We start from the raw sequence: 56420 nt of genomic DNA, 5'->3' as shown, positions 1-56420 counted from the left end.
CGCCGGGGTCTTCGCCGCCGTGTCCACCGTGATGTACACGGTCGGGGAGGAGGCGCGCCGCATCGATGGCGAGGCTGTGACCATCCACGACCAGTGCCGCGACATGGAAGGCCGCATGGCCCAGATCGCCGCCGACATCGCGTCGTCCAGCGCCGACGTCGGCAGCGCCCGTGATCAGGTGGCCGGGCTGTTGAGCCTGGGCGAAAGCCTGATCGAAACGACGGTCGATCTGGGGGTGGAAACCGCCGACAGCCCGTTCCTGCGCCGGGCGCAGCGGGTTGCCGTCCAATTGTCCACCCGGCTGGAAGCCGGTCTGGCCATCGGTGAAATCGGCGAGGCCGACCTGTTTGACGAGGAATACGCCCCCGTCGCCCACAGCAACCCGCCGCAGTTCAAAACCCGCTTCACCGATTTCACCGACCGCGCCTTTCCCGACATCCTCGAACCGGCCTTTGCCGCCGATCCCCGCACCGCGTCCTGTGTGGCGGTGGACCGCAACGGCTATCTGCCCACCCACAACCAGCGTTACGCCAACCCGCAGGGGCCGGACCCGGTGTGGAACGCCGCCCATTGCCGCAACCGCCGGATCTTCGACGACCGCGCCGGGTTGACGGCGGCGCGCAACCGCAAGCCCTTCATCCTGCAAACCTACCGCCGCGACATGGGCGGCGGACGCTTTGTCACCATCAAGGAGGTGTCGGTGCCGATTCTGGTGCGGGGCCGCCATTGGGGGGCTGTGCGCCTGAACTACCGGCATGAACCGGCCCCGCCATCCAGAAACCATCACAGGGAGTGAAGACACATGATGCTGTCGCGCAAGACGGCGGTCGTCACTGGATCGACCAGCGGAATCGGCCTTGGCATTGCCCGCGCTTTGGCCGGGGCGGGGGCCGATCTGGTCCTGAACGGCTTTGGCGCGCCGGAGGAGGTGGAACGGCTGCGCGGGTCCATCGCGTCGGAATTCGGCGTGCGGGTGGTCCATCACGGGGCCGACCTGTCGAAACCCGACGAGGTCGCCCGCCTGTTCACCGACGCCCGCGACGCGTTCGGCCGGGTCGACATACTGATCAACAACGCCGGGATCCAGCACGTCGCCCCGGTGGAGGAGTTTCCCGTCGATCGCTGGAACGCGGTGATCGCGATCAATCTGTCGGCGGTGTTCTTCGGCACGCAACAGGCGTTGCCCGCCATGCGCGAACGCGGGTGGGGCCGAATCATCAACATCGCGTCGGTCCATGGCATGGTCGGGTCGGTCAACAAGGCCGCCTACGTCGCCGCCAAGCATGGCGTCGTCGGGCTGACCAAGGTGACGGCGCTGGAAACGGCGGGCAGCGGTGTGACCTGCAACGCGATCTGCCCCGGTTGGGTGCTGACGCCGCTGGTGCAGCAGCAGATCGACGCGCTGGCCGTCGCCAAGGGGCTGAGTGTGGATGAGGCCGGTCGCCGTCTGGTCGGCGAGAAACAGCCGTCGCGGGAGTTCGTCACGCCGGAGCAGATCGGCGGCATGGCGGTGTTCCTGTGCTCCGACGCGGCGGAGCAGATGACCGGCGCGGCGGTGACGATGGACGGAGGATGGTCGTCCCAGTGACCGCAGGGCCGGTCGGGTGTTGGCGTCGGACCTCCGGACTCCTCCCTCCCTGGTGGGTAGGGCGTCAACACCCCTGTTTTTCTTAAGGTTGTGTGCGGTGCGTTCGACGTAATTCGTCACAAAACATCAGCAAATCGCGCGAAATGACAAAGATGTTGTCGGCGGTTGGCTCGCGCGTGACGCCCGCGTGCTGTGCATAGGCGCGCGTCTTCCCTTTGCTCTCACGGATGGGCTACTATGTTGACGGCTGATATTGTTGAGAAAATACGCTGCGATGCAGCGAACATTTGCGGCGTGGCAACAATAAACGGTCCAATCTGGGAGGCTGGCGTGGACGACATCGTCGATTTCGAAGCGTTGCGGCAGCGCGCCGTCCATTCCCTGTTCGAACATCTGGAAAGCATGTGCGTGGGCGCGTTGACGGTGGACCGCAACGCCCGCATCGCTTGGATGGACGAGAAATACAAGACCCTGTTGCGCATCACCGGCGACCCGCGCGGCAAGCCGGTGGAGGACATCATCCCGAAAAGCCTGCTGCGCCGGGTGATCGAAACCGGCCAGCCGATGCCGCTGGACATCATGGAGTTCGGCGACCGTTCCTTCGTCGTCACCCGCTTGCCGCTGTTCGGGACCGATGGCACGCTGATCGGTGCGGTCGGCTTCGTCCTGTTTGACCGGGCGGAGTATCTGCGGCCCCTGGTGAAGAAATACGAACGGCTGCAAGAGGAGCTGGCCCGCGCGCAACAGGAGCTGGCGCACGAGCGCCGGGCCAAATACAGCTTTTCCCAATTCCTTGGTTCCAGCGAATCCATTCGGGAAATCAAGCGTCTGGGCCGTCGTGCCGCGCAGATGGATTCCACCGTCCTGCTGCTGGGTGAAACCGGGACCGGCAAGGAATTGCTGGCCCAGGCCATCCACAACGCCAGCCCGCGCGCCAACCGCCCCTTTGTCGGCGTCAACGTCGCCGCCATCCCGGAAACCCTGTTGGAGGCGGAGTTTTTCGGTGTCGCCCCTGGGGCCTTCACCGGGGCCGACCGCCGCCACCGCGATGGGAAATTCCAACTGGCCAACGGCGGGACCCTGTTCCTGGACGAAATCGGCGACATGTCGCTGCCGTTGCAGGCCAAGCTGCTGCGCGTGCTCCAGGAACGGGAAATCGAACCGCTCGGCTCCAACAAGGTCATCCGGGTCGATGTGCGCATCATCGCCGCGACCAGCCGCGACCTGATCGGGCTGGTGCGCGACAAGCAGTTCCGCGCCGATCTCTATTACCGGTTGAACGTGGTCCCGATCACCCTGCCGCCCCTGCGCGACCGCCCCGAGGACATCGAGAGCATCGCCGACCGCATCCTGGAACAATTGGCGATCCAGCAGGGTACCCCGCCGCGCGAACTGCTCGATTCCGCTGTGCAGGCCCTGCGCGACTATGATTGGCCGGGCAACGTGCGCGAGCTGTACAACACCTTGGAACGGGTGGTGGCGCTGACCGACGCGCCGATCCTGACCGCCCCGCACATCCGCAGCGTTTTGCCCGGCGCGCAGACCCACCCGGCCGGGGCCACCGCCCTGACCGGGGCGCAGTTGGGGGCGCGGCCGTTGTCGGAGGTGTTGAGCGCGGCCGAACGCCACGCCATCGCCGCCGCGCTGGAGGAGGCGGGCGGGGTGAAGGCCCGTGCGGCCAAGCTGCTGGGCATTTCCCGCGCGTCGCTGTACGAACGCATGGTGTCGTTGGGGCTGGGGGCCGCGCAGTAGAGGGCGGTGAACAAATTCCGATAAACGGAAATTTGTTCCGAAAAATTGACCTTTGCCGTGAAGCCTGCGAGACTGCACCCCATCATTCTCCAGACGGTTGAGGTTACGCCATGCGCAAACGGGACGAGGCTCTGGTCGCCGATGACCCGGCGGTGGACGAGGAGAAGGACCCCCGATTCGTCACCGCGCTGGCGCGCGGGCTGGAACTGCTGCGCGCCTTCCGCCGCAACGAAACGGCGTTGGGCAATCAGGAATTGGCCGAACGCACCGGCCTGCCCAAACCCACCATCTCACGCCTGAGCTACACGCTCGCCAAGCTGGGCTATCTGGTCTACGACCCGATGACCGGAAAATACCGGCTGGGCACCTCGGTTCTGGGGTTGGGCTACGCCTGCCTGTCGGGCATGGGGATCCGGCAGGTGGCCCGTCCGCTGATGCAGGATTTGGCCAACCAGACCGGCTTGGCGGTGGCGCTGGGCGGGCGCGACCGTTTGAGCATGATCTATCTGGAATGTTGCAAGGGGGGAGGGCCGATCACCCTGTCGCTGGACGTCGGGTCCCACATCAAGCTGTCCACCACCGGCATGGGCCGCGCCTATCTCGCCGCCTTGCCGGAGGTCGAGCGCGCGCCGCTGATGGCCAAGCTGGAAGAGCATGAGGGCGAGCGGTGGCCCGCCGTGCGGGACGGAATTTTCCAGGCCATCGAGGATTACCGGACGCGCGGCTATTGCCGCTCCATTGGGGCCTGGAAAAGCGAGGTCCACGCCATCGGCGTGCCCTTTGTCCCGCGCGACGGTTCGCAGGTGTTGGCCTTCAACTGCGGCGGACCGGCCTTTCTGGTCGATCCGGTGCGGTTGGAGGAGGAGTACGCCCCGCGCCTGATCGCCATGGTCCGCCGCATCGACGCCACCCTGTTCAACGGGTGACGAGCCTTTCGGTGGCCTTTATGTCTCCCAGGGCGGCGTCGGCAGGGTCAGGCCGTGGTTGCCACGATAGGCGGCGACCGGCGGCGATTGCCAACCGTCCAGCAGCGCGGGATCGACGCGGTAGACCTCCACCCCCAGCGGGCGGCAGACCTCCAGCGGATCGCGGGCGTCCGGCCCCCACAGCGGCACGCTGAGATCGCCGCCGGGGCAGGTGGACAGGGCGCAGAGCAGATCGATTTCGGCGAAAAATTCCAGGAAGTCGCCCTTCTGGGCCGGGCACGCCTTCATGAAATACTTGTCTTCCGCGTTCAGGCCGGTGACTTGGAAGACGTTCAGCACGTCGTGCACGTCGAATTCGGTCAGGCCATAGGGGGCGACCGCGCGCGTCAGGTTGGAATGGCAATGATGGTGGAAATCCTCCCCCGTCAGCATGCGGTTCACGTAGGGATCGCAGCGCGTGCCCAACAGGTCATGGACCCGGCCGCCATGCTCGTCGATGCCGTAATCGGCCAACGTGTCCTTGGTGATCGTCACCAGGGGGCGCAGGAAGGGCAGGGTCGACCACAGCCGGTCGTGGGTGCTGACATGGGCCTGCTGAAGCTGCCGGGTGCGCGACGCCCACAGCCGTTCGCGCGGGTCGTGGCGGTTCCAGATGTTCAGATCGGCCACCTGCGGCCCGTCGATGGTGACGATGCGGAAGACATGCCCGGCGGGAACCGCCCAGGCCCGCCCCGACCGGATCGGCACGACCAGAGTTTCGACCAGCTCGCGCCCGTCGGTCTGGTCGGCGATGCGCTGGTAAAAGGCGCGGTCCACATCCAGGGCGGACCCCTTGGTGGCCTGATAGGCGGCGGGATAGCTGGGCATGGCGTGAGGGTCCTTGTCCGGTGGAATCAGGGTTTGGGGAGTTGGGGGGCGGGGAAACGGGCCAGCAGCCCACGTTCGGAATCGTCGAGATAGGCGCGCAACGCCGATGCGGCCCCGACCGCGTCGGTGGCGGTCAGGCGATCGAGGATGACGGCGTCGCGGTCGAGCCATGGCGCTTGGAAGGCGGCCTCGTCCGGGGTGATGGCGAAGCTGAGGCGCAGTTGCGCCAGGACGCAGGCGAAAAACGCGTCTAGCTGCGGGCTGCCGATCAGCCGGACGATTTCGCCGTGCAGGCGCAGGCTGTGGCTGCCCACCGCGCGCCAGTCCTGGGTCTTGGCGGCGTCGGCGGCCGCCGCGACGCAGGCCCGCATGGAATCCAGCCGGTGCGGGGCGATGGGGCTGGTGACGGTCGCCACCGCCGGAAGCTCCAACGCGCGGCGGATGGTGAAGATCTCCCGCACATCCTCGGCGCTCAGGCTGCGGACGGTCACGCCGCAATGGCGCTGATGCTCGGCCAACCCCTCCCGGCACAAGTGGCGGAAGGCTTCGCGCAGCGTGTTGCGCGACACCCCCAAACGCTCCGTCCATTCGGCTTCGACCAACTGTTCGCCGGGCTGCAAGCCCCCTTCCATGATGGCGGTCCGCATGTGGTCGGCGGCGCGGTCGGTGGCTGCGGGCGGGTGGGGGGGCATGCGCTGGGATCCAGATTGTTCAACAATCTAGATTGTTGAACAATTGACCGGGCGACGTCAAGCGTCCCTGCTGGGGTTGATGATCGGCGCAACAAAAAACCCCTCCCGCGCGGTGGCGCGGGAGGGGCGGAGAACGGATCGCCGAAGGATCGGGAGAGAGGTTACGCCGCCGCCGCCAACTGCAGGGTCTGCTTGGCGACCTTGTCAAAGGCGCGTTCTTCGATCTGGCGGATGCGCTCGCGGCTGACGCCGTAGCGGACGGCCAGATCCTCCAGCGTCAGCGGGGTTTCCAGCAGGCGGCGGCTGATCAGGATGTCGCGCTCCCGGTCGTTCAGCACGGCCAGCGCGCTGGTCAACAGGGCCGAACGGCGGCCCTTTTCCCCGCGTTCGATCAAGGAGTCTTCCACCGACGGGCGTTCGTCGGCCAACAGATCCTGCCATTCCGCATCGCCATCCGCCGCGATGGGGGCGTTCAACGAGGCGACCGGCGAGGAGAGACGCTGATTCATCGCGATCACCTCATGCTCGCCGACCTCCAGGTCGTTGGCGATGCGGGTGACGCTTTCCGGCTGCAAATCGCCGCCACCGATTTCACCCAGCTTCCGTTTCAAACGGCCCAGGCTGAAAAACAGCTTCTTTTGCGCGGCGGTGGTCCCGATCTTGACCAGGCTCCAGGACCGCAGAATGTAATCCTGGATCGACGCCTTGATCCACCACATCGCGTAGGTGGACAGGCGGAAGCCCCGGTCGGGTTCGAATTTCTTGACGGCGGTCATCAGCCCGAGATTGCCTTCGGCGATCAGATCGGACAGCGGCAACCCATAGCCGCGATAGCCCGACGCGATCTTCACGACCAACCGCAGATGGCTTGTCACCAGCCGTTGAGCTGCCTTCAGATCGGCGTGCTCCGTCCACGCCTTGGCGAGCATGAACTCGTCCTCGGGCGACAGAACGGGGTAACGGTGGGTGTCGTTGATGTAGCGCGACAGCGATTCACCGGAATCGGTCGAACGGAGCGCGAGCGCGGTGCTCATGTCACATCCTCATGCGAAGCGATATGACGGGGCGGATCCCCCGATTGGCGGGTTCCGGTCTCTCCCCATGGAGCAGACACATTGATCTTAAGATTCTCGAAAGGATTGTCAAGCGGTGTGAACAAAAGAGAACAACCGCTCCGTTGCCCCTTCCGTCAGGCGCGCGGTCGTGGCACGACTGGGGGATGCGCACCACCCGACGTTTCCGATGGATGACGGTTCTGCTGCTGACCCTGGCGGGCGGCTGCGCGGCCATGGCCGAACGCGGCGTTGAACCGACCGAGGGGAAGCCGGTCCCGCTGGATCGCGAGCGCCCAACGGTGGAGCGGGTGGGAGGGCTGCTGTTCCGTGGGGCCTTGGACATCACCGGGCTGAACGGGGTCGGCGGCTTGTCCGGCCTGTGGGTGTCGGCGGATGGCGCGCGGTTCTCCGCCATCGGCGACACCGGTCTGGTGGCCAGCGGGCGTTTGACCCACAGCGCCGATGGCCGACTGACCGGCGTGCAGGACGTGCAAGCCCGCCCGCTGCCCGTGGAGGAGGGCGTGGCCTCCAGCAAGCGGCGTGTGGATGCGGAGGAATTGCTGCGTCTGACCAAGGCGGATGGAACCGAGGGGGACTGGATCGTCGCGTTCGAGCGGGATCACCGGTTGCTGCGCTACCCCCAGGACAGACGCGGCCCCGCCGGTGTTCCGACACCGGTTCCCACACCCACCGGGGTGACGGACGGCAGTCCGGAGAATGGGGGGCTGGAATCCCTGGCCCAATTGCCGGATGGCCGTCTGTTGGCCATTGAGGAGGGGGAGGAGGACACTCTGCGTGACCCCACCCGACCGCGCCGGGCCTGGGTGACGGCGTCGCCCGGTGTGCCGCGTCAGGAAGCGGATTGGTTGCCGTTCCACTACCGCAGCGCTCCCCGCTTTCGCCCGACCGGGGCCGCGCCGCTGCCCGATGGCGGGGCGTTGGTGTTGGAACGGCGGGTGTCGCTGATCGGCGGCTGGTCCACCCGCATCGTCCGACTGCCGCCCACCGCGCTGCGCGCCGGGGCCGATGCGACGGGGCAGGAGGTGGCCCGGCTGGAGCACCCGCTGCTGAACGACAATTTCGAAGGAATCGCCACCCGCCCGGCACCCGGCGGCGGAACCCTGGTTTACATCGTGTCGGATGACAATTTCAGCCCGTTTCAACGCACCTATCTGGCGCTGTTCCTGTTGCCGTGACCGGTGTGGCGGCGACGCTTCAGGAAAGTGTCTCCAACTGACGGGGGGCGGTGTCAGCGGTGGTCGGGACGGTGATGGCTGTGGTGTCGTCGGTTGCGGCGACGTCGGTCGGGCCGCTGTCCGGTGTGGGGGGAACTGGGGGCGGGCGGCGCAGCCGTGAGATGGGAAACAGGATGGTCGCCGTGGTTCCGCGACCGACCGCGCTGGTCAGCAGAAAGCGCCCCTCCTGCATTTCCACCAGCGATTTGACCAACGGCAGCCCCAGGCCGGTCCCGGCGTAACGCCGGGTGTGGGAGTTGTCGACCTGATGGAACGGCTCCAGCACCTGCGTCAATTCGCCTTGGGGAATGCCGATGCCGGTGTCGATCACCCGCAGGCGGAGGTTCCGCTCGCTCACATCGACCATCACCGCCACCCGTCCGCCGACCGGGGTGAATTTCAGCGCGTTTGACAGCAGATTGAGCAGGACTTGCCGCATCGCCCGTTCGTCGGCGAACAGACACGGCGGGTCCTCCGGCAGGGTCGAGGTCAGGGTGATGGATTTCTCCGCCGCCTGCGGGGTCAGCGACCGCAGGCTTTCCTCCACCGTGTCACGGATGTTCACCACCTCCTCGTGCAGGGCGTATTTGCCGGATTCGATCTTGGTGGTGTCGAGAATGTCGTTGATGAGGCTCAACAGATGCTGCCCGGATCGGCGGATGTCGCCGATGTATTCGGCGGGTTTTCCGCTCAACTGGCCAAAGATGCCGGTTTCCAGCGCCTCGGCAAACCCGATGATGGCGTTGAGCGGGGTGCGCAACTCATGGCTCATGTTCGCCAGAAACTGGGTTTTCGCCCGGTTGGCCGCGTCGGACGCCTGTTTGGCGGCGATCAGTTCCGCCTCGGCCCGGTAACGTCCGGCGATGTCCTGAATCAGGCGTTGCTGGCTGTCGCGCAGAGCGCGCTCGCTGTTTTGCAGATCGGCCAGCATCGCCTCCCGCCGTCCGGCCTCGCGCACCAGGGCGAAGGTGAGAAAGGCCAGCATGGCGCTGCCGCAGGCGGTGATGACGAGGGACAGCACCAGCTTGCCGCGCCAAGGCTGCAACAGCCGGTCGGTTGCCATCGACACCGTCACCACCAGCGGCAAATCCGCAGACCGGCGGTGGCTGATGATCCGATCCGGCCCGTCGTTGGTTTCGCTGACATGCTCGGTGCCGGTCATGCCGGGTTTCAACCGTGTGGCGGAGGGCGGCAGGGGCTGGGCAACCCGGTTTGCATCGGTTGCCGCGTCGGGATAGCGGGCCATCATCGGGCCGTTCGCGTGATACAACGTGACCATGGTTCCGTTGCGCAGGCGGAAGGCCTCATAGAAACTGCGAAAGGCCGTCGGGTCGATCATGGCGACCACCGCCCCGGCAAAACGACCGTCGTTCGCCTCCAGCCGTCGGCTCATGGTGACGAGCCATGCTCCTGCCACCCGGCTGAACACCGGTGTGCCCACATACAGCCCGCCGCCGACGTTGGTGTCGTGGATCGTAAGATACTCGCGATCGGACAGGTCCGGATTCATGGGGGCCATGGTCGTGCTGTCGTGGATCAGCTTTCCGTCCGCCGACACCACCAGCAGGGCATGGATGAGGGGCGACAGCGCGGCCTGACGGCGCAACAGCGCCTGGGCACCCAGATCGCCAGCGTCCCAGACATAAGGGCGGCGGTTCAGCACCTCCGCCGTTCCCGCCAGAATTTTGGCGACTCCGGCCACGCTGTCGGTGGCCTGGCGTTCCAGGATCAGGCTCAGGCTTTGTGTTTCCTCCCACGCCTGTCCCAGAATCTCGTCGTGTTCACGCAGGAGATCGGCCCCGATCATGGCGTTCAAGCCAAAAATCAGCACAAGGCCGAACGCGCTCATCCCCCCCTTCAACCGTGAAATCACGCGCGTCTCCGCCCTCGCGCATCCACCGACATGGCAAAGCCTATACCGTGTGGTCAACCGAGGAAAGTCGCGTTGTGAAGGCCCGCGCCCGGTTCCAGTGTTATCCCGCCGTTTACAGCCGGACGGCGGTGGACGAGAAACGGGTGGCGCTGGACAGATCGGTTCCGGTCAGCACCAGGGCGGCGACGGCGGCGACCAGAAGAGCAGCGGCAAAGCCGAGCAGCATGGCCTTCATGGCAGAGGTCCTTTTCCAATCGATGGCGGTTGGCAGGGTGCGGGAAAACCATTTTGCTGCTGCGGTCGGGTTCTTTCCGGCAATCTCGCGTCAAGACCTTGCAAGATACCACCAGTATCTTGCTTCGGCCTTTCCTAATCTTGCCGAAAAGCCCCCTCCCTCGCGACGCAAAAGCCTTTTTCCGCACCCTGTTGGCGGATCAATCTCACCCGTGATCGGGATCGACCACGGTCAATGTGACCACGTTGCTGTCGATCAGCACCTTGCCCGTGTGTTCGAAATTCACCGTGACCCGGTTGCGGATCGCTGACTGCACCTGACCCAACCCCCAGTCGGCTTGAGTGGGATGGCGCACCCAGGCACCCGGAACCAACGTTTCATCCATGACAGAGGTCCTTTTCACAGAGGCAAGGCTCTCAACACCGTTGCAAAGCGGGCGATATGGAGAAGGTGGACGATATAGAGTACATTGGAAAGGGAGCAACCCACTTCTCTGCTGCGGGGAGATGCCCATTGACCGACGTTCATTCCGTCGACACGCTTCCCGTCGCCGCGACTCCGGCGGTGACTGATCTGCGAGTGCTGGAACTGTTGGCCTCCAAGTTGTGTCACGATCTGGTCAGTCCGGTCGGTGCCATCCGCAATGGCCTGGAACTGATCGAGGAGATGCGGGAGGACGCCGAAGGGGTGGGGGACGATGGGGAAAACGCCTCCTGCGGTCCGCCGGATTTTTTAACGGAGGCGGTGGCCCTGATTGACCATTCCGCCGTTCAGGCGGATCGTCGGCTGCGGGTTTTCCGCTTGGCCTATGGTGCGGCTGGACGGGAACTGCGCGGTTTTTCCGACGCCCGCCTCGCCGCCATGGGGTGGCTGGACGGTGGTCGCACTGCGCTCGACTGGCCCGATCACAGCCTGCCGCCAACCCTGGCGGAGCGGCGCGGCGTGGTGAAGAGTGTTTTGAACATGATCCTGCTGGCTGATGAGGCCATGCCTTACGGCGGACGCATCAGCGTGAACGGGGATGGTGGAGCCACCGGCGGGCGCGTCGTCGTGGTCGCCAGCGGCCGCCCCGGTGCGCTCACTCCCGATTCAGACGCGGCTCTGCGAGGCGCGTCCGCAAACGCGCTGACGCCGCGCACCGTTCACGCCTATCTGACGGGGCGCTTTGCCGAAGACGCCGGTTTGCGTGTGTCCGCCACCCCTTCCGGTCCGGATCGGCTGATCATTGCTGCGGTGTGGTGAAAGCGGGTGTTTGTTGCGTTTTTTCGAAAAATGCACGAGTCGACCCTTGCCCCATCGCGTGTGCGGCGCACACGCACTTTAATGGGGTGATCATCGCCGAAAAATCGTCTTGCGGTTTCTGCGGCGACCGATTCCGTGTGGTCTGTGCGTCATGGGGATCCCAACCTCAGCCCTGTGGTGCGGTGAAGCGCGGGTGGGGGCCGGGTGTGACCATGCGTCCCACCAATTTTCGGCGGGGCGTTGTGAGATTTCCCTATCGCGGCGGGTAAGGTTCTCTTAATCAGTGTTTGCCACGCTCCGGCAACACCTGAACTGGAACGCGGACGGTGGATCGCCGGATTCACCCGTTCGAGCCACAGGTCGGCGCGGACCATAACATTGGGCCTGGGGAATGCGACATGGATGATCTGCTCTCCGAATTTCTAACGGAAACCAACGAAAACCTATCGGTGCTCGACGTCGAGTTGGTCCGACTGGAGCAGAACCCCAACAACCCGGAACTGCTGTCGAACATTTTCCGTCTCGTCCACACCATCAAGGGCACCTGCGGCTTTCTCGGCCTGCCGCGCCTGGAAAAGGTGGCGCACGCGTCGGAAAACGTGCTGGGCAAGTTCCGCGACGGCGAACTGACCATCACGCCGGAAGCGGTGTCGCTCATCCTCCAGGCGCTGGACACCATCAAAAGCCTGCTGGCGGTGTTGGAAGCCACGGAGGCTGAACCGCCGGGCGACGATCTGCCGCTGATCGAGCGGCTGAATCTGTGCGCCGAAGGCAAGCTGGGCGGCGCTCCCGTTGCCGAACCGCCGCCTCCCCCGCCGCCGCCCACCGCCCCGGCGGTTGCCGCTGCGGAAGAACGGCCGGCAACGCTGGACGAGCTGGAAGCGCTGTGGAACTCAACCCCCGGCCCGGCGGCGGCTCCCGCCGCTCCGGCCCCTGCTCCGGCGGCTCCGGCCAGCACCGCGCTTGCGCCGCGCGCGCCGGAACCGACCCCCGAACCGTCCCATGATCTGGTCGTGTCCGAACCCGAACCGGCGGCGGCCAAGCCCCCGGCTCCGGCCCCGGCGGCGGCCTCGACGGGCGGCGGTGGTGCCAACGACGGCAACGCCGAAAACGCCACCAAGGAATCGGCGGTTGCCGCGCAGACCATCCGCGTCAACGTGGATCTGCTCGAAAACCTGATGACCATGGTTTCGGAACTGGTGCTGACCCGCAACCAGCTCCTCCAGATCCTGCGCTCGCAGAAGGAAAGCGAGTTCGCCGCCCCGCTGCAACGCCTGAACCATGTGACGTCGGAGCTGCAGGAAGGCGTCATGAAGACGCGCATGCAGCCCATCGGCAACGCCTGGGCCAAGCTGCCGCGTCTGGTGCGCGATCTGGCGCACGAACTGAACAAGAAGATCGACCTCCAGATGCTCGGTGCCGACACCGAACTGGATCGTCAGGTCCTTGAACTCATCAAGGATCCGCTGACCCACATGGTGCGCAACAGCGCCGACCATGGTCTGGAAATCCCCGCCGACCGCGTCAAGGCGGGCAAAACGGAAACCGGTCGCATCACCCTGAACGCCTATCACGAGGGCGGTCACATCATCATTGAGATTCAGGATGATGGTAAGGGGCTGGCGATCGACAAGATCAAGCAGAAGGCCATCCAGAACGGGATGGCGTCGGAGATCGAGCTGGCCTCGATGACCGACCAGCAGATCATCCAGTTCATCATGAAGCCGGGCTTCTCGACGGCGGCCAAAGTCACCAACGTGTCGGGCCGTGGCGTCGGCATGGACGTGGTGAAGACCAACATCGAAAAGATCGGCGGCACGATCGAAATCAAGTCGGTCCAGGGCAAGGGATCGACCTTCGTCATCAAGATCCCGCTGACACTGGCCATCGTGTCGGCCCTGATCGTGGAATGCGCGGCCGAACGCTTCGCCATCCCGCAGATCAGCGTGGTCGAGCTGGTGCGCGCCGCCGCCGACAGCGAACACACCATCGAACGGCTGAAAGGCACGCCGGTCCTGCGCCTGCGCAACCGTCTGTTGCCGCTGGTGTCGCTGCAACAGCTCCTGAAGCTGGACGACAACGAAGCGTCGAAGAAGGCGGAGGATGAGACCTTCATCGTCGTGACCCAGGTCGGCACCTACACCTTCGGCATCATGGTCGACCGGGTGTTCGACACCGAGGAAATCGTCGTGAAGCCGGTGGCCCCGATCCTGCGCCACATCGAGATGTTCTCGGGCAACACCATCCTGGGCGATGGCTCCGTCATCATGATCCTGGATCCCAACGGCATCGCGTCGGCCACCGGCGAAATGGCGGTGGGCGATGTCGCCGGAAAGGAGACCACGGCGGTCCAGACCCAGCGCCAGGAAGACAAGATGGCCCTGCTGCTGTTCCGTGCGGGCGAAGGCGCGCCGAAGGCGGTTCCGCTGTCGCTCGTCGCCCGCCTGGAAGACGTCGATGTCACCAGCGTGGAAATGTCGAACGGCCTGCCGATGGTCCAGTATCGCGGCAAGCTGATGCCACTGGTCCCGATCGACCCGAACTTCATGCTGGGCACCGAAGGCCGCCAACCGGTGCTGGTCTTCGCCGACGGCGACCGGTCGATGGGCCTGATCGTCGACGAGATCGTCGACATCGTGGAAGAGAAGCTGAATGTCCAGCTCGCCGCCGACCGTCCGGGCCTGATGGGGTCGGCGATCATCGCGGGCAAGGCGACCGAGGTCATCGACGCGGGCTTCTTCCTGACCCAGGCTTACAAGGATTGGTTCGGGTCGGGCGGCAACGACGGCTACGAGGAAGAGAAGCTGCAGCGCGTGCTGCTGGTGGACGACAGCCCGTTCTTCCGCAACCTGCTGACACCGCTGCTGTCGGTGGCGGGGTACGACGTGACGGCGGTGGAGAACGCCAACGACGCGTTGGCCCTGTGCGAGGCGGGCGAGGATTTCGACGTGATCGTGTCGGACATCGAAATGCCGGGCATGAGCGGCTTTGACTTCGCCGAGACGGTCCGTCACGGCAGCCGGTGGCAGCGGGTGCCGATGGTGGCCCTGTCCAGCCACGCCAGCCCGCGCGACCTGGATCGCGGCCGCATCGCCGGCTTCAACGATTACGTCGCCAAGTTCGACCGTGACGCGCTGCTCTTCGCTCTCCAGCAGACGCTGACCGAACATAAAGGTGCCGCATGAGCAACGCCAAGCTGCCCTCCACCGTCCGCAAGTCGAAGGGCGACGACCTCGTCGCCACCGGCAATCAGGACTATGTGACCATGACGATTGCCGATCAGCTGTTCGGCATCCCGGTCCTCCAGGTCCAGGACGTTCTCGGCCACCAGCGGATCACCCGCATTCCGCTGGCCCCGCCGGAGGTTGCCGGTTCGCTGAACCTGCGTGGTCGCATCGTCACCGCCATCGACGTCCGTCTGCGCCTGGGGCTGCCCGGTCGCACCAAGGACAAGGCTGGCATGTCCATCGTCGTCGATCTGCGCGGCGAGCTGTACAGCCTGATGGTGGATTCGGTGGGCGAGGTGTTGAGCCTCACCAACGAGGATTTCGAACGCAACCCGGCGACCCTGGATCCGCGCTGGCGTGAGGTGTCCACCGGTATTTATCGTTTGAACGGTCAGTTGATGGTTGTGCTGGACGTGCCGCGTCTGCTCAACTTCACGACGGTCGAGACGGCCTGATCCGCCGTTTCCTCCTTCGCCGGTCCCGTCCTGTTTGCTGAGGCGCTATCGAAATGAAATCCTGCCTGGTCGTCGATGACAGCCGCGTGGTCCGCAAGGTTGCGCGCAAGATCCTGGAGGAACTGAGCTTCGCGTGCACCGAGGCGGAGGACGGGAAGCAGGCGTTGGACCAATGTCTGGTTCACATGCCCGACGCCATCCTGCTGGACTGGAACATGCCGGTGATGAATGGCATCGATTTCCTGCGCCGCCTGCGCGAGACTCCGGGTGGTGATGCGCCCAAGGTGGTGTTCTGCACGACGGAAAACGACCTCGCCCACATTCAGGAAGCGCTGTCGGCTGGGGCCAACGAGTACATCATGAAGCCCTTCGACAGCGACATCATCCAAACCAAGTTCGAGCAAGTGGGCTTGCTGTGAGGCGATGACCTGCGTATGACGCAAGGCTTCGCGTGGGTGTCGAGTTGAAAGGCGATCGGTGGTTATGTCGGACAGTTTTGGCAGAAGTTCCATCACCAGCACCAAACCTGCGAATCCAGACCCGGTTCGGGTCATGGTGGTGGATGATTCCGCTGTCATTCGGGGGCTGCTGACCCGCGCGTTGGAAGGTGACGCCGACATTCGCGTCGTCACCTCCGTCGGCGATGGTCAGATGGCGATCAACTCGTTGCAGCGCAATTCGATCGACGTCATCGTTCTCGACATTGAAATGCCGGTGATGGACGGCTTGACCGCCATTCCAAAGCTGCTGGCCGTGGCCCCTCAGGTCAAGATCATCATGGCCTCGACGTTGACGTTGCGTGGAGCCGATGTGTCCCTGCGCTGCTTGTCCGCCGGGGCCGCCGATTACATTCCCAAGCCGACCTCGACCCGCGAGATCGGTGGGGCGGAGGATTTCAAGCGGGAGCTGGTGTCGAAGGTCAAGGCGTTGGGCGCGGCAGCGCGGCGCGCCGGGTCGCGGACCCGGGGCGAAATCCGTCCGCTGTCGCCCGTCCATGTGCCAATGGCCTTCAAGCGGGAGGTCGCACCGATCACCACCCGTCCGGCCCCCACCGGCATGCCGGTGAAGCCGGACATCATCGCCATCGGAAGCTCCACCGGCGGGCCGCAGGCGCTGTTTGAAGTTCTGTCGCACATGAAGGGGGCGGTGACGCAACCGATCCTCGTCACCCAGCACATGCCCGCTACCTTCACCACCATTCTGGCGGAGCACATCACCCGCCAGTGCGGCATTGACGCGAAGGAAGCCAAGGACGGCGAGCCGATCGTGCAGAACCGCTGCTACATCGCGCCCGGCGATTTTCATATGCTGGTGGCGCAACGCGGTGGTGCCAACGTGATCGCGCTGACCAAGGATCCGCCCGAAAATTTCTGCCGCCCGGCGGTTGATCCGATGATGCGCTCGATCCTCAAGGCCTATGGCGGGCGCAAGATTCTTGCTTGCATTCTGACCGGCATGGGCCAGGATGGTTTGAAGGGCTGCACCGACGTGGTGAACGGCGGCGGCACGCTGGTTGGTCAGGATGAAGCGACGAGCGTGGTGTGGGGGATGCCCGGCGCGGTGGCGCAGGCGGGCATCTGCTCGGCCATTCTGCCGCTGAAGGAAATCGGTCCCTACATCCGCAAGTTCGCGTCGAGGGCAGCATGAGAGTCGAAGATTTCGACATGTTCTCCACGCTGCTCAAGCAGCGTTCCGGCTTGGTCCTGACCCGCGACAAAGCCTATTTGCTCGAATCCCGGCTGATGCCGGTGGCGCGCAAATGGAACATGAAGGGGCTGGAGGAACTGGCGACCACCGTCCGCACGCGGAAGGATGAAGCGCTGTTGCGCGACATCACCGAAGCGATGACGACAAACGAGTCGTCCTTCTTCCGCGACCAGAAACCGTTCGACCAGTTTCGGCAATTGGTGCTGCCGAAGCTGATGGCGGCGCGCGCGGCCAAGCGGACGATCCGCATCTGGTCGGCGGCCTGCTCGTCGGGACAGGAAGCCTATTCGCTGGCGATGATCCTGAACGACGAAGCGGCCAAGCTGGCGGGTTGGAAGGTCGAGATCGTCGGCACCGACATTTCGGCCGAGATGGTCGAACGGTCGAAGGCCGGTGTCTACACCCAGTTCGAGGTGCAGCGCGGCCTGCCGATCACCATGCTGGTCAAGCATTTCAAGCAGAACGGTGACAAGTGGCAGATCAGCCCGCAATTGCGGCAGATGGCCAACTTCCGCGAATGGAACCTGCTGGGCGATCTGTCGCCGCTGGGGCAGTTCGACATCGTGTTCTGCCGCAACGTGCTGATTTATTTTGATGGACCGACCAAGGGCAAGGTCCTTGACGCCATCGCCCGCCAGATGCCGCAGGACGGTGTCCTGTATCTGGGCGGTGCCGAAACCGTGCTTGGCATCACCGAGAAGTTCAAACCGGTGGATGGGCAGCGCGGGCTGTACAGTCTGGGTGGTTTCGTTCCCTGATGTGATCGGCGGGCGGCGGTGGGCAACCGCCGCCGTGATCCTGTCGAACGATCAGGCGTCCGACGGAGTGATGGTCTTGATCGGGCCGCGTGGGTTTCCCGACAATTCAGCGATTTTGCGATCCTGGGCCTCGATGAAGGCGCGGATCGAGTGATCGGCGTTGTAGCTGTCGATGCCCGCCGTCGGCACCTTGCGGTTCGAGGTGCGGGCACCGTCCTGATAGAGGACGTCGAACAATTGAAATCCGTTGTCCACCGGTGGCTTTTTGCGGGCCATGGTCGTGGTCTCCAAAAAAGAAAAATGAAGCTCAGGCTTGCTCGGACGAATCGGTGGTGTCGTTGGCTTCCGGCGTCTGGTCGGCGGCGCGGCGCGCGGCCACCTCCTCCTCACGACGCTGCAGCTTTTCCTGCTTTTTTTGCTCTTTGGCCCGGTTGCGCTCGGCGCGCTGCTGGTTGTAGTTGGGTTTGAACGCCATGGACCGTCACTCCGGTTCGGGAAACACGGAAAAAGGGCACCGGTTGCCCGATGCCCTTTCCCTTCGGGAAATCACCGAAGACGGATCAAACCGCCTTCAGGTTTTCCGCTGACGTCTTGCCGCGCTTGGGGTCGCGCAGGGGTTCGTAAGACAGCTTCTGGCCTTCCAGCAGGCTGCGCAAACCGGCGCGTTCAACGGCGGAGATGTGCACGAACACATCGGCCGTGCCGTCCTCCGGTTGAATGAAGCCAAAACCCTTGGTGCTGTTGAACCATTTGACGGTGCCGACGGGCATCTCCGCCTCCCATAACGTAAGTGGCACCGCATCACCGATGCGGCGCATCACACTGGATTTTGGAGTGACCGCATCTGGCAAGCTCGCGAAGCGAGATCGTGGGCGAAACAGGCCCGGGCAGTCCGTGAAGCAGAATGATGAGTCCATAAGTGGGGGGAACGCCCCCCACTTCAAGAAGAATCGGCGGCGCGCACGCCGCGATGCAAAAATAAAAATGTTCAGGTGGTGTGGACCGGTCTCAGCCCGCCACCTGCTGCTGCAAACGGGGCGGCGGCGGGGTGGTTCCGCCCTCCACAATCTCCTCGTGCGGATCGCGCAGCACATAGCCACGACCCCACACGGTTTCGATGTAGTTGTCGCCCTGGGTGGCGGCGGCCAGCTTTTTGCGCAGCTTGCAGACGAAGACGTCGATGATCTTCAGCTCCGGCTCGTCCATGCCGCCATAGAGGTGGTTGAGGAACATTTCCTTGGTCAGCGTCGTGCCCTTGCGCAGGCTCAACAGCTCCAGGATGCCGTATTCCTTGCCGGTCAGGTGCAGGGGTTGGGTGTCCACCTCCACCGTGCGGGTGTCGAGGTTGACGGTCAGGCGTCCGGTGCGGATGACGCTGTCGGAATGGCCCTTGGACCGTCGGACGATGGCCTGGATGCGGGCGATCAACTCCCGCTTGTCGAAGGGTTTGGTCAGGTAATCGTCGGCCCCGAAGCCCAGACCCTTGATCTTGTTGTCCATCTCGGTCAGGCCGGACAGGATCAGGATCGGCGTGGTGACGCGGGCGGCGCGCAGGCGGCGCAACACCTCGTACCCGTCGATGTCGGGCAGCATCAGGTCAAGGATGATGATGTCGTAATCGTACAGCTTGCCGATTTCCAGGCCGTCTTCACCCAGATCGGTGGAATCAACGATAAACCCTTCCGTGTTCAGCATCAATTCGATGCTTTTGGCGACGGAGGTGTCGTCCTCGACCAGCAAAACCCGCATGATGGCATCCCGACGTTGATGGTGCGCTTTCGCAACCTGAACCCCGGCGCGGCTGCCGCTCCTTCATGAACGGTGTCTGACGCCCGCCGTTTACACAAGTTAACAGACGATTCAGCTTAACGCCAGAAGGATGCGCTTCACCCCTCGTTAATGCTTGGCTCGCAAGATAGGATCGGATGGTGAACGACACCCCGCCGCCGCGCCTCTGCCGCCACCCGCAACCACCCGCCGCACCCCTGGGAGCGCACCCGTGCCCGCCGACATCGCGCAATTGATTCACGACATCGAGGCCATTCCCGCGACCAGCCGTTTCGGTCGTGTCACCGCCGTGTCTGGGCTGATGGTGGAGGTGGGCGGTATTGAAAAGGAGCTGTCGGTCGGCGGGCGCTGTCTGGTGGAAACCCGCGACGAACGGCGTATTCCCTGCGAGGTCGTCGGTTTTCGCCAGGGCCGCGCGCTGCTGATGCCGTTCGGCTCGCTCGACGGGGTGGGGCTGGGCTGCCGGGCGCTGGTGGCACCGGGGCAATCATCGATCTTTCCCTGCGACGCCTGGCTGGGCCGGGTGGTCAACGCGCTGGGTGAGCCGGTGGATGGCAAGGGGCCGTTGCCCAAGGGGCCGGTCGGCATCCCCATCCGCAACAACCCGCCCAACGCTCACGCCCGCGCCCGCGTCGGTGAAAAGCTGGATCTGGGCATCCGCGCCATCAACGCCTTTCTCACCTGCTGCCGGGGGCAGCGCATGGGCATCTTCGCCGGGTCCGGCGTCGGCAAATCCTCCGTCATGTCGATGCTGGCCCGCTTTTCCGCCGCCGAGATCGCGGTGATCGGGCTGATCGGCGAACGCGGGCGCGAGTTGCAGGAGTTCATCACCGAGGATCTGGGCGAGGAGGGCTTGTCCCGCTCCATCGTCGTTTGCGCCACGTCGGACGAAGCGCCGCTGATGCGCCGTCAGGCCGCCTACATGACGCTGGCGGTGGCCGAATATTTCCGCGACGCCGGGCGCGATGTGCTGTGCATGATGGACAGCGTGACCCGCTTCGCCATGGCCCAGCGCGAAATCGGCCTGTCGGCGGGCGAACCGCCGACGACCAAGGGCTATCCGCCCACCGTGTTCGCCGAACTGCCGCGCCTGCTGGAACGGGCCGGGCCGGGCCTGCGCGGGTCGGGATCGATCACCGGACTGTTCACCGTGCTTGTCGATGGCGACGACCACAACGAACCCATCGCCGACGCTGTGCGCGGCATTCTGGACGGTCACATCGTGCTGGAACGCCAGATCGGCGAGCGCGGGCGCTACCCCGCCATCAACATTCTGCGCAGCGTGTCCCGCACCATGCCGGGCTGCAATTCGAAGAACGAAAACGAGCTGGTCGGCCACGCCCGGCGGCTGCTGTCCTCCTATGACAACATGGCGGAGATGATCCGGTTGGGAGCCTACCGCCGAGGATCGGATCCGCAGGTGGACGAAGCCATCCATTACCAACCGGCCTTGGAAGCCTTTTTGAAGCAGGGCAAGCGGGAATCGACCGATCTGGCCACCAGCTACGCCCTGCTCGCTGAAATCTTCGGGGTGCAGTGGCCGCAATGAGCCTGAAAACCATCATCCGCCTGCAAAAGCTGCAACTGGACGAAAAGCGCCGGGTGCTGGCCGAATTGCAAAATCTCGGCGACCGCCTGCGCGCCGAGATCGAGCGGCTGAAAGAAGAGATCGCCCAGGAGCAGGCCACCGCGCGCGAGAATTTTGCGGTGTCCTTCACCTACGCCAACTTCGCCCAAGCCGCGCTGGAGCGGGGGCGCAAGCTGGGCGAATCGCTGGCGCAGGTGGAGGTGCAGATCAGCGTCGCCACCGACCAGATGGCCGAAGCCTATCAGGAGTTGAAGCGCTACGAACTGGCCGAGGAAGAGCGCATCAAGCGCGAAAAGCACAAGCTGAAGCGCAAGGAGGCCGAGATGCTCGACGAAACCGCGCTGATCGGCTTCCGCCGCCGTCAGGCGGAAGAGGAGATGTACGAGAAAGACCAGTGATGAATCTCGTTTTGCGAGAATATTCTTGCGATTAATTCTCCATTACTTTGATTTTGGTTAATAAATTCGGACGATCGGTGACTTGTTTCGCGCAATCGAAACAAATGAACCACTCAGGGTTTCTTGTAAGTTTGGATGACAAAACTTAACTGCTTTCTTCCATTCATTGATCTGGATTTCCTTTACCAACCAAACGCACTGCCAATATTCTCCAATGAATGCGGGTGATTGTGCCATCCGTTGACATTGGAAAGGGGTTGGAGATGGTGAAGGCCACGTTCTTGATGGTGTGCGGCGCGCTGGTGCTGATGGCTCAACCGGGCAATCTGTTCGCGGCCAGCGTCCTGAAGGTTGCCTTCGAAGACAAAGAGCAGTTCCCCAACCATTTGGGCGATGGAACCGCGATTGACCCGGCCAAACCCGGTATTTCGGTGGAGATCGTCAAGGCGGCGGCCGAGGCGGTCGGGCTTCAGGTTGAATTCACCCGGATGCCTTGGAAACGTTGCCTGGAATCGCTGAAGGCCGGGCAGGTGGACGCGGTGTTCAACTCGTCCTTCCAACCGGAACGGTTGGAGTATGGGGCCTATCCCGGCGTGGATGGCAAGGCCGACCCCAATCTGCGCATCACCACCATCGGCTTTTCGCTCTATCGCAAAAAGGGGGATGCGGTTGCCTGGACGGGCAAGGAATTCACCAACCTGAACGGTCCCATCGGCGCGCCCACTGGTTATTCCATCGTCGCCGACCTCAAGAAGATGGGAATTGCGGTGGAGGAGGCACCGGCCACCGACATGAATCTGAAGAAGTTGGATATGGGACGGGTCAGTGCGCTGGTCCTGCAAAGCGTCACCGCTGACCAGATTCTGAAAACCGGCGGCAACACGGGGATTGAAAAGGTTGAGCCGCCCATCGTGGTCAAGGATTACTATGTGATGCTGAACCATGATTTTGTGAAGGCGAATCCGGATCAGGCACAGCGATTCTGGGCCAAGGTGGCCGAATTGCGCGATCCGATGACGAACGGCCTGATCGGCAAATACGCGCAGTGACGCCAGTGGGCGGGCGGGGCTGCCATCCCGGATGCGCCCCGTCCGCCCCGCGCTGTTTTCGCTTGGTCCGCCCGCGCCAAGGTGGTTTAAAGCAAGGCGTTTTCGCGCCCGCAAACCCCGTGGACCATCATGAGCGACACCGCCCCCCTGTTCAACCGCGTTGCCTTCATCGGCATGGGCCTGATCGGCTCGTCCCTGGCCCGTGCGCTGACCGAATACGGCATCGCCCGGACGGTCGTCTGCGCCGACCGCAGCAAGGAGGTGTGCGTCAAGGCGATGGAGTTGGGCATCGTCGAGATGGCAACGACGGAGGTCGAGGTTGCGTTGGACGGGGCTGATCTGGTGGTGCTCGCCACCCCGGTCGGCAGCTTCGCCGAGGTGGGGGAACGCATTGGCCCGCATCTGAAGCCCGGAACCATCGTCACCGATGTCGGGTCGGTCAAACAGGCGGTGCTGCGCGACGTTGGTCCCAACCTGCCCGATGGCGTGCATCTGATTCCCGGCCATCCGGTGGCGGGGACCGAGCATTCCGGGCCGGAAAACGGCTTTGCCAGCCTGTTCCAAGGCCGCTGGTGCATCCTGACCCCGCCGACCGGGGCCAACCGCGACGCGGTGGAGCGGGTGACGGAGCTGTGGCGGCGCGTCGGCTCCAACGTGGAGATCATGGAGGCGGCGCATCACGACCGGGTGTTGGCCATCACCTCGCACCTGCCGCACCTGATCGCCTACACCATCGTCGGCACCGCGTCGGATTTGGAGGAGGACACCAAGTCCGAGGTCATCAAATTTTCCGCCGGTGGTTTCCGCGACTTCACCCGCATCGCCGCCAGCGATCCGGTGATGTGGCGCGACGTGTTCCTGAACAACCGGGAAGCGGTTCTGGAGATTCTCCAGCGCTTCACCGAGGACCTGACCGCCCTGCAACGCGCCATCCGCTGGGGCGAAGGGCAGCAATTGCAGGACACCTTCACCAAGACCCGCGCCATCCGTCGCGGCATCATCGACGCCAAGCAGGCATAACCGCAGGCGTTTGTTGCCTGGGATCGCGCGCCTGCGGTTTTGCAAAACACGCCGATGATGCGAGCGACGGGCACAGCCCGTCAATGCAGCAGACGTGCGCCCGGATCGGTGCGGGCCATACGGCGGGCTTGCGGGAAATCGATGATGCGGCCGGTGGCGGGCAGGCCGTTGTCGAGCGTGGGCAGGCGCAGCCCCGCCCGATCCAGCGCGTGGGCGAGGATGCCCAGCGGGGCCAGCGCCATCCGAACCCCGGACATGGGCAGCCAATCGGCCAGAAGCGTTCCGGCTTCGGCCATGTCGCCCTGCTGGATCAAACGGACCATTCCCAACAGCCGGGCCTCGTCGGTCCCCAGCGCCGAACAGCCGGGGCGGTGAACGTCGAGCGCGCGCGTGGCCGACGCGATGGTGATCCGCATCACGGTGTCGAAGGCAACCGCCGCGTCGTTCGACAGCCCGGCGGTCTGCAACCCATCCTGCCAATGCGGGTGCATCGTTTCGGGATCGCGCAGCGGCTCGGCCCACAGCCGCAGCGTCATCACCAGCAGCGCTTCGGCCTGCTTCAGTTCGGCAAAGCGCTTGCGGCGGTCGGAAAAGGCGGGATCGGTCAGCATGTCGTCGGCTCCGGTTCGGACAGGACCGGGGGAGCGTAGAGCGGGCGCTTTCTAATTGCAAACGATTCTTAATATCATGTAGTAGTGACCGTCACCGGTATTCCGGCCGCCGGGCCAACCCCTCCTTCAAATGGCGGATGGCGGCGCGCACCTTCGGCGGGGCGTGGCGTTTTTGCGGGTAGACCGCCCACACGGCGGTGTTGGGCGGGGTGTGGCGGGGCAGAAGCGTCAGCAGACGCCCATCGGCCACCGGGGCTTTCACGTAATAATCGGGCAACTGGCACAGGCCGAAGCCGCGCAGCGCGGCGTCCAACACCGAATGGCCGCTGTTGCAGCGCCAGCGCCCGCGCGGACGGAACAGCCAGTCCCGGCCATCCTCGTCGAACAGCCAATGGTCAGCGGTGCCGATCAGGCATTCGTGCGCGCCCAGATCGCCCAGGCTGGCGGGCGTGCCGTGGCGGGCCAGATAGGCGGGCGCGGCGCAGAGATGCATCACGCGCGGGGCGATGCGGGTGGCGACCAGACTGGAATCGCCCAGCCGACCCAGGCGGATCGCCAGATCGAACCCCTCCTGCACCAGATCCAACGGGCGGTTGGTCAGGTCGATCTCGACGCTCAGTTGCGGGTGCCGCTCCATCAGATCGTTGATGAGCGGCACGACGAACTGTTCGCCATAGGCGGTGGCGCAGGTCATCCGCAGCACCCCTTTCATCGCGCCATCGCCCCCGCCCTGGAGGTCGCCGACGGCGAGCACCGCTTCGTCCCGCTCGTCGATCAGGCGCTGGCAGCGGGCGAAAAAGGCGCGCCCGCTCTCGGTCAGGCTGACCTTGCGGGTGGTGCGGTAGAACAGCCGGGCCTGCAACCGATCCTCCAACCGCGCCACACTGCGGCTGATGTGGGAGGAGGACACACGCAACCGCTCCGCCGCGCGGGAAAAGCTGCCGGTGTCGGCCACCGCCACAAACTCATCGATGCCGTCCCAGCCGCTCATGAGATCCGCCCCATTATCCCCATATGGCAAAAATCTATCCCTGAAATCATCGTTTTGGCAATGACCGGCGGCGGTTTACACTCGCTCCCCAACACCGCGTTTCATGTTCTGGGAGGGAATCCGCATGGTTCTGTCGCGCGCCGCCGTCGCTTGGGAAGCAAACCGTCCGCTGGAGATCGAAGAGATCGAGGTGGCCGCCCCCAAGGCCGGGGAAGTGATGGTCCGCATCGTCGCCACCGGCGTCTGCCACACCGACGCCTACACCCTGTCGGGCAAGGATTCCGAGGGCGTGTTCCCCTGCATCCTCGGCCATGAGGGCGGTGGTGTGGTGGTGGAGGTTGGGCCGGGCGTGACCTCCGTCGCCGTCGGCGACCACGTCATCCCGCTCTACACGCCCGAATGCGGCAAGTGCAAATTCTGCCTGTCGGGCAAGACCAACCTGTGTCAGGCGATCCGCGCCACCCAGGGCAAGGGGTTGATGCCCGACGGGACCAGCCGCTTTTCGTTCAAGGGCCAGTCGATCGCCCATTACATGGGAACCTCGACCTTCTCCGAATACACGGTGTTGCCGGAAATCGCGCTCGCCAAGATCAACAAGGCGGCCCCGCTGGAAAAGGTCTGCCTGCTGGGCTGCGGTGTGACCACCGGCATGGGTGCGGTGATGAACACCGCCAAGGTGGAGCCGGGTTCGACCGTCGCCATCTTCGGCCTGGGCGGCATCGGCCTGTCGGCGATCATCGGGGCCACCATGGCCAAGGCGTCCCGCATCATCGGCATCGACATCAATGAGTCGAAATTCGAGATCGCCAAGCAGCTTGGCGCGACCGACGTGGTCAACCCGAAGAATTTCGACCGCCCGATCCAAGAGGTTCTGGTGGAGATGACCGACGGCGGCGTCGATTACTCGTTCGAGTGCATCGGCAACGTCAACGTCATGCGCGCCGCCCTGGAATGCTGCCACAAGGGGTGGGGTGAGTCGGTCATCATCGGCGTGGCCGGTGCGGGCGAGGAGATCGCCACCCGTCCGTTCCAACTCGTCACCGGGCGGGTGTGGCGCGGGTCGGCTTTCGGCGGCGTGCGCGGCCGTTCGGAGCTGCCGGGCTATGTCGACCGCTATCTGGCGGGCGAATTCGAACTCGACACCTTCATCACCCACACCATGGGTCTGGACCGCATCAACGAGGCGTTCGACCTGATGCATGAGGGCAAGAGCATCCGGTCCGTCATCCTGTACAACCAGTGAGCCGCATCATGACGCAGGACATCACCCAACTGTCGGACGCCCGCGTGTTCGGCGGTCGGCTGCTGCGGCTGCGCCACGAGTCGGCGACGCTGGGGTGCGCCATGACCTTCGCGCTGTTCCTGCCGCCGCAGGTGGAGGCGACGGCGGGAACCACCGTGCCGGTGCTCTACTGGCTGTCCGGCCTGACCTGCACGGATGAGAATTTCTGCCAAAAGGCCGGGGCCTTCCGGCTGGCGGCGGAATTGGGCATCGCCATCGTCGCCCCCGACACCAGCCCGCGCGGGGATGGGGTGCCGGGGGATCCCGATGGCGCGTGGGATTTCGGCCTGGGTGCCGGATTCTACGTGGACGCCACCGAACAGCCTTGGGCCGCCCATTACCGCATGCACGATTACGTGACGCGGGAATTGCCGGAGTTGGTGGAGGCCGCCTATCCGGTCAACGACCGGCGGTCGATCTCCGGCCATTCCATGGGCGGGCATGGCGCGTTGGTCTGCGCGCTGCGCCATCCGGGCCGTTACAAGTCGGTGTCGGCCTTCGCCCCCATCGTCAACCCGGCGGCGGTCCCGTGGGGGGAAAAGGCGTTGGGCCGCTATCTCGGCCCCGACCGGGCGCGTTGGGCGGAGTGGGACGCCTGCGCCCTGATCGCCACCGCGACGGAGCGCCTGCCGATCCTGATCGACCAGGGCGACCGCGACAGCTTTCTGGAGGCCCAGTTGAAGCCCCAGAATTTGGTCGCGGCGGCGGACGCGGTCGGCCACCCGGTGACGCTGCGGATGCAGCCGGGTTACGACCACAGCTACTACTTCATCGCCAGCTTCATCGACGACCATCTGCGCCACCACGCGGCGGCGTTGCTGGGGTGATGGGGCAACGCCGCGCATCAGGCCGCATCGCCTGACGTGAGGCTGGGCGACGCCACCTGAGGCGAAGCCAAACGAGACGAAGCCAGGTGAGATTGGGGGCCGATCGCGATCACGCGGTCGGCCACCCGGTTGATCAGGGCGTGGTCATGGCTGACCAGCAACAGCCCGCAGCCGGTTTCGCGCGCCACGTCGCGCATCAGCCCGACGATCTCTTGCTGGGTGATGAGATCCAGGCGCGAGGTCGGCTCGTCGGCGAACAGGAACACCGGGTCGAGCAGCAGGGTGCGCAGCAGCGAAAACCGCTGCAACTCGCCGCCGGAAATCCCGCCGGGCGGGCGGTCGAGAAGGGCGGTGGACAGGCCCAACCGATCCATCAAGGGCGGAATGCGATCCCAGGCCAAGCCGTGCCGCCGCACCAGATCGCCCAGCGCGGTGCGCAGGGTGAGCTGTGGCGCGAAGGCCGCCGGGGGATCCTGCCAGACCTTTTGAAAGCGCAGGGCAGGCCAGGACGGATTCCGGCGGATGGTTCCACCATCGGGCGCGATCACCCCCAGCAGCAGATCGCCCAAGCTGCTTTTGCCGCAGCCGCTGGGGCCGACCACGCCGATGATCTCGCCCCGGTGCAGGGTGAAGGACAGGTCGCGGAACAGCGTGCGCCCGCCCCGGCTCTTGGCCAAGCCCTCCACCTCGATCAAACGGTCGCCGACCGGGGAGGCGGCCGGTTCGGGCCAGACGGCCGGATCGGCGGCCAGAAGGCGGCGGGTGTAGTTGTGGCGCGGGTTGGACAAGACCTGATCGACCGGGCCGGATTCGATGATGCTGCCCTTCAGCATGATCGCCACCTCCCCACCCAGCCGTTTGGGAACCGCGATGTCGTGGGAGATGACCAGCAGCCCGCCCGTGGTCCCCATGCCGCTTTTCAGCAGATCGACCGCGTCGTCGCGGCGGGCGGCGTCCAGCCCCTTGGTCGGCTCGTCGGCGATGACGATGGGGGCACCCCCCGCCCGCGCCGCGACGAAGGCCACCCGCTGCGCCATGCCGCCGGACAATTGGCCGGGCAGTTTGCGCGCCGCGTCCTCCAACCCCAGCGCGCGCAACGCCTGCCCGGTGGCGGCGCGCGCGGCGGCGCGGGGCAGCTTCAGAACCCTGGTGAATCCCTCCCACACCTGGGGCGCGGCGCGGGCGGTGGGGTCCAGCGCCAGCCAGGGTTCTTGCGGCAGGATGGCGATGGCGCGCCCCCACAGGTGGCGGCGCTTGTCCGCGTGCGACAGGCCCAGGACGTCGCGGCCATTGATGCGCACCCGCCCGCGCGCGGCCAGCCCATCGGGCAGGGTCCCGGCGATGGCCTGCGCCAACAGGCTTTTCCCCGATCCGGTTTCGCCCAGAATGGTGAAGGGAACCCCGGCGTGCACCCGCAGCGTCGTGGGGCGGACGATGCTGTCCAGCCCATCGACGGCCAACCCATCGGTTTCGATCAGGACGGTCATTGCGTCTTGCCTCCGGCGATCAGATTCAGCGCCAACACCAGCAGGAAAACGACCAGGATCGGTTGCGCCAGAATCAGGGGGGCTTCGTTGTAATAGGGCATCAGCTCGATCATCATTTGCCCCAGCTCCGGCGTGGGGGGGCGAACACCGACGTTGACGAAGCCGAGGGCCGCCACCGACATCACGCTGGTGGCCGATCCGAACGCGCCCACGGTCAGGGTGATCGGGGCAAGCTCCGGCCAGTAGTGGCGGCGGAAGCGGTAGACGGGGCCAAAGCCCAGCAGGCGCGACGCCTCCACCGCCGGGGACGCGGCGATGCGCAGGGCGGCGGCCCGTGTCATGCGGAAATACTCCACCCACAGCACCAGCGACACGCCCAGATAGAGCGGCCAGAACTGCCCCGGTGCGATGGCGACCAGCAGCAGCACCAGCAGCAGGCCCGGCAGGGCGAGCAGCGTGTCGGCCACCCCGCACAGGGCGCGATCCACCCAACCGCCGCAGGCCCCGGCCAGCACGCCCAGCGCCACCCCGATCACACCGGCCAACGCCGTGGTCAGCAGGGCGATGCCCAGCGACAGGCGGATGGCGGCGGCCAACCGCAAAACCATGTCGCGGCCAAAGGCGTCGGTTCCCAACGGAAACGGACCACCCGGCGGCAGCAGGGCATTCGACAGGCTTTGCCGCGTCGGGTCGCCGGGGATCAGTTGCGGAACGCCCAGGGCGAACAGGGCGAGCAGCAGCAGCAGCGCCACCCCCGCCCATTGACCGCGCGACGGCCGGATCATGACGCCCGCCGACGCGGATCAAGCCCGCCGCAGACCACATCGACCCCGGCGTTGAGCAGCACGAACATCAGCCCCATGACCAGGGCGGTTCCCTGGATCATCGGCACATCCCGCGCGAGAATGGCGTGCACCAGCGCGTGGCCGATGCCGGGCCAGGCGAACAGCGTTTCCACCACCACCACCCCTTCGATCAGATAGACCAGTTGAACGCCCAGATAGGTGACGATGGGAACCGCGATGTTGCGCAGGCCGTGGCGCAGGAAATTCTCCAGCGGTCGCAAGCCCTTGGTTTCGCCAAAACGGTAATAGCCCGAGCTTGTCACCGCCACGGTGGCGTCCCGCGCCACCCGGCTGGACACCGCCGCCAGCCCGATGGCCAGGGTCAGGGCGGGCAACACCACATGCCCGGCCTCGCCATGGCCGGAGGCGGGCAGCAGCCCGAACACAATGGCCAGCCCGTAAATCAGCAGCAGGCCGATGACGAATTGCGGCAGCGCCCGCAGGGTGATCGACAGGGCGAACAGCGCGCGGTCCAGCCCGCCGCCCGGTCGCAACCCCGCCAACACCCCCAACGGCGGCCCAATCAGCACCGACAGCAGCAGGGCGGTCAGCGCCAGCGTGACCGACGCGCCGAGCTGGTGCGCGATTTCGTCCACCACCGGCAATTCGGAAATGAGTGACACGCCCAAATCCAGCCGCAGCAGGTCGCCGAACCAGGACAGCAGTGCCAGCGCGGCGGGCTGGTCGAGCGCCAGGCTGTGCCGCACCTGCTCCATCACGGCGGCGTCGGTGATGTCGTAGCCATAGCGCCCGGCCGCCACCCGCCACGCCATGTCTCCGGGCAGGCTGCGCATCAGCGCAAAGGTGAGCACGCCCACCATCAGGGCGACCAGAACCGCTTGCGCCACCCGGTGCAGGATGGGCCGGATCATTCCACCCACCGCAGACGCGAGAGGAGGTAGGAGCGCTCGAACGGGTCGATCTCAAAGCCCTTGAGCGTCTTGGACACCGCAGCGGTCTGCGTGTACCAGACCACCGGGATGACCGGCAGCTCCTGGTGCAGGATGGTTCCGACCGTGCGCTTGGCGGCGGCGGACTCCTCGGCCTGCTGGCTGCGCAGGATGCGGTCGATGGCCTCGGTCAGCGCCGGGTTCGACCAGTTCATCGCCCCCCAATCGCCGCCCTTGGGGCCGAAATCCTGCATCAGCGTGCCCAGCGGATCGGGGGCCACCGCCAGACTGCGGGCGATCAGGCCCAATTCCAGCGAGCCATCCTGATGGCCGGACAGAATGTCGCTGAAATGCCCGATGGCGATCGACACATCGACGCCAATCGCCCGCCATTGATCGGCCAGCGCGGTCGCCACCGGCGGCAGTTCGGGCCGGTCGGGGTAGGTGCGCAGGGTCAGGCGCAGGCGCTTGCCGTCCTTTTCCAGCACGCCGTCGCTGCCCGGTTTCCACCCCATCTCGGCGAGCAGCGCCTTCGCCCGATCCACATTCTGGGTCAGCGGGGGCAGGCCGGGGGTGTGCCACGCGCCCAGGCTGGGCGGAAACAATTGGGTCGCCGCCGTTTCCGGTTGGCGCAGGATGCCCACCGCGATCCCGGTCCGGTCGATGGCGAGGCTGAGCGCCTGCCGCGCCCGCAGATCGGACAGCAGCGGATGACCGGCGTTGACCTTGACGCTGATGACGCGCGGGATCGGCACCGCCTGGACCGTCAGCTTGGGGTTGCGCGACAGGCGTTGCACGCTGGCCGGATCCAGGTTGAAGACGATCTGGGCGTCCCCGCTTTCCACCATCACCGTGCGGGTTTCGCTGCGGTGGGTTGCCAGATAGGTGGCCTTGGCGATGCTGGCGGGGCCGCCCCAATAAGAGTCGTAACGGGTGACGACGAGGTGCTGCGGCGGTTTGAACTCCGCCACCCGATAGGGGCCGGTGCCGATCACCTGGGTGACGTTGCCCTTGTCGTCGTAGGAGGCGGGGGCGAGAATCTGCGAGGCGGAATCGGCCAGGAAGGACAGCAGCGGTGAGAACGGCTCCGCCAACTGGATCACCACGGCACCATTGTCGGCGGTGATCGCCTGGATCGGGGCCTTGGACAGGGAGCCGGGTTTGGCGCGCGCGTGGTTCAGCGCGGTGACGACGTGGTCGGCGGTCAGCGCCGTGCCGTCGTGGAAGCTCACACCCGGCCGCAGGCGGAAGCGCCAGGTCCGCCCGTCGGCGCTGGCCTCCCACCCCTCGGCCAATCCGGGTTTGGGGGTGCCGTTGCCGTCGGCGTCCACCAGGGTTTCCGCCACCTCCATCCGGGTGAAGGCGTAGCCGTTGACCGACGGATCGGCGTTTTTCAGTTCCCACCGGGCCACGATGGTCAGGGCGCGGTCGTCCGGCTTGCCCGCCGTTGCGGCGCGGACGGTCGGGGAGGTGATGAGAGCGGCGGCAAGGCAAACGCCCAGGGCCGCGCCAAACCGGAGACGCTGAAAGGCGGTCATGGACATGGTTCCTGTCAGGCTGATGACTGCGTTACGATATAACATATCAATTAGCACGGACATCGGCGCCTGTGTGCCTCTTTTCCGTCCAGCTCGGCGCATGGGTGGGTTGTTGTATGAGGCAAGTAAGAATGAGTTGCAATAATGCGGTGGTTCCGCTGCGCGCTGAGGCACAAAAAAACCCCCGCCGGATCGCTCCGGCGGGGGCCTTGTCAGCGGCTATGGGCCGATCCGGTGAGGGATCAGGCGACCTTGACCGTTTCCGCGATGTCCTGGAACGCCGCGATCTGGTCGAAGTTCATGTAACGGTAGACGTCGGCGGCCTTGGCGTTCACCACGCCAACCTCGGCCAGATACTCTTCCGTCGTCGGGATGCGGCCCAGCAGCGCGGCGACGGCGGCCAGTTCGGCCGACGACAGATACACGCGGGTGTCGATGCCCAGACGGTTGGGGAAGTTGCGGGTCGAGGTGGACACGGCGGTCGAACCCTTGCGGATCTGCGCCTGGTTGCCCATGCACAGCGAGCAGCCGGGCATTTCCATGCGGGCACCCGCCTTGCCGAGCGTGGCGTAATAGCCTTCCTCGGTCAGCATCATCGCGTCCATCTTCGTCGGCGGCGCGATCCACAGGCGGGTCGGGATGTCCGACTTGCCGTTCAGGATCTTACCGGCGGCGCGGAAGTGACCGATGTTGGTCATGCAGGAACCGATGAAGACCTCGTCGATCTTGTCGCCCGCGACCTCCGACAGCGTCTTCACGTCGTCCGGGTCGTTCGGGCAGGCCAGGATCGGTTCCTTGATGTCGGCCAGATCGATGTCGATCACCGCCGCATACTCGGCGTCGGCGTCCGGCTCCAGCAATTCCGGGTTGGCGATCCACGCCTCCATCGCCTTGATGCGGCGCTCCAGGGTGCGCTTTTCGGCGTACCCGTTGGCGATCATCCACTTCATCAGCGTGATGTTGGAGGTCATGTATTCGATGATCGGGGCCTTGTCCAAGCGCACCGTGCAGCCCGCCGCCGAACGTTCGGCCGAGGCGTCGGACAGTTCGAACGCCTGTTCGACCTTCAGATCGGGCAGACCTTCGATTTCCAGGATGCGGCCGGAGAAGATGTTCTTCTTGCCCTTCTTCTCCACCGTCAGCAGACCGGCCTTGATGGCGTAGAGCGGGATGGCGTTGACGAGGTCACGCAGGGTGACGCCCGGCTGCATCGTGCCCTTGAAGCGCACCAGCACCGATTCCGGCATGTCGAGCGGCATGACGCCGGTCGCGGCGGCAAAGGCCACCAGACCCGAACCCGCCGGGAACGAAATGCCGATGGGGAAGCGGGTGTGGCTGTCGCCGCCGGTGCCGACGGTGTCGGGCAGCAGCAGGCGGTTCAGCCAGGAGTGGATGACGCCGTCGCCGGGGCGCAGCGAAACACCGCCACGGGTGGAGATGAACTCCGGCAGCTCGTGGTGGGTCTTGACGTCCACCAGCTTCGGATAGGCGGCGGTGTGGCAGAAGGACTGCATGACGAGGTCGGCGGAGAAGCCCAGGCAGGCCAGATCCTTCAACTCGTCGCGGGTCATCGGGCCGGTGGTGTCCTGCGAGCCGACGGTGGTCATCTTCGGTTCGCAATAGGTGCCCGGACGCACGCCCTTGCCTTCGGCCAGGCCGCAGGCGCGACCGACCATCTTCTGGGCGAGGCTGAAGCCCTTGCCGGTGTCGGCCGGAACCGCCGGCTGGCGGAACAGGGTCGACGGGGCGAGGCCCAGCGCTTCACGGGCGCGGGCGGTCAGGCCACGGCCGATGATGAGCGGGATGCGGCCACCGGCGCGGACCTCGTCGAAGATCACGTCGGACTTGACGGTGAATTCGGCGATGACCTCGCCGTTCTTCAGCGCCTTGCCCTCATACGGGCGCAGCTCGATGACGTCGCCCATGTCCATCTTGTTGACGTCCAACTCGATGGGCAGCGCGCCCGCGTCTTCCATCGTGTTGTAGAAGATCGGGGCGATCTTGGTGCCCAGGCAGACGCCGCCGAAGCGCTTGTTGGGGACGAAGGGGATGTCCTCGCCGGTCCACCACAGGACGGAGTTGGTCGCCGACTTGCGCGAGGAACCGGTGCCGACCACGTCGCCGACATAGGCGATCAGGTTGCCCTTTTCCTTCAGCGCCTCAAGCTGCTTCATCGGGCCGCGCGCGCCCGGCTCGTCCGCGTCGATGCCCGGGCGCGGGTTCTTCAGCATGGCCAGCGCGTGCAGCGGGATGTCGGGGCGCGACCAGGCGTCCGGCGCGGGCGACAGATCGTCGGTGTTGGTTTCGCCCGTCACCTTGAAGACGGTCAGCGTCATCGAGGCCGGGACCTCGGGACGCGAGGTGAACCACTCGGCCTCGGCCCAGGAGGTCAGCACGGCCTTGGCGTTGGCGTTGCCCTGGTCAGCCAGCGCCTTGATGTCGTGGAAGAAATCGAACACCAGCAGGGTCTTCTTCAGACCTTCGGCGGCGGCGCTGCCGCATTCGGCGTCGCCCAGCAGATCGATCAGCGGCTGCACGTTGAAGCCGCCCAGCATGGTGCCGAGCAGTTCGGTGGCCTTGACCTTGGAGATCAGCGGGCTGCTGTCGGCACCCTTGGCGACGGCGGCCAGGAAACCGGCCTTGACGCGGGCGGCGTCGTCCACGCCCGCCGGGACGCGGTGGGTGATGAGGTCGAGGAGGAACGCCTCCTCACCCGCCGGGGGGGCCTTCAGCAGGTCGATCAGCTCCGCCGTCTGCTTGGCGGACAAGGGCAGAGCCGGGATTCCAAGGGCGGCGCGTTCGGCCGCGTGCTGGCGGTATGCTTCGAGCACGGCTGGGTTCCTCATAAATGAAAGGCCGCCTTTCGGGTGTTCACCGTCAGTTCGGGTGTTCACCGCCAGACGACCCGCTGGAGCTTAAGACGAGTATATATCCCCGCCCAAGTCAAAGAGCAAGGGGCCGGGCCTGTGGCCATGCCAAGATCAGGAAGAACAAAGCGGGGGATTTCCGCTGGTATTACCTGTGTCTGGTATGACCATTTGCAGAATTTGCCTTATTTCAGGCTGGATGCCTGTTCGGCGGTCAACAGCACCACCCCGTCCTCGTCGGCGAACAGGACATCGCCGGGCCGCACCGGCGCGCCGGGCAACTCGACCGGCACATCGACGATGCCCTGGTCGCGCCGGGTCGAGGCGCGCGGCATCGCGGCCAGCGCCTTGATGCCCAGATTGAGCGTGGCGAGTGCGGCGACGTCGCGCACACAGCCCCAGATCACCACCCCCGCCCAGCCGTTCTGGACGGCCGACGCGGCGATCATGTCGCCCATCAGGGCGCAGCGCAGGCTGCCCGCGCCATCGACCACCAGCACCCGGCCATGGCCGGGGGTGGCCAGCAGTTCCTTCACACGGGAATTGTCGTCCACGCATTTGACCGTGACGACCGGCCCGGAAAAACGGGTGACGGCCCCGAAGTCGCGAAAGACCGGGGCGAGAAACCGGGCGGAATCCTTGAACGTGTCGAAGAGATCGCAGGTGGCGACGAACGGCATCGGGGCGGCTCCGCGCTGGGGATCGGACGCCCCCCTCTTGCGCCAAAGCCCCGGCCAACGCAAGAGGCGGGGCGTGCGGCCTATTCGACCGTCACCGCCCCGCCGTCACGCCTTCATCGCACCCGGTCAAGCGGCCGTGCGTTCGAACCCGTCGAGGAAGCTGGCGAGGTTGGCGGCCAGATCATCGATGGCGTATCCGCCCTCCTGCACCAGCACCGTCGGCAGCCCGGCGTCAGCAATCGCCGCGCCCATACGGGCAAAGCCGGGGGTGGTGACGCCAAAGGCGGCGAGCGGGTCGTTGATGAAGGTGTCGAAGCCCAGCGAGATGAACAGCATGTCGGGGGCGTAGCGCGCCACCGCGTCCAGCGCCTTCCCGATGGTGGCGAGCACGGTGTCTTCGTCGCTGCCGATGGGCAGGGGCAGGTTGAGGGTGTAGCCCTCGCCCGCGCCGACGCCGCGTTCCTGGGCGTAACCGGCCATGTGCGGGTAGAATTCCGATGGGTCGCCGTGAACCGACAGGAAGAACACGTCGTCGCGGTCGTAAAAGATGTCCTGCGTGCCGTTGCCGTGATGGACGTCGACATCCAGGATGGCGACGCGCCCGGCCTTGCCGCGCGCGCGCAGCACCGGCAGCGCGGATTGCGCCGCGATGGCGACGTGGTTGAGGTAGCAGAAGCCCCCCGCCATGTCGCGGGTGGCGTGGTGGCCGGGCGGGCGGCACAGGGCGTAGGCCGCGCGGTCGGCCCCGTCCAGCACCAGTCGGGTGGCGTGCAGCGCGGCGTTGGCGGCGGCGCGGGCGGCGGTCCAGGTGTGGGCGTCGATCGGGCAGGCGGTGTCGAAGGTGTGCCAACCGGCCTGGCCGACGATGCCGGTGGGGTAGGACGGGGTGCGCTGCATCCGGCTGACGTTGGGGATCACCACCTCGCCCATGTCGCCCGCCGCGATCCAGCGGGCGTGCGCGCTTTCCAGGAAGGCCAGATAGGCCGGGGTGTGCACGGCGGCGAGCGGGGCGTAGCCATAATCATCGGGATGGATCAGCGCGCCGCCGCGCGATTCGATCAGCGCGGCCAACGCCCCGACCCGTTCCGGCTTTTCCGGCAGGGCGCGCATCTGGCCCCGGTTGAAGTAATAGGCCGGGTGGTGCAGGGCGGTGTCGGGATGGTGAACGAACTTCATGGGTGTGATTCCGGTTGTCGCGCGGTCAGTGTCGCGTCGGTATTAGGGATCATCGCAGCGCCGACGCGCAAATAAGCATTTCTGATTCCCCTCATGAATCTGATTTATGGGTGGTGCCGGTGCAACAGCCGGTCCAATGGGAAGTGGCGTTGTCGAAGGGGACGGGATCATGGCGAAGGAGGAGCGTGGGCAACGGCCCCATCCGGGGCACCCGCTGGATTGGAACCTGTTGCGCACCTTCATCGCCATTGTCCAGGAGGGCAGCATCACCAAGGCGGGTTTGCGCCTGTCCCTGACACAACCCGCTGTCAGCCTGGCCCTGAAACGGCTTGAGGATCGGCTGGGGTTGCCCTTGATCGATCGGGGGGCTGGCCGCTTCGCCGTGACGGCGGCGGGTGCGCGCGTCTATGACGAGGCGGTGGCGATCCACGGTGCCGTGTCGCGGTTGGACACGCTGGTGCATGAAACGCAGGATGACATCAGTGGGCATGTGCGGTTGTTGATGACCAGCCGCATCCAGACCGACCGGCTCGACCGGTCCCTGCGGGACTTCCACCGCCGCCACCCGACGGTGACGTTTCGCATCGACGTGATGGAATCCGCCGCCATCCACATCGCCTTGCTGCAGCGAACCGGCGCGATGGCGCTCTGCCTGTTGCGGGAACCAATTCCGGGCCTGTCCAGTGTGGTGTTTCTGCGCCAGACCTATCGGCTCTATTGCGGGCCGGACAGCCGTCTGTTCGGTCGGCGGGGCCTGGATGTCGCGGATGTGCGGCACGAGGATTTCGTGTCGTTCACATCGGACCAGATCGACGGGGTGCTGTTGCCGTTGACCCTTTTTCGGGCGCGTGAAGGTTTTGCGGGGAGGATTGTGGCGTCCTCCGGCAATCTGGACGAGGTGAGGCGGATGATCGTCTGCGGTCTGGGCATTGGCCCGCTGCCCGACCACATCGCCGCCCGTGACGTGGCCGATGGCCTGTTGTGGGAACTGCCGCCCTATGACGGGGTGGCCCCGGTCGATGTCCACCTGATGTGGAACAGCAGCGCCAAGCTGAATCGGGCCGAGCGCGCCCTGCTGGATTGTCTGTGCGCGGTGTCCGTGTCGGCCTGATGTCATTGGGGGTGCTTTCTGCATGATCGGCAAACAATCCCCCTTCCATCCGATGCACTAATGCATTAGTGTTTTTCAAGGCACCGAAACGTCGCGTCGCGTCACGATTGGCGCGCTGTGTTCCTCCCCCGATCTCCCGCAACGAGCCTTGACGATCATGACCCAGAAGACCCCCGACACCCTGCGCAGCGCCCGCTGGTTCGCGCCCGACGATCTGCGCAGCTCCGGCCACCGGTCCCGCGTGATGCAGATGGGCTACGCGCCCGAGGATTGGGTGGGCAAGCCGGTCATCGCCATCATCAACACTTGGTCGGACATCAACGCCTGCCACGCCCATTTCAAACAGCGGGTGGAGGATGTGAAGCGCGGCGTCTTCCAGGCGGGCGGCTTCCCGATTGAGTTGCCAGCGTTGTCCTTGAGCGAAAGCGCGGTGAAGCCGACGACCATGCTCTACCGCAACCTGCTGGCGATGGATGTGGAGGAGCTGATCCGCTGCCACCCCATCGACGGCGTGGTTCTGATGGGCGGCTGCGACAAGACCACCCCCGCCCTGCTGATGGGGGCGACCAGCGCCGGGCTGCCCAGTGTCTTCGTGCCCGCCGGGCCGATGCTGCGCGGCAACTTCAACGGCAAGATCCTCGGCTCCGGCTCCGACGCCTGGAAATATTGGGACGAGCGCCGCGCCGGGACCATCACCGATCAGGAATGGTTGGGGGTGGAGCAGGGCATCGCCCGCAGCCATGGCACCTGCATGACCATGGGCACGGCCAGCACCATGACGGCGATTGCCGAAGCCATCGGCATGTCGCTGCCCGGCTCCTCCGCCATCCCCGCCGCCGACGCCAACCACATCCGCATGGCCGCCGCCGCCGGCCGCCGCGCGGTTGAAATGGTGTGGGAGGATCTGACCCCGGCCAAAATCCAGACCCGGGAGGCGTTTGAAAACGGCATTGCCGTCGCCATGGCGATGGGCTGCTCGACCAACGCCATCATCCACGTCATCGCCATGGCCCGCCGGGCCGGGGTGGACATTGGCCTGGACGATTTCGAAAAGGCCAGCCGCAAGGTGCCGGTGATCGCCAACGTCCGCCCCAGCGGCAGCGCCTATCTGATGGAGGATTTCTTCTACGCCGGTGGCCTGCCCGCGCTGATGACCCGCCTGCGCGATCATCTGCATCTGGACTGCCGCACGGTGTCGGGCCACACGCTGGGCGAGGACATCGCCGACGCCAAGGTGCACAACGACGACGTCATCCGCCCGATCGACAACCCGATCTACGCCGAAGGGGCGCTGGCGGTGCTGACCGGCAACCTCGCCCCCACCGGTTGCGTCATCAAGCCCAGCGCCTGCGACCCGCGTTTCCTGAAGCATTCCGGTCCGGCCCTGGTGTTCGACGATTACCCGTCGATGAAGGCGGCGGTCGAGGATGAGAGCCTGGACGTCACCGCCGACCATGTGCTGATCCTGCGCAACGCCGGGCCGCAGGGCGGGCCGGGGATGCCGGAATGGGGCATGCTGCCGATCCCGAAAAAGCTGGTGAAGCAGGGCGTTCGCGACATGGTGCGCCTGTCCGACGCGCGGATGAGCGGGACCAGCTATGGGGCCTGCATCCTGCACGTTTCGCCCGAATCCTACATCGGCGGGCCGCTGGCCCTGGTGCGCAACGGCGACCTCATCACGCTGGACGTCGCCGCCCGCAGCATTCGGTTGGAGGTGTCGGACGAGGAGATGGCCGCCCGCCGCGCCGCCTTGGTCCCGCCGCCGCCGCGCTACGAACGCGGCTATGGCTGGATGTTCAACCGGCACGTCACCCAGGCCGACAAGGGCTGTGACTTCGATTACCTGCAAACCGACTTTGGTGCGCCGGTCGGCGAACCCGCCATTTATTGATCCCGCCAGGAAAGACCACGATCATGAGCCTGTCGCCCGACACCCGCGCGAAGCTGGCCACCGTCAGCACCGCCACCCTGACCACCGCGCTGTACAAGCGTGGCTTCCGCAACCAGTTCATCCAGGACGTCCGTCCGCTCAACCCCAACAGCCCGACCATGGTGGGGGAGGCGTTCACCCTGCGCTACATCCCCTCGCGCGAGGATCTGGATCCGTTGAGCGTGTTCCAGGACCGCGCCCATCCGCAGCGCAAGGCGGTGGAGGAATGCCCGCCCGGTGCCGTGATGGTGATTGACAGCCGCAAGGACGGCCGCGCCGCGTCCGCCGGGTCGATCCTTGTCACCCGGCTGATGGTGCGCGGCGTGGCGGGCATCGTCACCGACGGCGGCTTCCGGGATTCGCCGGAAATCGCCAAGCTGGACATCCCGGCCTATCACAACCGCCCGTCGGCCCCGACCAACCTCACCCTGCACCACGCGATGGACATCAACGTTCCCATCGGCTGCGGCGACGCCCCGGTCTATCCCGGTGACGTCATCGTCGGCGACGGCGACGGCGTGGTCGTGATCCCCGCCCATCTGGCCGACGAGCTGGCGACCGAAGCGGTGGAGATGACCGCGTTCGAGGATTTCGTCACCGAACAGGTGTTGGCGGGCCGCTCGATCCTGGGCCTCTACCCGGCGACGGACGAGCAGACCAAGGTCGATTTCGCGGCGTGGCGCGTCGCCAAGGGGCGGTGAACCACCGTGGGGGCGATCGGATTTGACAGAGTGCCCCGGCAGGGACGACAACAGCGCCGCGCGATGACGAGTGTGGAGAGTCCGTTGATGACCGCCGAAGCCAATCCATCGCCCCTGCGTCTGGAACGCGGCCGTCAGGCCGCCCCGCAGGTGTTCGACCATCTGCGGGAGCGGATCCTGGCGCTGGACCTGAAGCCCGGCGAGGTCCTGTCGCGCGTTGAACTGATGGAGCAGTTCGGCCTGAGCCAGACCCCGATCCGCGACGCCCTGTTGCGGCTGGCGGAGGAGGGGCTGGTGGACATCTTCCCCCAGCACGCGACCATGGTCAGCCCCATCGACCTGACCCACGCGCGTCACACCCAGTTCCTGCGCCGGTCCATCGAGCTGGAGGTGGTCCGCACGCTGGCGCTGGCCGCTGACGCCACGGTGGTTGCCACCCTGACCGCCAATCTGGATCGCCAAAAGGCGATGGTGAACACCGAGGACTATCAAAGCTTCTGGGCGCTCGACCAATCCTTTCACCGCGCGATGTACGAGGCGGCGGGCGTGCCCGATCTGTGGCGGCTGGTGCGCAGCCGCAGCGGCCATCTGGAACGCCTGCGCAAGCTGCATCTGCCGACACCGGGCAAGACGATGCGCATCCACAGCGACCACAGCCTGATCGTTCGCGCCATCGCCGCCGGGGATCCCGACCAGGCCCAACGCCATCTGCGCGACCATCTGGCGGGCACCCTGGGTTTGGTGGACACCATCCGCGACCGCTACCCCGGCTATTTCCGCGATTGAGGGTTGGGGTAAGAGTGGGGTTGAGTTTGGTGGCTTGTCGGCGGGGGGCGAAAGCTGCGAGACTGCGGCCATGATGGCTCAGGCGTTTCGGTGTGGTGGCAGGCGTCGGCCGGTCGCAAGGATGACGGCGTGAAGAAAACCGACATCGGCGCGGCGTGGCAGGGCTTGGCCAACTGCAAGGGTTGCGGCATCCGCGACAGCGCCCTGTTCGCCGACCTGACCGAAAGCGATTTCAACCTCATTCATCTTCCGATCGACACCCACATGGTGGCCCCAGGGGAGGCGCTCTATCACGTCGGCGACGCGCCCGAGGCGCTCTACACCGTGCGCAGCGGCTTGGTGAAGCTGGTCCAATATCTGCCCAACGGCGCGCAACGCATCGTCCGCCTGCTGCGGGCCGGGGACACGGCGGGGCTGGAGGCGGCGTTGGGCGAGCCGTACCGGCACAGCGCCATCGCCGTGCACCCGGTGCTGACCTGCCGGATCCCGCGCGCCGTCATTCAACGCCTGTCCACCGAAACCCAGCATCTGCACCAGCAACTGTTGCGCCGTTGGCATCAGGCCGTCGAACGGGCCGACGCCTTTCTGGTGGAGTTGGGGACTGGCAGCGCGCGGGCGCGGGTGGCGCGCCTGTTCCTGATCCTGATGGATGAACAGGACGAGTGCGAGCTGTTCAGCCGCGAGGATGTCGGGGCCATCCTGGGCATCACCACCGAAACCGCCAGCCGCATGGTGGCGGAGCTGAAGCGTCAGGGCGTGCTGACCGAGTTGCGGTTCAACCGCTTCCGATGCGACCGTGTGGCCCTGCGGGCGTTGGCCGAGGACTCTTGACCAGGGGGCGTTATCCGGCCCCAATAGAGCCATGTTCGGCGCTTGTGGGGAGGATGGTCATGTTCCGTTCGGTGCTGGGAGTCACGCTGTTGCTGGGGTTGGCCGGAACCGGTGCCGTTGGGGCGGTGGCCGCCACGCTGGCCGATGAGGTGAAGGTGGACAGCGCCCACAACGGCACGATCCGCCTGGGTCGGGTGACGCTGCCGCTGCCTGCCGGCGACTGGGTGGTCACGGCGGTGGACGAGTACAAGAACAAGCAGAATTCGCTGCTGGCTCAGGTCGAACTGGCGTCCTTCGTCGATGGCAAGACCCTGGCGGGCTACATCATCGTCAATCTGAACCAGGACATCAGCGGGTCGGGCTGGGAGGTGAACAAATTTTGCAGCCGGACCGACGTCTATTACCTGATGCGGGGGCCGGATGTGCCGAATGATCAAACCTGCTGGGGCGTCAACCACTATGTGTTTGAAAAGACCAGCACCTACAAGCCGGTGCAGGGCACGAACATCCAGGCCGCCGTCGCCCGCCGGGGCCAGACGATGCCGGGGACGCTCATCACCTCCCTGTTCCGCTTTGCCAACCGGAACAATTTCCTGACCTATCAGGTCTTCACCAACCCGACCTTGGCCGGTTTCACCGACGAGAGCGGCAAATGGGCCGACAGCTCCTGGCACCGGGATCTGGTCATCAACGATCCCAAGAAGATCGCCTTCCTGGAGCAGACCAAAACGCAATCCGCCGCGCTGTTCGACAAGATGAAGGACGGCGCGATCTACAAGGACCGTGCGGGCAACACCCCAGCCAGCCCATCCGCCGCCGCCGCACCGGTGACGGAAACCCCGCCCGACATGCCGACCATCGAACAGCGTCTGGTCCGGCTGAAAGACCTGTTCGACCGGAACCTCATCACCCAGGCGGAGTATGAGGCCAAGCGGAAGCAGATTCTCGACGAGTTGTGAGACGGGCGCGCGCCGGGCGCTGTGGGCGTCTGGCGCGTTTCTGCCGTGGTGTCCGCGTGCGGCGTTCCGTGTGCCAATGCCAGGGCAATGCACTCAGATTGACGCGCTGAGCGACGCACACCCGCGCCATGGGATCGGGCCTGCAAACATTGGGTCGGGGCACAAAGGATCAGGCGGCCTTTACCCCGGTCAGAAAACCTTCCACCTCGCGGCGCAGGCGTTGGCTTTCCTGACTCAACCCATCGGCTTCACGCCCAACCAGGGCGGCGGCGTTGCCGCTGTCGCGGGCGGCTCCGGTCACGCGGTCGATGCGGCGGGTGACGTCGGCGGTTCCGTCAGACAGGGCGTCGGCGTTGTGGGCGATGCGGCGGGTTGCGGTTCCCTGCTGTTCGATGGCCGCCGCGATGGCGGCGGAGATGCGCGACACGTCGCGGATGACCGCGCCGATCCCTTCGATGGCGGCCACCGCCGACCGGCTGGCGGTTTGGATGCTGGCGACCTGTTGCACGATGTCGTCGGTGGCGCGCCCGGTCTGTTCGGCCAGCGATTTGACCTCCCCCGCGACAACGGCGAAGCCTTTGCCCGCCTCCCCGGCGCGGGCCGCCTCGATGGTGGCGTTCAAGGCCAGCAGGTTGGTTTGCTTGGTGATCGCGGTGATGAGCGCCGTCACCTCGTCGATCCGCCCGATGGAGTGGGCCAGATCGGCGATCAGGGCGATGGAGTGATCGGTTTCCGCCACGGCGCGATCCGTCACCGCCGTTGCCTGTTCCACCTGCCGGGCAATCTCGCCGATGGACAGGGTCAGTTCCCCCGCCGAGGCCGCCACGCTGCGGACGTTGCCACTGGCCTGGGCGAAGGCATCGGCCACCGCGTCGCTTTCCCGGCTGGTGGTGGCCGACGCGGCGGACAGGCTGGCCGACGCCTGCTGCATCCGCGCGGCGGAGTCGTCCAGCGCGGCGACCACGCCGGTGATCTGGCCTTCGAAGCCATGCATCAGCGCTTCCAGCCGGGCGACCCGCTCGGCCCGCGCCGCCTCGTCGATCCGGCTCTGTTCGGCGCGCTGGGCGCTGTCGATGGCCGCGCGCTTGAACACGTCCACCGCGTCGGCCATCGCGCCGACCTCATCCCGACGGCCCACACCGGGGATGACGATGTCGGTGTCGCCCGCCGCCAAGCGCCGCATCGCGTCGGTCATGCGCATGACCGGGCGCGCCACGGCCCGCGCGACCAGCACCGTCAGCAGCCCGCCCAACGCCACCCCGGCCAGCGAGACGAGCAGAATGACGCTCTGGGTGGTGGAAATCAGCTCCTGCGTGTCGGCGGCGACGGCGCGCTCCTCCCGCAACCCCTCCTCGCGCAGGCTGGCGGCGTCGGCGACCATGGCCTGACCCGCCGCCTTTTCCGCCGCCTCCATCGCGCCCAACTGCGCCTCGATCTCCACCGCGCGCTTGAAGGCGTTGTGGTAGGCGCGGGCGAGCGTGCGGATTTGCCGGACCGGGCCGTAATAATCGCGCCCCTTGGTCTTTTCGACCAGCGCGTCGAGCGTGGCGATCAGGTCGCCAAAGCGGCGTTCGGCGGCGGCGGTGGATTCGGCCTTGCCCAGATCGACCCAGCTCAGGGTCCGGGTGGTGTTGAGCCACGCCAGCAACAGCCGTTCGGTGCCATCCCCGGCCAAACGCTGAATCTCGGGATCGCCGTCCTTGGCGGCGGCCTGCCGGATCTCCTGAAAACGCTCCAGCATCATCGCGCCGGAGGGATCCAGCACCTCGCGGATCATCCGCACCTGCTCGCGCTTGCCCTCCGTCAGCTCCGACAGGGCCTTGCCATAGGCGTCGAGATGGCCTTGCACGCCGTCGCCGTTGGGAAAACCGGCGTCGGTCAACCGCTGGCGCAGGGCCACGGCGGCGGCCTGGGCGGCGTTGGCCACCGGCTCCGCCCCGGTCAACACGAACTCCCGCGCCAACCGCCGCAGGTCGAGCACCCCCCGGTCGATCTCCTGCGCCAGCGTCACCCCGTTCACCCGCTCGGCAAAGGCCGACACCTGCCCGTCGATGCGGGCCAGCACGGCGACGCTGCCGCCCGACAAACCGGCCAGAATGGTCAACAAGCTGACGGCGCTGACCGCCATCTTGGTGCGGATGGTCAGGTGGGCGAACGCGCCCACCGTCCCGCGCGGCGACGCGCTGGCGGGGTGTGACATGGGACGATGCTCCCGGCGGTGGTTGGGGTGGGCGGCTGATGATGGCGCGCGCGCCGTCTCCCGACCCGCGCACCCGGACGAACACCGGGACAGGCGGGCCACGCCGCAGGGGAGGGGGCCGGTTGCCTGTGTCGCAGGCAACCGGCGGGCAACAACCGTTTACGAAACGCCGACGTCGGCGACGCGGACCACAGCGCCGGTGCGCAGCGACAGCAGGGCGGCTTCGGCCAGACGCTGGGCCTCGCGGCCTTCCTGGAAGCTGGACAGCGGGGTGGTGCCGTTTTCGACGCAATCGACGAAATGGTCGATCTCGGCCAGATAGGCGTCCTGGTAGCGTTCGATGAAGAAATCCAGGACCGGATCCATCGCCCCGGTGCGCGCCGACCCCCAGGCTTCCACCGTGGTGGCGCGGCGGTTCTGCGCCTGCAACATGCCGGTGGCGCCGAAGGCCTCGATGCGCTGATCGTAACCGTAGACGCTGCGGCGGCTGTTGTTGATGTGGACCAGCGCGCCGGAGGCGGCGCGCAGCACCAGCATGGCGGCGTCGATGTCGCCTTCCGCCCCGATGGCGGGGTCGATCAGGTTGGCCCCCATCGCCTGGACTTCCACGATGTCACCGGCCAGATAGCGGGCCATGTCGAAATCATGGATGGTCATGTCGCGGAACAGCCCGCCCGACTTCTTGACGTAGCTCGCGGGCGGCGGCGAGGGGTCGCGGCTGGTGATGATGACCTGTTCCAGTCGCCCGATCTCCCCGGCCTGGATGCGGTCGCGCACCGCCTTGAAGGACGGATCGAAGCGGCGGTTGAAACCGATCATCACCAGCGGGTTGAGCGGCGCGATCTCCGCCCAGCAGGCTTCCACCCGGCCCATGTCGAGGTCGATCGGCTTTTCGCACAGCACCGGCTTGCCCGCCTTGGCCGCCAGCGCGATCAGATCGACGTGGGTGTCGGTGGAGGAGGCGACGAACACCGCGTCCACCGCCGGGTTGGCCAGCGCCTCGTCCACCGTGGCGGCCACCGCGCAACCAACGGCGGCGGCGGTTTCCTGCGCGGCGGCGGCGGCCACGTCATAAACGACCGTCACGTCGGCGCGCGGGTGCGCCTTGATGTTGCGGGCGTGCATGCGGCCGATGCGGCCACAGCCGATGACGGCGAAACGAACCATGGGAAACACTCCTGAGGGGTAAAGGCGTCGATGAACCAAGGACGATGACAAGGTGACAGGAAAGCGGGCCGGTCAGACGCTGTCCACCGCGATCCACCGCCGTTCGCGGGCGGAGACGTGGATGGCTTCGGCGATCTGTTCGATGGCGCAGGCGTCGCGGAAATCGGGGTAGGCGGCGGCCTTGCGCCCGGCCTTGTGCGCGCCAATCGCCTCGACCAGCCCCTTGACCTCGATGGTCTTGAGGTCGCCAAAGCCGATCTGGTGGCCGGGGGCGGGGCAGAAGGCGGCGTAATCGCCATGCTCCGGTCCGGCTTCGATGGTGCGGAAGCCCTGACGCCCGCGCGGCCCGCCGGTGGTGTAGAGCTTCAGCTCGTTGAAGCGTTCCTGGGTGAAGGCGATCGACCCCTTGGTGCCGACCAGCTCGAAGGCCAACTGCATCTTGCGGCCCTGCGCGATCCAACTGGCCGTCACCGTGCCGGTGGCACCGTTGGCGAACTCAAGCAACGCGTGGGCCTGATCGTCCACCGCCACCGCGCGGGTTTCGGCGGAACCGGGCGCGACCGGGCGGCGGTCGTGGACGGTGTGCAGATGCCCCGACACCGCCGTGACGTCGCCAACCAGATGGCGGGCGAGCGAGAGGATGTGGCTGCCGATGTCGGCCAGCGCACCGCCCGCGTTGTCGGCCTCGCATCGCCAGGTGAAGGGGTGGGCGGGGTCGGCCATGAAATCTTCGGCGTGGATGCCGCGAAAGCCGGTGATCGCCCCGATCTCCCCGCTCTCCACGATCTCGCGGGCCAGCGCGATCATCGGGTTTTTCAGATAGTTGAAGCCAACCAACGTCACCACGCCGCGCGCGTCGGCCGCCGCCGCCATGGCGCGGGCGTCGGCCAGTGTGGTCGCCAGCGGCTTTTCGCAATAGACATGCTTGCCCGCCTCGATCGCCGCCAGCGCGATGGGGGCGTGCAGGCGGTTGGGCGTGGTGATCGCCACCACATCCACCGCCGGATCGGCGACCAACGCCCGCCAATCCCCGGTGTGGCGCTGGAACCCCAAGGCGCGCGCCGCCTGGGCCGCCGTCGCCTCGTCCCGCTCCGACAACAGGTCGAGCACGGGGGTCAGGGGCAGGTCATACAGGCCGCCGACGGCGCGGAAGGCCTGGGCGTGGGCGCGCCCCATGAAACCGCTGCCCACCAACCCGACATTCAGGCTGTTCATGATGAATGGCTTTCCATGGACCTGGAAGGGATCAGCGCTTGCCGCGCCGCATCTTGGCGTAGGTGTCGAAGGCCACGGCCAGCACGATGATGACGCCCATGACGATCTGCTGGAAATAGGGCGAGACGTTCATCATCACCAACCCGTTCAGCAGAACGCCGATCAGCAGCGCCCCGATCATGGTCCCGCCGATGCCGCCCATGCCGCCGAACAGGCTGGTCCCGCCGATGACGACCGACGCGATGATGCGCAGCTCGTAGGAGGTTCCGGCGATGGCCTCCGCCGATCCCAAGCGGGCCGACAGCAGGAACCCGGCCAGACCGGCGAGGAACCCGACGATGACATAGACCGACACCAGCACGCGCGGCACGTTGATGCCGGTCAGGCGGGCGGCCTCCGGGTTGCCGCCGACGGCGTAGATCTGGCGGCCATAGCGGGTGTAGCGCAGCACGACATAGCCCGCCGCCGCGACGACGAACAGCACCAGCACCGGCACCGGGATGCCCAGCACGTCGCCCCGGCCCCACCAGCGGTACCCGGCGTCAAACCCGGCGATGGGCGCGCCGTCGTTCATCAGCAGCGTGGCCCCGCGCCAGATGGTCATCCCGCCCAGCGTGACGATGAAGGGGGGAACGTTGAACAGCGTGATCGTCTTGCCGTGGATGTAGCCGGTCAGCGTGCCGATGGCGCAGGAGATGATGAGCGCCACCAGGAAGCCCATGCCGAAAAAGGCCCCGGCCCCGACGTTGGTGACAACCCAGGCCCCGGCCAGCGCGCCAAAGGCCAGGACGGACCCGACGGCCAGATCGACGCCGCCGGTCAGGATGACGCAGGTCATGCCGACCGCGACGATGCCGTAGATCGACACCTCGGTCAGGATGTTGGTGACGTTGCGCACCGACAGGAAATTCGGGCTGCTGATGCCGAAGGCGATGCACAGGACGATCAGGAACAGCAGGACCCCGTATTTTTCCAGGAACTGGACGATGTCGAAGCCGCGCGGCTTTTTCGGCGGCTGGGTCGCCAGCGGAGAGGTGGTTGCGGCGGTGGTCATGGTCTTGTCCTTCATGTCAGTGCGCCGCGTGCACGTGCGCGGCGGCACCCGAGCCGGGCAGGCTGGAACCGGCCAGGGAACTGGCGGGGCCACCCAGCGCCATCAGGCTCATCAATTCTTCTTCGGTGGCGTCCTCGGCGGGCAGGCTGCCGGTGATGCGGCCCTCGCGGAAGGTGATGATGCGGTCGCTGACCGCCATCACCTCGGGCAGTTCGGACGAGATGACGATCACCGCCACCCCGGCCTTGGCCATTTCGAACAGCACCTGATGCACCTCCGCCTTGGCCCCGATGTCGATGCCGCGCGTGGGTTCGTCCACGATCAGCACCTTGGGGTGCAGCGCCATGCAGCGGGCCAGCAGAACCTTTTGCTGGTTGCCGCCCGACAGGGTGCCGATGGCGACCTCGTCGTTGGCCATGCGGATGCCGAGCTTGCGGGTGTAATCGGCGATCAGCGCCCGTTCGCCCGCCTCATCGACGAAGAACTTCCATTTCGACAGCCGTTTCAGGCTGGGCAGCGACATGTTGTGACGGATGGAGTGGGGCAGGAAGCACCCCTGTTGCTTGCGATCCTCCGGCACCAGGGCGATGCCCGCCGCGATGGCGTCGCTGGGGCTGCGGATGGTGGCGGTCTGCCCATCGACCAGGACGACGCCGCTGTCGCAGCCGTCGGCCCCGAAGATGACGCGCGCCAGCTCAGTCCGACCGGCCCCGACCAGACCGGCGAAGCCGACGATTTCGCCCGCCCGCACCTGCACCGACAGGTCGGACAGCACGCAGGCGTGCGGATCGGTGGCGCTGCCCGCGCGCGACACGCCGCGCACCTCCAGCATCACCCGGTCCCCGGCGAAACGGTCGCGGCGGCGCTGGAACTCCACGTCGCGGCCCACCATCAGGCGGACCATGTCCTGCACCGTCGATCCGGCCACCGGGCGGGTGTCGACGTAACGGCCATCGCGGAACACGGTGAAGCGGTCGCACACCGCCGTCACCTCGATCAGGCGGTGGGTGACGTAGATGATGCTGATGCCCTTGGCGCGCAGGCCGTGGATGATCTCGTGGAGCTTGTCGACCTCCTTGCCGCTCAACGCCGCCGTCGGTTCATCCATGATGATGAGCCGGGCGTTCATCGTCAGCGCCTTGGAGATTTCGACCATCTGCTGTTCGGCCACGCTCAACACGCGCACCGGCATCCGGGGATCGAGGTCGAGGCCGAGATCGTCGATGACCTTCTGGGCGTCGCGGTACATCCGCCGCCAGTCGATCAGGCCGTTGCGGCGCAGCGGTTCGCGGCCCAGATACATGTTCTCGGCGATGGTCATCGCCGGGAGCAGGTTGAATTCCTGGTAAATCGTGACGATGCCCAGCCGTTGCCGCGCCAGCGGCGTGTCGGCGGGGTCGAGCGGCTGCCCGTTGAACAGCATGCTGCCGCCGTCGCTGGGCTGCGCCCCGGCCAGGATTTTCAGAAAGGTGGATTTGCCGGCCCCGTTCTCGCCGAGCAGGGCGTGAACCTCGCCCTCCTCGATGTCGAGCCGGACACCGTCGAGCGCGACGACGCCAGGAAAGACCTTCTTGATGTCCGCCGCCTTAAGGATCGTCTGACCCATCACCGGCCTCCCAAGCTGGATGTGTGGAACGGCGCGGGGACACGGGCCGACGGGGTGCGTCCGTCCGTGTCCCGCCCGTTCAGGCTTGCGTCAGGGGACGAGGGTTACTTGACCTCGCCGATGCGGTCGGCCTTGTCCAGATTGTCCTTGTTGATGAGGGTCGGCTCCAGGGCCAGGCTCTTCAGCTCCGTCCCCTTGCGGATGTGATCGACCAGCGTGTTCAGCGCCGTGCGGATCTGGGTGCTCGGGCTTTGTTCCACCGTGGCGGCCATTTCACCGGCGCGGATCTTGCCCAGCGTTTCCGGCAGGGCGTCAAAGCCGATGACGACGGTCTTGGACTTGCCGCCGCTGGTGGAGCGGACGGCCTCCAGCGCGCCCAGCGCCATGTCGTCGTTGGAGGCGACGATCACGTCCGGCGGGTTGCTGGCGTTGGCGGTCAGGATGCCTTCGGTGACGGTCAGGCCCTCGGCGCGCTTCCAGTTGGCGGTCTGGTCGGCGATCAACTGGTACTTGGACCCGGCCGCCGCGATGCCGTCGCGGAAGCCCTTGGCGCGGTCGATGGCGGAGCTGCTGCCCGGCTGGCCGCTGAGATGGACGATGCGCGCACCGTTGGGGAAGTTCTTGGCGACCCAGTTGGCCAGCGTGCGGCCACCGGCGACGTTGTCGGCCCCGACATGGGCCACCGGCTTGGACGTGCCTTCCACGCGGCGGTCCACGGTGACGACCGGGATCTTCTCGGCCAGCAGATCGTCGATGGCCGGGGCCAGCGCCTTGGCGTCGTTCGGGGCGACGATGACGCCCTTGGCCCCCTGCACCACCGCGTTGGCCAGATCGGCCGACTGCTTGGGCGAATTGCTCTGCGCGTCCACCACGGTCAGGTTGACGTCCAGCACCTTGGCTTCGGCCTGAAGGGCGCGGTTCATCGCGATGACGAAGGGTTCGGACAGGTTTTGGAAGCTGACGACGATCTTCTCGCCCGCCGCCAGGGCGGAGAAGGAGGTCAGCGCCGTCGTGGCGGTCAGAACGGCACCGAACGCGAGGGCGAGAGTGTTCTTGGACATGCATTCCTCCGGTTTGGATTTGTTAACGCGATGGGCGTGTTGTCAGACCTTGTGGCCTGATCGGTTCGGCTCCGGGACCGGGATGGTCCGTGGCCTTTTTGGGGAGAACCACCCCGCCCGTGTGGCTGTTGGGAGCGGCGACGGGCGGGGGGTGAAACGGGGGCCTCGGCAACGGGCGCTTATTTGGCGCGCAGCAGCTCCGTCACCTTCAGCAGGGCGATTTCGTTGTCGTCGGCCTTGCCGATGGTCCGGCCGGACGAGTAGGGCAGGTTGTTGTCGTTGACGACGGCGATGTGGTCGGCGTCCACCACGGTCAAGCCCTCCGCCCCCAGATGGGGCATCGAGAAGCGATCGCCGGAGCCACCGATCCGGGCCTTGCGGTCGGGGTCGCGGATCGCCAGCAGATCGACATAGCCGACCTTGCGGACATAGCCGTCGGCGTCGGCCCCCTTGATGTCGATCTTGTAGACCCGCTTGAACTTGGCCGGGATGTTGAAGCAATCGGCCTTGACCTCGCCCTTGCAGGCCTGGTCGATGTCGCCTTCGCTGGAGTCGTCGCGCTCGATCACCACCGCCGTGCCGTCATCCACCATCGACATGTCGGCGAGCGCGTAATCCTTGTCCTCCAGCGCGTATTTCCAGGATTTGCCGGTGTAGGCCCCCTTTGTCACGTCGAATTCCAGGATGCGGACGAAGGCCTTGCCGTCCGGGCCGGTTTCCAGCCCCTTCGTTTCAGCGTTCCACAGGGCGTTTTCCAAGGCGACATACAGCGTCTTGCCGTCGGGCGAGGCGGTCAGCGCCTCAAACCCACGGGAGCGGCGCACCTCGAACGGGGCGACGGCGGGCAGGTTGGGCAGCGACATGCGGTAATGGTCGGGGGAGCGCAGCGGCTTGCCGTTCAGCACCGTTTCGTGGAAGGCGACGACCTTGCCGGTCTTGTCCACCTCCAGCAGATAGGGGCCGAACTCGTCGCCGATGAACAGGCGGTCGCCGACCAGAACCATCGATTCCGGATCGATGTCCGAACCGGTCAGATAGCGCTTCTCGCTGTTCTCGTTGACGATGGCGAAGGGGATTTTCTTGTCGGGATCGTGCAGGAACAGGGTGCTGACCCAGGCGGCCTTGCCGGTGGCCCAATCGGCCTTGACCTTGTGCACCATCAGCAGCACGTCGGGCGAGCTGGCCTTGGAGCCGAAACCGTTGTCGGTCAGGGTCAGGAACTCCCCACCGCCCAGCGGCAGGATGGCGGAAAAGCCCTGCACCGCCTGACCGGCCAGCGGCAGGCCAACGCCCGACCCGCGCGGGGCCTTGGCGTCGGAGACATAGGACAGGGTGGGGATGGCCCCCAGCGTGTCGACGCGCTTGCGGTCCGGCCCGGCGAATTTGCCGGAGGTGGCGAACAGCGGCCCGGCGTCCGGCGGCGGCTGGATCAGCGTCATCGCCGGAACGGCGGCGTGACCGGCCAGGGTCGAGGGAAACAACACGGGGTCGCCCGCCAGGGCGGCAACCGACAGAACCGGCAGCAGAGCCAGCGCCGCCACACCGTTTCGGACCATTCTGCGCATCGACATTGGTTGTTTCCCCCTGATTGTGCTTTGTTTTTTGGCTTCTTGTCTGGAATGGCGGCGGGTGGGGATGGACCACCCGCCGCCAGCTCCCTCCGCTGGTCAGCCTTTCCCCATAGCCGGCCTTACCCCATGGTCGGCATGACGAAATCGGCCCCGGCGCGGATGCCGGTTGGCCAGCGGGTGGTGATGGTCTTCAGCCGGGTGTAGAAACGCACCCCTTCCGGCCCGTGCATGTGGTGATCGCCGAACAGCGAGCGTTTCCAGCCGCCGAAGCTGTGGAAGGCCATCGGCACCGGGATCGGCACGTTGATGCCGACCATGCCCACCTCGATCTCCGCGCCAAAGGCACGGGCGGTGTCGCCGTCGCGGGTGAAAATCGCCGTGCCGTTGCCGAACTCGTGCGCGTTGATGAGGTTGACCGCCGTCCGGTAATCCGGCACGCGGACCACCGCCAGCACCGGGCCGAAGATCTCCTCCTTGTAGATGCGCATGTCGGGCGTCACCCGGTCGAACAGCGTGCCGCCGAGGAAATAGCCGTCGCCAGCGCTGGGATCGGTCAGCGTCACCGACCGGCCATCGACCACCAGTTCCGCCCCTTCGGCGACGCCAAGGTCGATGTAGCCGCGCACCTTGTCGCGATGGGCGGCGGTGACGAGCGGCCCCATGTCGGCGCTGGGATCGGTGCCGGGGCCGACGCGCAAGGCGCGCACCCGTTCCGTCAGCTTGGCGACCAGCGCGTCGGCGATGGCGTCCGTCACCGGTACGGCCACGGAAATCGCCATGCAGCGTTCGCCCGCCGAGCCGTAGGCGGCCCCCATCAGCGCGTCCACCGCCTGGTCCAGGTCGGCGTCGGGCATGATGATCATGTGGTTCTTGGCACCGCCCAGCGCCTGCACCCGTTTGCCGTGGGCGGCCCCGGTGGCGTAGATGTATTGGGCGATGGGGGTGGAGCCGACGAAGCTCACCGCCTTGACGTCCGGGTGGGTCAACAGGGCGTCCACCGCGACCTTGTCGCCATGGACGACGTTGAACACGCCGTCGGGCAGGCCCGCTTGCTTCAGCAGATCGGCCAGGAACAGCGCGGCGCTGGGGACCCGTTCCGACGGCTTCAGGATGAAGCAGTTGCCGCACGCGATGGCCACCGGGAACATCCACATCGGGACCATGGCGGGGAAGTTGAACGGGGTGATCCCGGCAACCACGCCCAGCGGCTGGCGCAGCGAGTGGCTGTCCACGCGGGTGCCGACATTCTCCGCAATTTCGCCCTTCAGCAGGTGCGGGCCGCCGCAGGCGAACTCCACCACCTCCAGACCGCGCGTGACCTCGCCCAGCGCGTCGGAATGCACCTTGCCGTGTTCGGCGGTGATCAGGCTGGCCAGCCGGTCGGCGTTGGCCTCCAGCAACTGTTTGAAATTGAACATGACGCGCGCGCGGCGCAGCGGCGTGGCGGTCGACCAGGCCGGGAAGGCGGCGCGGGCGGCGGCGATGGCGCGCTCAACCTCCGCCGTCGTGGCCAGCGGCACGCGGGCGCTGATCTGGCCGGTGGCCGGGTTGAAGACATCGCCGGTGCGTCCGCTGGTGCCGTCCACCCGCGCGCCGTCGATGAAATGCTGAACAATCTGGGTCATGGAGAGGGCGATCTTTCAAGAGAGGCGGCCACAATGGCGGCGGCAGCGCCCTGGCCCGCACCGGTGCGCGCGGCTGGGCGCACCGGCGGGCCGGAGGAGCGTGGCTTACAGGCCGAGTTCGGCGACCAGCGCGCTGAGATGCGCGCGGCCCTTGGTGACGTAGGTCAGCGGGTGGGCCTTGGCGGGATCCTGTTCGGCTTCGATGACCAGCCATTGCCCGGCGTAAGCCTTGGCCTTCAGCGCCGCCAGCACCGCCGGGAAATCGACGCAGCCGTCGCCCGGAACCGTGAACACGCCGTTGACCACGGCGTCGAGGAAGCTGCTGTCGCTGGCCTTGGCCGTCGCCAGCACCTCGGCGCGCACGTCCTTGCAATGGACATGGTTGATGCGGTGGCCCCAGGCGGCAATGACGTCCAGCGGCTTGCCGCCCGCGAAGGTCAAATGGCCGGTGTCGAGCAGGATGCCGACGCTGTCGCCGGTCGCATCGGCAAAGCGGTTGATCTCGTCGGGCGTCTCAACCACCGTGCCCATGTGGTAGTGATAGGCCAACGGCGTGCCCTGTTCGCGCAGGTAATCGCCGAATTCGGTCATCTTGCGGCCGAACTCCGCCCATTGCCCGGCGTCGATGGTCGGACGCTTGGACAGCGGCGTGCCGCGTTCGCCATGGACGCAGCCGGTGGTTTCCGCCACGACCATGACCGAACAGTTGAACGCCTTCAGCAGGCGCAGATGGGGCTGAACCGCCTCGATCTCCTCGGCGACGCTGCGCTCCAGCAGACCGGCGCTGTACCAGCCCGACACCAGCGACAGGCCATGACGGTCCAGGATCGGGCGCAGGGCGTCGGGATCGCGCGGGAATTTGTGGCCCAGCTCGAACCCGTCGAAACCGGCCTGACGGCCTTCGGCGAGGCAAACCTCCAGCGGGGTGTCGCCACCCAGCTCCTGCATGTCGTCGTTGCTCCAGGCGATCGGGTTGACGCCAAGACGAACGGTCATAATCGGGTGCTCCCAGACGAACGGAGAGAAGGATCAAGAACGGAGAAGAACGAGGATCAGCGGCGCTGCCGGGCCTTGGCGGCGACGTAGCGCGCGCGCGCCGCCGTCACCTCCGGCCGGGTGGAAACCTCCGGCACCGGCACGTCCCACCACGCCCCACCCTCTTTGGTGGAGGGCAGCGGGTCGGTGTTGATGACGATGGCGTAGGTCACGGGCGACGCCTTGGCGCGCTCCAGCGCGTCGGACAGGGCGGCCACGCCCGTCACCTGCTCCGTCACCGCGCCCAAGGCGCGCAGATGGGCGGCGAAATCGACGGCGGGCAGAACGTCCGTTTCAAAATGGGCGTCGCGCAGCAGGTTGTTGAAGGGGGCACCGCCGCAGGCGTTCTGCAAGCGGTTGATGCAGCCATAGCCCCGGTTGTCGAGCAGGACGACGACGAGCTTGCGCTTCATCATCACCGACACGGCCAGTTCGGAGTTCATCATCATGTAGCTGCCATCGCCGACCATGACGAAGACCTCGCGCTCCGGCTCGGCCATCTTCACGCCCAGACCACCGGCGATCTCGTACCCCATGCAGGAGAAGCCGTATTCCAGGTGATAGCCGCCGGGCCGCGCCGTGCGCCACAGCTTGTGCAGTTCACCGGGCAGGCCGCCCGCCGCGCAGACGACGACGCCATCCTCCCCCGCCGCGCGGTTGACGGCACCCAGTACCTGGGCGTCGGTCGGCAGATCCAGACCGGCGTCGGCGGTGGCGGCATCGACCACGCGGTTCCACAGGCTCATGTGTTCCTGCGCGGTGGCCCGCCAGGCGGTCGGGGCCATCCAACCGGCCAGACCGGCCCCCAGCGATTCCAGCCCGCGCGCGGCGTCGGCGACCAGGGTCAAGGCCCCGCCCTTGGCGGCGTCGAAGGCGGCGACGTTCAGCCCGATCAGGCGACCGGCGGGGTTGCCGAACA

At 66.2% G+C, this 56420-nt stretch carries 52 protein-coding genes (2 of these 52 cut by a window edge); 23 read left to right on the top strand and 29 right to left on the bottom strand.

The genetic code is table 11. The features are described 5' to 3' along the window. From EJ903_RS17825 to EJ903_RS17810, 4 genes are all read left to right on the top strand, one after another. On the top strand, positions 1-796 hold the 3' portion of the coding sequence (locus EJ903_RS17825; protein ID WP_126617938.1) for a methyl-accepting chemotaxis protein. The gene continues 644 nt to the left of window position 1, outside the view; the window shows 796 of its 1440 coding nt (coding positions 645-1440); its start codon lies off the left edge, out of view; it ends in the stop codon at positions 794-796. Positions 797-805: 9 nt separating this feature from the next. Continuing rightward, positions 806-1588 carry a 3-hydroxybutyrate dehydrogenase gene (locus EJ903_RS17820; protein ID WP_126617960.1) on the top strand — a complete coding sequence of 261 codons (783 nt, stop codon included), beginning with the start codon at positions 806-808 and terminating at the stop codon, positions 1586-1588. 330 nt (positions 1589-1918) lie between these two features. Beyond that, positions 1919-3340, top strand: coding sequence for a sigma-54 interaction domain-containing protein (locus EJ903_RS17815; RefSeq protein WP_246015712.1), 1422 nt, complete (start codon positions 1919-1921; stop codon positions 3338-3340). Positions 3341-3450: 110 nt separating this feature from the next. Further along, a complete protein-coding gene (locus EJ903_RS17810) occupies positions 3451-4266 on the top strand; it encodes an IclR family transcriptional regulator (RefSeq protein ID WP_126617935.1) in 816 nt (271 codons plus the stop codon). A gap of 18 nt (positions 4267-4284) precedes the next feature. Here EJ903_RS17810 and EJ903_RS17805 read toward each other — a convergent pair whose 3' ends face one another. The 3 genes from EJ903_RS17805 to rpoH form a co-directional block, all read right to left on the bottom strand. Next, positions 4285-5133, bottom strand: coding sequence for an urea carboxylase-associated family protein (locus tag EJ903_RS17805; RefSeq protein ID WP_126617933.1), 849 nt, complete (start codon positions 5131-5133; stop codon positions 4285-4287). 26 nt (positions 5134-5159) lie between these two features. After that, positions 5160-5825: a GntR family transcriptional regulator gene (locus tag EJ903_RS17800; RefSeq protein ID WP_126617931.1), complete on the bottom strand. Its 666-nt coding sequence runs from the start codon at positions 5823-5825 to the stop codon at positions 5160-5162. A 161-nt stretch (positions 5826-5986) separates the two neighbouring features. Further along, positions 5987-6859: an RNA polymerase sigma factor RpoH gene (rpoH, locus tag EJ903_RS17795; protein ID WP_126617930.1), complete on the bottom strand. Its 873-nt coding sequence runs from the start codon at positions 6857-6859 to the stop codon at positions 5987-5989. Between the two features lie 212 nt (positions 6860-7071). Here rpoH and EJ903_RS17790 point away from each other — a divergent pair, with 212 nt between their 5' ends. Then, positions 7072-8076: an esterase-like activity of phytase family protein gene (locus EJ903_RS17790; protein WP_246015710.1), complete on the top strand. Its 1005-nt coding sequence runs from the start codon at positions 7072-7074 to the stop codon at positions 8074-8076. Between the two features lie 19 nt (positions 8077-8095). Here the strand turns inward: EJ903_RS17790 and EJ903_RS17785 are convergent, their stop codons facing one another. From EJ903_RS17785 to EJ903_RS17780, 3 genes are all read right to left on the bottom strand, one after another. Then, positions 8096-9964, bottom strand: a complete 1869-nt coding sequence (locus tag EJ903_RS17785) for a sensor histidine kinase (protein ID WP_210211470.1) — start codon at positions 9962-9964, stop codon at positions 8096-8098. A gap of 136 nt (positions 9965-10100) precedes the next feature. Further along, positions 10101-10223 carry a hypothetical protein gene (locus EJ903_RS28045; protein WP_281274766.1) on the bottom strand — a complete coding sequence of 41 codons (123 nt, stop codon included), beginning with the start codon at positions 10221-10223 and terminating at the stop codon, positions 10101-10103. A 205-nt stretch (positions 10224-10428) separates the two neighbouring features. Beyond that, entirely contained in the window at positions 10429-10608 is a 180-nt protein-coding gene (locus EJ903_RS17780) for a DUF3553 domain-containing protein (RefSeq protein WP_126617926.1), read from the bottom strand. 128 nt (positions 10609-10736) lie between these two features. On the opposite strand from EJ903_RS17780, the gene EJ903_RS17775 reads away from it, so the two are divergent. The 6 genes from EJ903_RS17775 to EJ903_RS17750 all read left to right on the top strand — a co-directional run bounded on the left by EJ903_RS17775 (position 10737) and on the right by EJ903_RS17750 (position 17612). After that, on the top strand, positions 10737-11465 hold the full coding sequence (locus tag EJ903_RS17775; protein WP_246015708.1) for a histidine phosphotransferase family protein: 729 nt from the start codon (positions 10737-10739) through the stop codon (positions 11463-11465). A 398-nt stretch (positions 11466-11863) separates the two neighbouring features. Next, on the top strand, positions 11864-14650 hold the full coding sequence (locus tag EJ903_RS17770) for a hybrid sensor histidine kinase/response regulator (RefSeq protein WP_126617922.1): 2787 nt from the start codon (positions 11864-11866) through the stop codon (positions 14648-14650). Beyond that, positions 14647-15147, top strand: coding sequence for a chemotaxis protein CheW (locus EJ903_RS17765; RefSeq protein ID WP_126617920.1), 501 nt, complete (start codon positions 14647-14649; stop codon positions 15145-15147). The genes EJ903_RS17770 and EJ903_RS17765 overlap by 4 nt, the downstream gene beginning before the upstream one ends. A gap of 53 nt (positions 15148-15200) precedes the next feature. After that, positions 15201-15566 (top strand): response regulator, encoded by a 366-nt coding sequence (locus EJ903_RS17760; protein ID WP_126617918.1) that lies wholly within the window; start codon positions 15201-15203, stop codon positions 15564-15566. Positions 15567-15630: 64 nt separating this feature from the next. Beyond that, positions 15631-16794 (top strand): protein-glutamate methylesterase/protein-glutamine glutaminase, encoded by a 1164-nt coding sequence (locus EJ903_RS17755; protein WP_126617916.1) that lies wholly within the window; start codon positions 15631-15633, stop codon positions 16792-16794. Next, on the top strand, positions 16791-17612 hold the full coding sequence (locus EJ903_RS17750) for a CheR family methyltransferase (protein ID WP_126617914.1): 822 nt from the start codon (positions 16791-16793) through the stop codon (positions 17610-17612). The genes EJ903_RS17755 and EJ903_RS17750 overlap by 4 nt, the downstream gene beginning before the upstream one ends. Before the next feature lie 51 nt (positions 17613-17663). On the opposite strand, the gene EJ903_RS17745 is transcribed toward EJ903_RS17750, so the two are convergent. The 4 genes from EJ903_RS17745 to ctrA all read right to left on the bottom strand — a co-directional run bounded on the left by EJ903_RS17745 (position 17664) and on the right by ctrA (position 19361). Next, on the bottom strand, positions 17664-17888 hold the full coding sequence (locus EJ903_RS17745) for a hypothetical protein (RefSeq protein ID WP_126617912.1): 225 nt from the start codon (positions 17886-17888) through the stop codon (positions 17664-17666). A gap of 31 nt (positions 17889-17919) precedes the next feature. After that, positions 17920-18087: a hypothetical protein gene (locus tag EJ903_RS27270; RefSeq protein WP_174237324.1), complete on the bottom strand. Its 168-nt coding sequence runs from the start codon at positions 18085-18087 to the stop codon at positions 17920-17922. Between the two features lie 85 nt (positions 18088-18172). Further along, positions 18173-18382 (bottom strand): cold-shock protein, encoded by a 210-nt coding sequence (locus EJ903_RS17740; RefSeq protein ID WP_126617958.1) that lies wholly within the window; start codon positions 18380-18382, stop codon positions 18173-18175. A gap of 238 nt (positions 18383-18620) precedes the next feature. After that, positions 18621-19361, bottom strand: coding sequence for a response regulator transcription factor CtrA (ctrA, locus tag EJ903_RS17735; RefSeq protein WP_126617910.1), 741 nt, complete (start codon positions 19359-19361; stop codon positions 18621-18623). Between the two features lie 250 nt (positions 19362-19611). Here ctrA and fliI point away from each other — a divergent pair, with 250 nt between their 5' ends. From fliI to EJ903_RS17715, 4 genes are all read left to right on the top strand, one after another. Further along, positions 19612-20949, top strand: a complete 1338-nt coding sequence (fliI, locus tag EJ903_RS17730; protein ID WP_126617907.1) for a flagellar protein export ATPase FliI — start codon at positions 19612-19614, stop codon at positions 20947-20949. Beyond that, positions 20946-21386 carry a flagellar export protein FliJ gene (locus tag EJ903_RS17725; RefSeq protein ID WP_126617905.1) on the top strand — a complete coding sequence of 147 codons (441 nt, stop codon included), beginning with the start codon at positions 20946-20948 and terminating at the stop codon, positions 21384-21386. The genes fliI and EJ903_RS17725 overlap by 4 nt, the downstream gene beginning before the upstream one ends. 263 nt (positions 21387-21649) lie before the next feature. Then, on the top strand, positions 21650-22435 hold the full coding sequence (locus EJ903_RS17720) for a substrate-binding periplasmic protein (protein ID WP_158627952.1): 786 nt from the start codon (positions 21650-21652) through the stop codon (positions 22433-22435). Between the two features lie 129 nt (positions 22436-22564). After that, on the top strand, positions 22565-23455 hold the full coding sequence (locus EJ903_RS17715; protein WP_126617901.1) for a prephenate/arogenate dehydrogenase family protein: 891 nt from the start codon (positions 22565-22567) through the stop codon (positions 23453-23455). An 80-nt stretch (positions 23456-23535) separates the two neighbouring features. Here the strand turns inward: EJ903_RS17715 and EJ903_RS17710 are convergent, their stop codons facing one another. Both EJ903_RS17710 and EJ903_RS17705 read right to left on the bottom strand, forming a co-directional pair. Continuing rightward, complete coding sequence (locus tag EJ903_RS17710) at positions 23536-24066, bottom strand: hypothetical protein (protein WP_126617899.1); 531 nt, start codon at positions 24064-24066, stop codon at positions 23536-23538. Between the two features lie 91 nt (positions 24067-24157). After that, positions 24158-25057, bottom strand: a complete 900-nt coding sequence (locus EJ903_RS17705) for a LysR family transcriptional regulator (protein ID WP_126617897.1) — start codon at positions 25055-25057, stop codon at positions 24158-24160. A 124-nt stretch (positions 25058-25181) separates the two neighbouring features. Between EJ903_RS17705 and EJ903_RS17700 the strand changes: the two genes are divergently transcribed. Beyond that, positions 25182-26300 carry an S-(hydroxymethyl)glutathione dehydrogenase/class III alcohol dehydrogenase gene (locus tag EJ903_RS17700; RefSeq protein ID WP_126617895.1) on the top strand — a complete coding sequence of 373 codons (1119 nt, stop codon included), beginning with the start codon at positions 25182-25184 and terminating at the stop codon, positions 26298-26300. Between the two features lie 8 nt (positions 26301-26308). Further along, positions 26309-27166: an S-formylglutathione hydrolase gene (gene fghA / locus EJ903_RS17695; RefSeq protein WP_126617893.1), complete on the top strand. Its 858-nt coding sequence runs from the start codon at positions 26309-26311 to the stop codon at positions 27164-27166. A gap of 17 nt (positions 27167-27183) precedes the next feature. Here the strand turns inward: fghA and EJ903_RS17690 are convergent, their stop codons facing one another. The 7 genes from EJ903_RS17690 to EJ903_RS17660 all read right to left on the bottom strand — a co-directional run bounded on the left by EJ903_RS17690 (position 27184) and on the right by EJ903_RS17660 (position 36649). Continuing rightward, positions 27184-28653, bottom strand: a complete 1470-nt coding sequence (locus EJ903_RS17690; RefSeq protein WP_126617891.1) for an ABC transporter ATP-binding protein — start codon at positions 28651-28653, stop codon at positions 27184-27186. Then, complete coding sequence (locus EJ903_RS17685) at positions 28650-29438, bottom strand: ABC transporter permease (protein ID WP_126617889.1); 789 nt, start codon at positions 29436-29438, stop codon at positions 28650-28652. The genes EJ903_RS17690 and EJ903_RS17685 overlap by 4 nt, the downstream gene beginning before the upstream one ends. Beyond that, positions 29435-30370, bottom strand: a complete 936-nt coding sequence (locus EJ903_RS17680) for an ABC transporter permease (protein ID WP_126617887.1) — start codon at positions 30368-30370, stop codon at positions 29435-29437. The genes EJ903_RS17685 and EJ903_RS17680 overlap by 4 nt, the downstream gene beginning before the upstream one ends. Then, entirely contained in the window at positions 30367-31926 is a 1560-nt protein-coding gene (locus EJ903_RS17675; RefSeq protein WP_126617885.1) for an ABC transporter substrate-binding protein, read from the bottom strand. Before EJ903_RS17675 ends, EJ903_RS17680 begins: the two co-directional genes overlap by 4 nt. Positions 31927-32168: 242 nt before the next feature. Continuing rightward, positions 32169-34757, bottom strand: a complete 2589-nt coding sequence (acnB, locus tag EJ903_RS17670) for a bifunctional aconitate hydratase 2/2-methylisocitrate dehydratase (RefSeq protein WP_126617883.1) — start codon at positions 34755-34757, stop codon at positions 32169-32171. 221 nt (positions 34758-34978) lie between these two features. Further along, positions 34979-35473 (bottom strand): ribonuclease E activity regulator RraA, encoded by a 495-nt coding sequence (gene rraA / locus EJ903_RS17665; RefSeq protein WP_126617881.1) that lies wholly within the window; start codon positions 35471-35473, stop codon positions 34979-34981. A gap of 126 nt (positions 35474-35599) precedes the next feature. Continuing rightward, positions 35600-36649, bottom strand: a complete 1050-nt coding sequence (locus EJ903_RS17660; protein WP_126617879.1) for a histone deacetylase family protein — start codon at positions 36647-36649, stop codon at positions 35600-35602. Positions 36650-36818: 169 nt separating this feature from the next. Here EJ903_RS17660 and EJ903_RS17655 point away from each other — a divergent pair, with 169 nt between their 5' ends. The 6 genes from EJ903_RS17655 to EJ903_RS17630 all read left to right on the top strand — a co-directional run bounded on the left by EJ903_RS17655 (position 36819) and on the right by EJ903_RS17630 (position 42967). After that, positions 36819-37760, top strand: coding sequence for a LysR family transcriptional regulator (locus tag EJ903_RS17655; protein ID WP_126617877.1), 942 nt, complete (start codon positions 36819-36821; stop codon positions 37758-37760). Positions 37761-37917: 157 nt separating this feature from the next. Further along, positions 37918-39651 (top strand): L-arabinonate dehydratase, encoded by a 1734-nt coding sequence (gene araD / locus EJ903_RS17650; protein WP_174237323.1) that lies wholly within the window; start codon positions 37918-37920, stop codon positions 39649-39651. A 23-nt stretch (positions 39652-39674) separates the two neighbouring features. Next, the gene (locus tag EJ903_RS17645; RefSeq protein WP_174237322.1) at positions 39675-40391 is read left to right on the top strand and encodes a ribonuclease activity regulator RraA; all 717 of its coding nucleotides are present in this window, start codon (positions 39675-39677) and stop codon (positions 40389-40391) included. Between the two features lie 87 nt (positions 40392-40478). Next, a complete protein-coding gene (locus EJ903_RS17640; RefSeq protein WP_126617875.1) occupies positions 40479-41177 on the top strand; it encodes a GntR family transcriptional regulator in 699 nt (232 codons plus the stop codon). Between the two features lie 129 nt (positions 41178-41306). Next, complete coding sequence (locus EJ903_RS17635; RefSeq protein WP_126617873.1) at positions 41307-42008, top strand: Crp/Fnr family transcriptional regulator; 702 nt, start codon at positions 41307-41309, stop codon at positions 42006-42008. 59 nt (positions 42009-42067) lie between these two features. Continuing rightward, positions 42068-42967: an SHOCT domain-containing protein gene (locus tag EJ903_RS17630; protein WP_158627951.1), complete on the top strand. Its 900-nt coding sequence runs from the start codon at positions 42068-42070 to the stop codon at positions 42965-42967. A 169-nt stretch (positions 42968-43136) separates the two neighbouring features. On the opposite strand, the gene EJ903_RS17625 is transcribed toward EJ903_RS17630, so the two are convergent. From EJ903_RS17625 to iolD, 10 genes are all read right to left on the bottom strand, one after another. Next, the gene (locus tag EJ903_RS17625; protein ID WP_126617869.1) at positions 43137-45167 is read right to left on the bottom strand and encodes a methyl-accepting chemotaxis protein; all 2031 of its coding nucleotides are present in this window, start codon (positions 45165-45167) and stop codon (positions 43137-43139) included. Between the two features lie 159 nt (positions 45168-45326). After that, on the bottom strand, positions 45327-46334 hold the full coding sequence (gene iolG / locus EJ903_RS17620) for an inositol 2-dehydrogenase (RefSeq protein WP_126617867.1): 1008 nt from the start codon (positions 46332-46334) through the stop codon (positions 45327-45329). Between the two features lie 72 nt (positions 46335-46406). After that, positions 46407-47549, bottom strand: a complete 1143-nt coding sequence (locus EJ903_RS17615; protein ID WP_126617865.1) for a Gfo/Idh/MocA family protein — start codon at positions 47547-47549, stop codon at positions 46407-46409. A gap of 31 nt (positions 47550-47580) precedes the next feature. Beyond that, positions 47581-48603 carry an ABC transporter permease gene (locus EJ903_RS17610; protein WP_126617863.1) on the bottom strand — a complete coding sequence of 341 codons (1023 nt, stop codon included), beginning with the start codon at positions 48601-48603 and terminating at the stop codon, positions 47581-47583. A gap of 16 nt (positions 48604-48619) precedes the next feature. Next, positions 48620-50209, bottom strand: coding sequence for a sugar ABC transporter ATP-binding protein (locus EJ903_RS28040; RefSeq protein WP_126617861.1), 1590 nt, complete (start codon positions 50207-50209; stop codon positions 48620-48622). Between the two features lie 104 nt (positions 50210-50313). Further along, positions 50314-51270 (bottom strand): substrate-binding domain-containing protein, encoded by a 957-nt coding sequence (locus EJ903_RS17600; protein WP_126617859.1) that lies wholly within the window; start codon positions 51268-51270, stop codon positions 50314-50316. Between the two features lie 179 nt (positions 51271-51449). Then, positions 51450-52841, bottom strand: coding sequence for an esterase-like activity of phytase family protein (locus EJ903_RS17595; RefSeq protein ID WP_126617857.1), 1392 nt, complete (start codon positions 52839-52841; stop codon positions 51450-51452). A 119-nt stretch (positions 52842-52960) separates the two neighbouring features. Next, positions 52961-54466: a CoA-acylating methylmalonate-semialdehyde dehydrogenase gene (locus EJ903_RS17590; protein ID WP_126617855.1), complete on the bottom strand. Its 1506-nt coding sequence runs from the start codon at positions 54464-54466 to the stop codon at positions 52961-52963. A 105-nt stretch (positions 54467-54571) separates the two neighbouring features. Continuing rightward, a complete protein-coding gene (gene iolE / locus EJ903_RS17585; RefSeq protein WP_126617853.1) occupies positions 54572-55462 on the bottom strand; it encodes a myo-inosose-2 dehydratase in 891 nt (296 codons plus the stop codon). Between the two features lie 56 nt (positions 55463-55518). Then, positions 55519-56420: the 3' end of a 3D-(3,5/4)-trihydroxycyclohexane-1,2-dione acylhydrolase (decyclizing) gene (iolD, locus tag EJ903_RS17580; protein ID WP_126617851.1), read on the bottom strand. 946 nt of this gene lie beyond the right edge of the window; 902 of the gene's 1848 nt are visible here — the last part of the coding sequence; the start codon falls outside the window, past its right edge — the gene reads right to left on this strand; the stop codon is at positions 55519-55521.

Origin of the sequence: Azospirillum griseum (assembly GCF_003966125.1) — a bacterium.
Classification (GTDB): domain Bacteria; phylum Pseudomonadota; class Alphaproteobacteria; order Azospirillales; family Azospirillaceae; genus Azospirillum; species Azospirillum griseum.
Note: the sequence above shows the minus strand (reverse complement) of the source record. Positions and strands in the feature narration are given on the sequence as shown.

Excerpts from the sequence above, each read along its gene's own strand:
- rraA (WP_126617881.1), bottom strand. The coding sequence starts at position 35,473 with ATGCCGTTCGTCGCCACCTGCGATCTCTTCGACACGTTCAAGGATTCC.
- EJ903_RS17705 (WP_126617897.1), bottom strand. The coding sequence starts at position 25,057 with ATGAGCGGCTGGGACGGCATCGATGAGTTTGTGGCGGTGGCCGACACC.
- EJ903_RS17720 (WP_158627952.1), top strand. The coding sequence starts at position 21,650 with ATGGTGAAGGCCACGTTCTTGATGGTGTGCGGCGCGCTGGTGCTGATG.
- EJ903_RS17740 (WP_126617958.1), bottom strand. The coding sequence starts at position 18,382 with ATGCCCGTCGGCACCGTCAAATGGTTCAACAGCACCAAGGGTTTTGGC.
- EJ903_RS17715 (WP_126617901.1), top strand. The coding sequence starts at position 22,565 with ATGAGCGACACCGCCCCCCTGTTCAACCGCGTTGCCTTCATCGGCATG.
- EJ903_RS17805 (WP_126617933.1), bottom strand. The coding sequence starts at position 5,133 with ATGCCCAGCTATCCCGCCGCCTATCAGGCCACCAAGGGGTCCGCCCTG.
- iolG (WP_126617867.1), bottom strand. The coding sequence starts at position 46,334 with ATGGTTCGTTTCGCCGTCATCGGCTGTGGCCGCATCGGCCGCATGCAC.
- EJ903_RS17645 (WP_174237322.1), top strand. The coding sequence starts at position 39,675 with ATGAGCCTGTCGCCCGACACCCGCGCGAAGCTGGCCACCGTCAGCACC.
- EJ903_RS17790 (WP_246015710.1), top strand. The coding sequence starts at position 7,072 with ATGACGGTTCTGCTGCTGACCCTGGCGGGCGGCTGCGCGGCCATGGCC.
- EJ903_RS17590 (WP_126617855.1), bottom strand. The coding sequence starts at position 54,466 with ATGACCCAGATTGTTCAGCATTTCATCGACGGCGCGCGGGTGGACGGC.
- EJ903_RS17750 (WP_126617914.1), top strand. The coding sequence starts at position 16,791 with ATGAGAGTCGAAGATTTCGACATGTTCTCCACGCTGCTCAAGCAGCGT.
- EJ903_RS28045 (WP_281274766.1), bottom strand. The coding sequence starts at position 10,223 with ATGAAGGCCATGCTGCTCGGCTTTGCCGCTGCTCTTCTGGTCGCCGCC.
- EJ903_RS17765 (WP_126617920.1), top strand. The coding sequence starts at position 14,647 with ATGAGCAACGCCAAGCTGCCCTCCACCGTCCGCAAGTCGAAGGGCGAC.
- EJ903_RS17680 (WP_126617887.1), bottom strand. The coding sequence starts at position 30,370 with ATGATCCGGCCCATCCTGCACCGGGTGGCGCAAGCGGTTCTGGTCGCC.
- EJ903_RS17770 (WP_126617922.1), top strand. The coding sequence starts at position 11,864 with ATGGATGATCTGCTCTCCGAATTTCTAACGGAAACCAACGAAAACCTA.
- EJ903_RS27270 (WP_174237324.1), bottom strand. The coding sequence starts at position 18,087 with ATGGCGTTCAAACCCAACTACAACCAGCAGCGCGCCGAGCGCAACCGG.
- EJ903_RS17760 (WP_126617918.1), top strand. The coding sequence starts at position 15,201 with ATGAAATCCTGCCTGGTCGTCGATGACAGCCGCGTGGTCCGCAAGGTT.
- EJ903_RS17655 (WP_126617877.1), top strand. The coding sequence starts at position 36,819 with ATGGCGAAGGAGGAGCGTGGGCAACGGCCCCATCCGGGGCACCCGCTG.
- EJ903_RS17800 (WP_126617931.1), bottom strand. The coding sequence starts at position 5,825 with ATGCCCCCCCACCCGCCCGCAGCCACCGACCGCGCCGCCGACCACATG.
- EJ903_RS17810 (WP_126617935.1), top strand. The coding sequence starts at position 3,451 with ATGCGCAAACGGGACGAGGCTCTGGTCGCCGATGACCCGGCGGTGGAC.
- EJ903_RS17710 (WP_126617899.1), bottom strand. The coding sequence starts at position 24,066 with ATGCTGACCGATCCCGCCTTTTCCGACCGCCGCAAGCGCTTTGCCGAA.
- EJ903_RS17675 (WP_126617885.1), bottom strand. The coding sequence starts at position 31,926 with ATGACCGCCTTTCAGCGTCTCCGGTTTGGCGCGGCCCTGGGCGTTTGC.
- EJ903_RS17625 (WP_126617869.1), bottom strand. The coding sequence starts at position 45,167 with ATGTCACACCCCGCCAGCGCGTCGCCGCGCGGGACGGTGGGCGCGTTC.
- EJ903_RS17610 (WP_126617863.1), bottom strand. The coding sequence starts at position 48,603 with ATGACCACCGCCGCAACCACCTCTCCGCTGGCGACCCAGCCGCCGAAA.
- EJ903_RS17685 (WP_126617889.1), bottom strand. The coding sequence starts at position 29,438 with ATGATCCGGCCGTCGCGCGGTCAATGGGCGGGGGTGGCGCTGCTGCTG.
- EJ903_RS28040 (WP_126617861.1), bottom strand. The coding sequence starts at position 50,209 with ATGGGTCAGACGATCCTTAAGGCGGCGGACATCAAGAAGGTCTTTCCT.
- EJ903_RS17600 (WP_126617859.1), bottom strand. The coding sequence starts at position 51,270 with ATGTCCAAGAACACTCTCGCCCTCGCGTTCGGTGCCGTTCTGACCGCC.
- EJ903_RS17785 (WP_210211470.1), bottom strand. The coding sequence starts at position 9,964 with ATGAGCGCGTTCGGCCTTGTGCTGATTTTTGGCTTGAACGCCATGATC.
- EJ903_RS17725 (WP_126617905.1), top strand. The coding sequence starts at position 20,946 with ATGAGCCTGAAAACCATCATCCGCCTGCAAAAGCTGCAACTGGACGAA.
- EJ903_RS17700 (WP_126617895.1), top strand. The coding sequence starts at position 25,182 with ATGGTTCTGTCGCGCGCCGCCGTCGCTTGGGAAGCAAACCGTCCGCTG.
- EJ903_RS17745 (WP_126617912.1), bottom strand. The coding sequence starts at position 17,888 with ATGGCCCGCAAAAAGCCACCGGTGGACAACGGATTTCAATTGTTCGAC.
- EJ903_RS17615 (WP_126617865.1), bottom strand. The coding sequence starts at position 47,549 with ATGAACAGCCTGAATGTCGGGTTGGTGGGCAGCGGTTTCATGGGGCGC.
- EJ903_RS17755 (WP_126617916.1), top strand. The coding sequence starts at position 15,631 with ATGTCGGACAGTTTTGGCAGAAGTTCCATCACCAGCACCAAACCTGCG.
- araD (WP_174237323.1), top strand. The coding sequence starts at position 37,918 with ATGACCCAGAAGACCCCCGACACCCTGCGCAGCGCCCGCTGGTTCGCG.
- ctrA (WP_126617910.1), bottom strand. The coding sequence starts at position 19,361 with ATGCGGGTTTTGCTGGTCGAGGACGACACCTCCGTCGCCAAAAGCATC.
- EJ903_RS17640 (WP_126617875.1), top strand. The coding sequence starts at position 40,479 with ATGACCGCCGAAGCCAATCCATCGCCCCTGCGTCTGGAACGCGGCCGT.
- rpoH (WP_126617930.1), bottom strand. The coding sequence starts at position 6,859 with ATGAGCACCGCGCTCGCGCTCCGTTCGACCGATTCCGGTGAATCGCTG.
- iolE (WP_126617853.1), bottom strand. The coding sequence starts at position 55,462 with ATGACCGTTCGTCTTGGCGTCAACCCGATCGCCTGGAGCAACGACGAC.
- fghA (WP_126617893.1), top strand. The coding sequence starts at position 26,309 with ATGACGCAGGACATCACCCAACTGTCGGACGCCCGCGTGTTCGGCGGT.
- EJ903_RS17820 (WP_126617960.1), top strand. The coding sequence starts at position 806 with ATGCTGTCGCGCAAGACGGCGGTCGTCACTGGATCGACCAGCGGAATC.
- EJ903_RS17595 (WP_126617857.1), bottom strand. The coding sequence starts at position 52,841 with ATGTCGATGCGCAGAATGGTCCGAAACGGTGTGGCGGCGCTGGCTCTG.
- EJ903_RS17660 (WP_126617879.1), bottom strand. The coding sequence starts at position 36,649 with ATGAAGTTCGTTCACCATCCCGACACCGCCCTGCACCACCCGGCCTAT.
- EJ903_RS17630 (WP_158627951.1), top strand. The coding sequence starts at position 42,068 with ATGTTCCGTTCGGTGCTGGGAGTCACGCTGTTGCTGGGGTTGGCCGGA.
- EJ903_RS17690 (WP_126617891.1), bottom strand. The coding sequence starts at position 28,653 with ATGACCGTCCTGATCGAAACCGATGGGTTGGCCGTCGATGGGCTGGAC.
- EJ903_RS17780 (WP_126617926.1), bottom strand. The coding sequence starts at position 10,608 with ATGGATGAAACGTTGGTTCCGGGTGCCTGGGTGCGCCATCCCACTCAA.